Here is a 57,671-nt window from a genome sequence, read left to right as displayed (position 1 = left end):
CCCGAAGGCCCGAGCTCGATCGACAGCGTGTTCTCGCCCGCCGCCGTCGAACGGTTCTGGTAGACCACTGTCTGTTCGGCAACCTCGCCGGTCACGCTCTGGCGCACCGAAAGGATCCGGCCGGCGGACGAGGGAAGCCGGCCGAGCGCGAACTGGGAATCGACCTCGGCCTTCGCCGACACGGTGCCGGCCACCGGCGCCGCAGTGGAAGCGGTCAGTACGGGATCTTCCACCGTGCTGCAGCCGGCGAGCGCAGAGAGTGCGCCCATCACGAGCGCGATCCGGATTGCCAGCATGTCAGCCTCCAAGTCTTTCGCGGATGATCGCGAGCGCACGCCGGTTTGCAGAATCGCTCATCACCATGTCCGCACGTTCGAACAGTTTGCGCGCCTCTGCCAGATGACCAAGGTGATAATGCGACCAGGCCCGCATCTGCGTGATGCCGCCGGTTTCCGGTGCGATCTGGAAACGGGCGTTCAACGCATCGAGCGTCTGCTGATAGCGGCCGGCATCGAACGAGGCGCGGGCCTGCTGCCAATAGATCTCGGCGCGAAGTTCCTTGTCCCGTTTCGCACTCATCGGATAGGCGCCGACAATGGTGCTTGCCTCACCGGTGAGCCCCGTGCGCAGCAGCGTGAGTGACAGGCCGTAGGCCGCATCTTCGCCCGCCTGGCCCTTGCCGTGTAATGCGGCCAGAAAGGCGCCGCGTGCCTCGGTCAGGTGGTTGAGCTCCAGATGGCACCAGCCCTTGACCAGCGAGGCATTGGCATCGAGCGAACCGGCAGCTTCCCTCGCCCGAAGCTTGTCGATGCAGTCGCCGAAACGCTTGGCCCTGAAGGCGGCCAGATAGTCGGCCTCGCGCACTGGCACGGCGCTGGCGACATCGCTTCGGCCGCGGCCCGACGGCGCAACCGCACTCTTCAGTGCCTCGAACATCTGCGGATAGGCACTTGCATACTGTTCGCGCAGCGCCTTCACGCCTGCCTTGTCGCCGCCCTGCTGGCGGGCAAGCAGCAGGCCCTTCAGGCTGTCCGGTCCCTTTTCCCATTCGAAAGACTTTTCGAACCAGGCCTCGGCCGGCGCGAACTGGCGCGAATTGTAGGCATACCAGCCGATCACCTCGGCATGCTTGGCAGCATGGGAAGACTGGATCGCCGTGGCGTAGGCCGCAACCACCGCTGCATCGATATCCCCGAGTTCGGGCTTGCCGAAGCGCGGAGAAAGGGCAGCCATGACGAAATCACTATCGGCGGCAATCAGGGCGAGATGGCGGACTGCAAGCGCATAGGCAGCCTCCGCCTTGTTCTGGGCGGAAAGCGCCGAATAGAGGCCCTGCACGGTCTCGATGGTCGGTTCGATGTCGACGGCGCGGCCGAACCAGTTCTCCGCCACGATCGGCTGACCGGTCTTCAAACGGTACCAACCCAGAAGGCCGAAATCTGCCGTAGACTTCGCATCCATCGCGGCCTTTTCGAGGGCGATTACCTCGCCGTCGGGAACCTTGTCGGTGTCGCCGGACGCGTTAGTGAATTCGGCGACCTCGCGCCGCACCAGGTCGAGGCGCAGGGGCTCAAGCCGGGCCGCCATGGTGAGGGAGCCGGCCGAGAAGCGCTCGATCGCAGCCTTCAGGTCGGCGACCGGAAAATCGTTGAGCGCCTTCTGCAGGGTGGTGACGAGCATGTCGTCGGAAAGCCGGCGATCGCCTTCCCGCATCAGGATGCCCCGATACACCGTGACCATCGGCGCGCTCATGTTCTTCTCGCGATAGGCGTCGAGAAGGTGCCAGAGCAGATCGATCTCGGTCTCAGTCGCCGGATCAAGCGCACCGGCCGCCGCGATGACACGGTCCCAGTTATGGGCAGACGCGGCATCCTCGATCGACTGGCGCAGCTTGCGGCGCTCGAGCTTGACGGTGAAGTCTTCCGAGGGCTGCCAGCCCGCATTGGCCGCGGCAAGCCGAGCAAGCTCGGTTTCGATCCCGGCAAAATCGCCCTTCTCATAGAGAGCCCAGAGCGGTGCCTCGTCCACCTTGGGACCGGTGTCCTGCGCATAGAGATCCGAAGGCGGGGCGAAACCCGGATACTTGGCCTGCAGCCGCTGGGTTTCGGCCTCGACGCGTCGCACCTCACCCTCCTTGGCGTAGTAGTAGAGGGCGGCGAGTTCCACGGCATCGGGACCGGCCGGCACTGACGCTGAAGGCGTGGCCGCGGCGACGCTTGCCGGCGCAGGTTCGCCAGCGTCGAAAAGCGACGGGGTCGACCCGGCGATTGCGGGTGCCGCGATCGGCAGGGTCAGAACCGAGGTGACGAGGGCAATCCGAAGGGTTTGGCGGTGGTTCATCACAGGTCCGTCCTCACGCCCTTGCGTGGAATGATCATGCCGAGCCAGAAGCCGAAGCCGCCGAGCAATGCCAGCACCAGGCCCACATAGACCTTGAAATTGTCGGAGAGCCAGGCTGCCGCCAGGCGCCGGAGGTTCGAGAAGCTGGCGTCGGTGATCGGCGCAAAGACATAGGCTTCCGGCATGCGGATGACGAGATCATCGCCCGCACCGTGCAGCGTGGCGCTGCCGCCGTTGAGCCGCTGCCAGATTGCCGGGTCGGTGAGCTTGCCCACGCCGGTTTCAAGCGCCTCGGGCGTTGCGGCCGAGACGGTCGTCCAGACCCCGTCGCCAAGCGGTGCAGGCTCCTGCGAAACCTCAAGCAAGACGTTCTTTTCGCCGCCGGTGCGCGGCGCCTCGACCGGATCCTGGTATTTCAGCCAGCGCCCGATGACCGTAGATGCCTTCGACAGGAAGGCAAGCATCTTCGTCCGCCAGGATACCTGGTCGTCGTCAAGCGCGGTGCTCGCCTCGAAAGCGCTGAGCAAGGCTTCCGACTGGCCGCTCAGCTGTCCCTCGTTGCCGGCAGCGGGAAGGACGGAGGCCGTCTCGATGGGGTCGACGAGGATACCGTCGCCGGAGGTACCGAGACGCGCCGACTTGTGAGCTGCAACCGAGGCCGTGCTGACAATCAGTGCGTTGCGCCCCGATGCCTGGTCCGCCTCACCGACGGCAAGCACGGCCTGAAGCGGCTTGCGCGCGGTCAGCGACAGACGGCCGGCCAGCGTCAGGGCCGAGCCGATGGTGGCCTCGTCGCTGCGATCGACCACCAGGTCGAAGGCCTTGCCGTCGTTGAACGGATAGGCAGTGCCTGCAAGCGCAGCCAGATCCGGAGACTTGCCGATATGGGCAAGCGCCGGAATGGTGAAGGAGGAATCCTCAAGCAACACGAAGCGCGGCTTGGCGCCGCCGGTCTGACCCGGCGCGCAAGCTGCATCGCCCGCGACCGGCAACTCGGCCAGAACCTCCACCTTGTTGAGACCCGCATGGAAGGCCCTGAGCGGAAGGCGGATGCGGCGGCCGTCGAAACGCTGGCCCTCCTCGCTGTAGAGGATGTGGCTCGTCACCGCCCGATCATTGACCCGGAGGATCAGTTGCGCACCCGGAGCGAGCCCCGGCGCAGTGGCCGCGATCAGATTGAAGTCGACCGTGCCGTAATCGCCGGGATAGAAGTCGCCCGGCATCTCGATCTCGAAACGGGTACGGGACAGCCGGCCGGAAAAGGATTCCGCGCGATAACCGGTCTCACCCAGACTGAAGGTTTCCGTGGTGCTGGCTAAGATCGGCCCCATGGAACGATCGAGAACGCCCTGCTGCAGCCCGTCGCGCATCGGACCCCGGGCTGCCTGGGCAAGAGCTGCGGCCACCGCCTGCTCGTCTGCGGCGCGAAGGACGAGGACCGCACGTCCGGATGAAACGCCCTTGCGGACGGAAAGACCGAGCGGCGCCGACGAAAGGATCCCGCGCGCGGCATCCGTCTGCGGCATTCCCTGCACCTCGCCGGCATAGACATCGATCCCCGGCCCCTCGCCCGGCAGTTCGCCGACCGATACCCTGACTTCCGCGCGATTGAGGAAGAGCGTGAGCGTCTCGACCAGCGGAAGCGCACGACGCGCGACGGCCTCGGCCTGTCCGGCCGGGGCGATCAGCCGGATCTCCGTCACGCCGTCGGCCTTGCGCCCGACCGAGAGGAGATCGTCGAAGGTCGAGAACGTAATCGGGGCGGCCGAGACGAAACCGCTCTTCTGTGGATCGATCTGGGTCCAGAGCTCGTACGTCGCGGCCAGCGAGCAGTCGACACGGTGATGCTGGCGGGCGCGGATGCGCAGGTCGTTGCGCCCGACCTTCAGCATCTCGGCCGAAACGGCGATGTCCTCGATGCGGAGCCCGTCCGGCGAACGGATCGCAATCGATCCGGCGGCGTGGCCGTTCACTTCGAGATCAAGCGCCGCGTCGTCCGGCAGGATGGAAACGGCATTGTTGTAGGCGATGCGGATCTTGCCGCCGGCGCGGACCTGATCCGGCGAAAGGAAATAGGACAGGTGACGGCTGTCGTCCTCGCCGGTCAGGCGAAGCTCATGACTCGTCTGGACGAAGGGGATCACAGCTACACCCGAGGGGGAGGACTGGGTTACCACTTCGGTCTGAGATGCCGCCGGCAGCAGGGAAAGGTTCGCATTCTCGGCAGCACCGGCTGCCGGAGCGGCCAGCATCATGAGAAGCCCGATTGCGGTCAGGGTGCGCAGATCAGCCATAGATCATGCCTCCGGCAACAGGTGAGACAGCAACGTCGTTGGCGACGAGCGCATCGAGCTGGGCACGGCGCGGGAGGATCTGCAGCGGGGCGTCGCCGAACGACTTTTCGGTCTGCTCCCGCACCAATCCGCCGGCATACTGCAACGCACGAAGCGTCTCGGTGATCGTCCAGCGGGCGAAACGAAGCGTGCCAACGAACATGCCCTGCCGCTTCTGGCGGTGGGTCAGGCGATCCTGCAGGACCGACTGGTCGGCATACATGATCTCGGCAATCGCCATGAAGGTATCGGCCGTGCGGCGCGCATAGGCGAAACCGTAGAGCGTCTCGTCGTGGCGCTTGCTGACGCTGCGGCACACCACGTCGAGCGGCAGGATCTGACCGCCACGGCGCAGTTCGATACGCGCCTCGCCGCCGGCGGCAAGCGCGTCCGGCGCGCGGCCGTCGACAAACTGGATCGACATGCCGCCACTCGAAACGTCGCGCACGATGATGTCGTGCAGGCATTCTCCGACGCGCAGCAGTGCGTGACGCTTGACCTGGAGACGGTGGTTGCGGCGACGCTCGCGACGTTCCGAGACCACGCCGAGCGCGGCCCCGGCGATGCCGAGATTGATGGTGTTCCACCCGGCCACGATCAGGAGCAGTTCGGACGGCATCGGCTCGGTCATGTAGCGCCAGATCGCATAGCAGGTGGCGCCCAGCAGCAGGAAGAAGATCGCGAAATACGGCCGTGCCAGCGGCGATAGCTTGCTCTCCTCCAGCGTCTGCCCCTTCGCGGTGACGTTGAAGGTCGGCTTGCGGGGATTGCGCACGACCGAAACGATCGAGCCGAACAGGAGCACTGACTGGACGTATTCGTAGAGCTCCGAGATCCACGGCCAGCGTACCCGGCCGTAGAGATAGCTCTGCAGCGCGAAGGACGAGATCAGGTAGGTCATGGAATAGAGGCCGAACTCGATGATGTTGGCCTGGAAGATCTCCAGCGAGAAGAAGATGTAGAGAAGCGGCGCGAACATGAAGACGAGCCGCGACAGCGGGAAGAGCCAGAACAGGTTGGTGCCGGCGTAGCAGATGCGCTGCGCCATCGTCAGGCCGCGGGCGAGGAACGGCCGGTTGAGGATGAGGATCTGCAGCATGCCCTGGCTCCAGCGGGCGCGCTGGCCGATGAAGGAGACGAAGGTTTCCGGCTGCAGACCGGCGATCAGCGGCTTGTCGACATAGACGCTGTGCCAGCCGCGGCTGTGCAGCGACAGCGCGGTCTCGCAGTCTTCGGTGATCGACTGGCCGGAAAAACCGTCGGTCTCGAGCAGCGCCTTGCGGCTCAGCACGGCAGCGGAACCGCAGAAGAACGAGGCGTCCCATTTGTCGAGACCGCACTGGACGACCGAGTAGAACATCTCGTTCTCGGACGGCATGCGGGCGAAGGTCTCGAGGTTCTTCTCGAGCGGGTCCGGATTGAGAAAGAAGTGCGGGGTCTGGACGAGGAAGAGCTTCTCGTTCTCGCGGAAATAGCCGACCGTCTCGTTCAGGAAATCGCGCACCGGCGCATGGTCAGCGTCGAACACGACGACCAACTCGCCGGACGAGATCGCTAGCCCGGCATTGAGATTGCCGGCCTTGGCGTGGCTGTTTTCCCGGCGGGCATGGTAACGGACATCCATGGCTTCGCAGAGCGCCGAAAGCTGCTCGCGGCGGGAACGGGCGGCAAGCGAGACGCGCGGATCACGGTGATTGCACTTGGCGTCCGTGCCGCCGTCATCGAGAAGATAGACGGTCAGCCTGTCCTTCGGATAGGCCATCGACTTGGCCGCGGCCAGCGTCATCGCCAGCAGTTCCGGATCCTCGTTGTAGGACGGAATGAATACGTCGACGGTCGGGCACTCGGATGCGGAGAGCCGCGGGGCCGACTTGCGCTTCAGCGGATCGGCCAGCATGAAGAAGCTGACAGCCAGCATCACCAGGCAGTACATTTCAGCACAGTAAAGGATGATGCCGGGAATGAAGTTCTGCGGTTCGGAGACGTTCGGCAGCGTCTCCGTCGTACGCCAGAACGCATAACGCAGCGCCAGCACGGCGACGAAGACAAAGGTCAGGATCCGGAAGGATTTGATCTCGGGACGGCTCATGAAGAAGAACATGAGCCCGAGAACGGCAACGCTCAAAACGAGCTGCGCCTGAAGGCTCACGGGGAGCCACAACAAAAACAAGCCTAGCACGCCTGCAATGATCGCAGGCCATTTCGCGCACTTCATGTGCCCCATTCCCCATTTTTCATCGCCCGCCACGTCATGTGCGGAGTTCCGAATGGAACAGGGGGAGCGTTAGGCGTCAGTCCTCAACGAATTACTAATTTCGTTCGAAGTTGAATGGTCACCCGTGCCGATGGTTAAATTCGGGTAAATGGAACGCCCGCAGAATTCACATTAACGAAACAGCAATACTTTCAGGCCGCGCCTTCACCCAACGTGTTGTTTTCATTGCTGTATGATGAAAAGCAAAACCTCCCCGCGTTTCCCCGGGGAGGTCCTGAAGTGTCACGAAACGGGACAAACGGTTCCGTTATCGGTCGTCGGCGGCCATGGCGCCCAAGAGCTTTGGCAGATCGCCAAAACGGGCGACGAGACCGAAGACGATGCCGGCGACGACGACGAACAGGATCGACACCGACGCCATCACCGGCGTGTAGCCGTAGCGCAGCGCGTTGAAGATCTTGATCGGCAGCGTCTCCATGGTGAAGCCGACGGTCATGTAGGCGACGATGTATTCGTTGAGCGACAGCACGAAAGCGAACGCATAACCCGACACCAGATAGGGCCGAATGAGCGGCAGGACGACGGTGCGGAACACGGTGCGATCGTCGGCGCCCATGGTGGAGGCCGCCTCGACCAGCGAACGGTCGATCGCGGAAAAGCCGAGCGACAGGGTCACGAGCGGCAGCGTCACGAAGAAGATCCCGTGACCCATGACCGCAGTCCACGGCTGCCCGTAAAAGCCGCTTGCCGCCCAGAAGGTCAGAAGGCCGAGCGCGGTGATGACCGGCGGAAGGGTGAACGGTGCGATGCCCAGCACCTGGAAGATATTCGCCCAGGGGGCGAGACGCCGCCAGAGGAACCAGGAAAGCGGAAGCGCGATCAGCACCGCAAGCGCCGCCGAGGCCAGCGCCAGGACGACCGAGGCGAAGAAGGCGGAACGCCAACCCGGATCGGTGAAGATCGCGCCATACCACGCCAGTGAGAAGCCCTCGGGCGGGAAGGTCAGGCTCTGCTTCTCGTTGACCGATACGCCGGCAACGACGACGATCGGAGCGGCGAGAAAAATGCCGACCAGCAGGAAGTAGAAACGCGTCAGCAAGCTGTTCATGCCGCTTCTCCCTTCCGGCCGACGAAAAGCGTGAGAGCCACCATGCCGAGCGTGACGAGCACGAGGAACACCGCCATCGCGGCCGCGAACGGCATGTTCGACTGGTAGATCGCCTGGTCGGTGATCAGCACCGACAGCGTCCAGTGCTGCGGCCGTCCGAGGATCTGCGGCAGGAGGTAAGAGCCGAGCGCGAAGATGAAGACCATGATGAGCGTCGCAAGGATCGTGTTGCGCAGCGCCGGAACGACGACCGTAAAGAAGGCACGCAGCGGCGAGGCGCCGAGCGTGCGGGCCGCTTCCGTCAGCGTCGGGTCGAGACGGACGAGCGCGGGATAGAGCACCAGCACGGTATAGGGTAGCGCCTGATAGGTCATGCCGGTCAGCACCGCCGCGAAATTCGGCATCAGCGCCACGGGCTTTTCCATGAGCCCGATCATCACCAGAAGGTTGGTGATGCCGGCGGTGCGGGAAAACAGCGTCGACCAGGCGAAGCCGATGATGACTTCCGACAGCGACAGCACCGAGAGCAGCGCCACCAGCCAGACGACCTGGGCTTTGCGCGACATGCGTGTGAGCAGGTAGGTGAACGGCAGGCCGAGCGCCACGCAGACGGCCGCGACCGCGATCGCCAGCATCAGGGAGAAGCCGAGCACGCCGGCGAAGAACATCGACAGGAAGCGGGCATAGTTGTCGAACACGAAGGCCGGCGAATAGAAGCCGGCGGGATCGCGCTGGAAGAAGCTGACGGCGATCATCGTGCCGAAGGGCACGACGAAGAAGAGGATCAGCATGCCCGCCGGAAAGGCGAGCGGCGCATAGTCGAGCGCGGTCTTGGGCGGTTCGCGTCTCATGCGGCGAGCACCACGGCGGTCTGCGGATCGATCACCAGGCCGACCTCCTGGCCGACACTGACGACGGGACGTTCGCGCGGGGTCGAGACCGCGATCACCTCAGTGCCGCGCACGTCGATGAAGGTCTCGATCGTGCCGCCAAGGTCGCGGATGAAGGTGACGCGGCCCGAGAGACGCCCTTCGCCGGGTGCCGACAGATGGATGTCCTCCGGCCGGACCGAGAGGCTGCAGGCCGCCTGATCTGCCGAAATGCCCTCGACCGCCTGGCCGAGAACCAGCGTGCGGCCGCTCTCGATGGTCACCGGCAGGAGATTGGTCGAGCCGATGAAGTCGGCGACGAACCGGTCGGCCGGCTTGCGGTAGATCTCGATCGGGCTCGCCGCCTGGCGGATCTTGCCGCCGTTCATCACGACCACGGTGTCGGCCATGGTCATGGCCTCGCGCTGGTCGTGGGTGACGACGATGGTGGTGATGCCCAGTTGCTGCTGCAACTTGCGAAGTTCGACCTGCATCGCCTCACGCAGCTTGGCGTCGAGGGCCGAGAGCGGCTCGTCGAGCAGGAAAAGCTTCGGCGAGATGGCCAGCGCACGGGCGATCGCCACGCGCTGGCGCTGACCGCCCGACAGCTTGGTGACGGGGCGGTCGGCATAACCCGGCAGATGGATCATCGCCAGCAGTTCCTCGACGCGCTTGACCTGAGCCTCGCGCCCGATGCCGCGAATACGCAGCGGATAGGCGATGTTCTCGCCGACGGTCAGGTGCGGGAAGAGCGCCAGCGACTGGAAGACCATGCCGAGATTGCGCTTGTGGGTCGGGACCTCGGTGATGTCCGTACCGTCGAGCACGATCGAGCCGCCGGTCGGCTGCTCAAGACCGGCGATCATCCGCAGCAGGGTCGTCTTGCCGCAGCCCGATGGGCCGAGCAGGCACACGAAGCGCCCTTCCGGCACCGAAAGCTGCGCCTGATCCACGGCCGTGAACGGTCCGAATTGCTTGGTGACACCGTTGAGGATGAGTCCGGACATTCTGTCTCCGAAAGAAAAAGGTATGGGATCTACGTCCCTGTCTGCCCCGGCCGCGGCGGCCCATCAAGGGTTTGATTGTCTCGCACTCTTGCTCGGGGCTCAAGCGGGACAGTTGGTCCGCTATCCAGGCACGCAGAAGACAATGGCCCCTCATCCGCCCTGCCGGGCACCTTCTCCCCGTTAAAACGGGGAGAAGGAGACTTGCCGCACCGCGTCCGTCCCCTCTCCCCGCAAGCGGGGGTTCGAAGGACGGGTCGAGACACGTGGCTCGACCCGGGTCCGGTCAGGGTGAGGGGCATTCTCCAGTATCAGCCGACGATCAGCTCGGTCCACTTCTGGTTCAGCCAGTCCGACTTGGTCTGGTAGAGGTCGTAGCGCGGGGTGATCGGCTCGATGTCGGAGGACACGGCTGCGAATTCCTCGGCCGTCAGGTCGAGCAGTTCGCGCTTGACGGTCGGTGCGGTGCCGACCTTGCGCGACAGCGTCGCCTGGATCGAGGGCTGGCACATGTAGTCGATGAAGACATGGGCTTCCTCGACCTTGGTCGAGGCGCGCGACAGGGCCCAGCAGCCGGAATCCTGGATGCCACCTTCCTTCGGGAAGGTCGAGCGGACCGGGTGGCCGTCGGCGGCGGCAAGGCCGGTGACGTCGTGGTAATACTGGCCCATCGGGATTTCGCCCGACTTCAGCGCCTGCTCGAACTGGGCTTCGTCACGATACCAGAGGCGCACATTCGGCTTCACTTCGGCGAGCTTTTCGAAAACCTTGAGGATGCCCTCTTCGGTGTCGAGGGCATTGGTACCGCCGAAATGGGTCTTGGCGGTCACTTCCAGCAGGAAGGAGTTGGAAACCAGCGCCAAGAGGCCGAGCTTGTCGGCATTTGCCGGATCCCAGAGCGCCGCCCACGAGGTCGGAGCTTCCTTGTAGACGTCGGTGTTGGTGACGAGCGTGATGTACCAGGCAACGGCACCGATGCCGGCGATGCGGCCATCCGGATACTTGTTGACGAAACGGTCGATCAGGTTCGAGGCGTTCTTGATCTTGGCGGTGTCGAGCGGTGCCCAGAGTTCGGTCGACTGGCCCTTCAGCATCGAGACCTGGGACATCATCGACAAGTCGGCCGGAGCCTGGCCGGCCTTGGCGGCCTGCTCGAGCTGCACGAGCCAGGCTTCACCCGTCGGCTCCGCGACGGATTCGATGGCGATGCCGGTCGCCTTGGTGAATTCGGGGAAGATGTTCTTGTCGAACGAATCCTTGAAGTAGCCGCCATAGACGCCGACCTTCAGCGACTTGTCCTGGGCGCGCAGGATCGACGGCATGGCGAGCATGCCGGCACCGGCAAGCGAACCGGCCAGCACGCCGCGGCGGCTGACGGAAGTATTGAGGATTTTTTTCATGGTCCTGTTCCCTTGTCTTCGTTGGTTGTCATGAAGTGCGGTCCGCGAGCGGGATAACCCCGCCGCGGATAAATTGCCAGTCGCTCAGCGGCCCTTGATCGCCGGACTATAGACCATGAGGCTCAGGATTTCGAAGAGAACCTGAGCGCCGGCATGGGCCGTGTTGTTGGTCGCGTCATACTGCGGCGCCACCTCGACGACATCGCCACCGACGAGGTTTATACCCTTGAGCCCGCGGATGAGTTCGAGCACTTCGCGCGACGAGAGGCCGCCGATTTCCGGTGTTCCTGTGCCGGGTGCGATGCTCGGATCGAGGCTGTCGACGTCGAAGGAGAGATAGGTCGGGCCGTCGCCGATCACCTTCTTCGCCTTCTCGATGATCGCCGGAATGCCGAGACCGGTGATCTCCTCGGCGTGGATGACCGTCATGCCGGACTCGTAGGAGAACTCCCACAGATATTCGGCCGGACCGCGGATACCGATCTGGATGGTGCGGGTCGGATCGAGCACGCCATCAAGCACCGCGTTGCGGAAGGGGCCGCCATGGTGGAACTTGGTCTGGTCGAAGGCGCCGCCGGTGTCGCAATGGGCGTCGATGTGGATCATGCCGACCGGGCCATGCTTCTTGGCCACGGCCTTCATGATCGGGTGGGTGATCGAATGGTCGCCACCGACCGACAGCGGCAGGATGCCGGCCTCGACGATCTTGGTGTGGTGCTTTTCGATGTCCTCGTGGCTGAGTTCGAGGCGATAGCGGCTGGAAAAGGGAACGTCGCCGATGTCGCCGACCTTGAGGTCGAAGATCGGCGCGCAGTCGAGCACATGGTTGTAGGGACCGATGCGGTCGATGGTGCGAAGCGCCCGCGGCCCGAAACGCGAGCCGGGGCGGTTGGAAACGCCGAGATCCATCGGTACGCCGACGATCGCCACCTGCAGGTCGCCGAAATCCGGAGCCTTCGGATCGATCGGCCGATGCGGCGCCGACAGGAAGGTCGGCACGCCGGCATAGGGAGCGGCACGCGTCCCGTTCGAAAAGATCTTTTCGCCCACCTTGGCGAATTTCGGATCGAAGATTTCCCCGGCCTGGTCGCCACCGAACTTGGCGCGTAGTTCCGAAAGCTTCTTTTCGTCGAACGTCATGATCAATTACCCTCTTCGCATCCGCAGGGCGACGCGCGCCACCGGAGACTGTTTAATCGGCAGATCTCTGGTCTGCCTCTAATCTGAGCATTAACTCGCAACCACTATGGAAAATCAATTCACGATGTTATAGCAATCCCTGTGAGAAAAATTCATAGAGTTTTCGACCCATGTCCAGCCGGCTTCCCCCGCTCAATCCGCTGAGGGCCTTCGAGGCCGCGGCGCGGCGTGGCTCGATCTCGGCCGCGGCACGCGAGCTCAACGTCACCCACGGGGCGGTCAGCCACCAGATCAAGACCCTTGAGGAAACGCTGAAGGCGGCGCTCTTCGAACGCGGCGGCAAGCGCCTGAAGCTGACACCGCAGGGCGCCTTGCTGCTGCCGGCGGTTTCCTCGGCCTTTGACGGCATCGCCGCGGCGACCGCCCTGATGAATCGCCCCTCGACGAGCGGCACGCTGCGCGTCGCCTGTGTTCCGGCGTTGCTTTCCCTCTGGCTGATTCCGCGGATGAATGCCTTTTCCGAACAGTATCCGGAAATCAGCCTCAAACTCTCGTCCAGTAACGACAGCAACCTCATCCACTCGCCCGACGTCGATGTCGCGATCCTCTACGGGCCGGGCGGTTGGCGCGACTGCTGGACAAGGCTGTGGAGCACCTTCGAGCTTTTCCCGGTCGTGTCCCCTTCGCTGCTCAATTCCCGGCCATTGCGGTCCGTCCGGGACCTGCGCGATCATGTGCTGCTGCATGGCGACGACGGCCGCGAATGGAACACATGGCTCGCCGCCGCCGACCAGCTCGACGCGCCGCGCGGACGCCAGCACTTCATGAGCGACGCCCGGCTTTCGACCGAGGCCGCCCGCCACGGCCAGGGCATCGCGCTCGGCGACAGCATTACCGCATCCAGCCTGATCGCCGCCGGCGAACTCATCATTCCCTTCGATCTTTCGGTCCCGGCCTCCGATGCCTTCTATGTCGCGGCCCGCAACGAGATGCGGGCGGCCCCGATCGTCCGCGTCTTCATCGACTGGATGTTCGCCACCCTGGAGAACGAACGCAGCTCGCAGATCCGTCCGGCGGTGCGCCAGACGACGCGCAGCCGAACACCCCGCGCCGGCAAGACGGCGCCGATTACCGCAGAACCCGCCTCCGATCCTGCCCTTTCGGCCTGATCCAACCCCCTTTGAAACCACACAAGTGAACGACATGCCCGCACCCGCCTTCAACGCCCTCGTTTCCCGCCTCTCGCCGCCGCCGGTCCCTTCTGTCTTTGCCTGGGCGCGCGCCTATGGTGGCGCCCGTGGCCCGCTGATCGACCTTTCGCAGGCCGTGCCCGGCTATCCACCGCATCCCGACCTCCTTGCCTGGCTCGGCGAGGCCGCCGCCTCCCGCGTCTATGCGGGCTACGGACCGATCGAGGGTGAAACGGACCTGCGCACGGCCTATGCCGCAGAGGTCGCGGAGCTCTGCGGGGCACCGGTCACGGCGGACAACATCCACATCACTTCGGGCTGCAATCAGGCCTTCATGGCCGCCGCGATGGCAATCGCCGGCCCCGGCGATGCCGTGGCCTTGACCGACCCCTTCTATTTCAACCAGGAAACCACCCTGGCGATGATGGGCATCGAGCGCCGGCTGCTGTGGCTCGACCCGGCAGACGGCTTCGTCCCCCGGATCGACGCGGTCCGCGAGATCCTGGCCACCGGCGTCAAGGCCCTGGCCCTCGTCTCGCCCAACAATCCGACCGGCGCGATCTATCCGGCAGGCCTGCTGCGCGAGATCTTCGAAGCCTGCCGCAAGGCAGGCGCGTGGCTGATCCTCGACGAGACCTATCGCGACTTCCTGCCCGAAGGACAGCGCCCCCATGACCTCCTGTCCGTGCCGGGATGGCAGGACAACCTGATCCTGCTCTATTCCTTCTCCAAGTCCTTCTGCATTCCGGGCCACCGCCTCGGCGCCGTGACCGCCGGTGAGGAAGCAGTCGCGCAGATCGCCAAGGTCATGGACAACCTGCAGATCTGTGCGCCGCGTGCGCCGCAGGCCGCGGTCGCCCGCGCAATCCCGGCGCTCAAGGAGTGGCGCGACGCCAACCGCGCCGAGATCGTCCGCCGCGCCGATACGCTGAAGGACGTCATGGCCCAGCTTCCGGCCTGGAAGATGGATTCGCTCGGCGCCTATTTCGCCTTCATCCGCCACCCCTTCGCCGGAACACCGTCCGCGGTCGTGGCGGAGAAGCTGGCCAAAGAGGCAGGCGTCGTCTGCATTCCCGGCGCCTATTTCGGCGAGGGCCAGGCAAACTACCTGCGCTTCGCCTTCGCCAATGCCGACAGCACAACCATCGCCTCGCTCGCCGACAGGCTCGCCGGCTTCACCCTCGATTGAGCGCCGGCGGGCGATGGAGGGAATCATGACGAACAGGCGTATTGCAATCATCGGTGGCGGACCGGCGGGACTGATGGCGGCCGAGGAGCTGTCGCGGGCCAGCCATGCCGTGACCGTCTACGAAGCCATGCCGACGGTCGCCCGCAAGTTCCTGCTCGCCGGAAAGTCCGGCCTCAACATCACCCATTCCGAGCCCTATGAGCGCTTCGTCACCCGCTACGGCGCGGCCGCGCATTGGCTGCGGCCGATGCTCGACGGCTTCACGCCGGAAGATGTACGGGACTGGACGACGGGGCTCGGAACAGAGACCTTCACCGGCTCCTCGGGACGTGTCTTTCCGACCGTCATGAAGGCCTCGCCGCTGCTGCGCGCGTGGCTGAAGAGGTTGGAGGCGCAAGGGGTGACCATCCTCACCCGCCACCGCTGGATCGGCTTCGACGGCAATGCCTGCCGGATCGCCACGCCTGAGGGGGAAAAGACCGTCGAGGCCGATGCGGTGCTGCTGGCACTCGGCGGTGCAAGCTGGCCGAAACTCGGCTCCGACGCGGTCTGGGTTCCGTGGCTGCAGGCGCAAGGCGTCGAGGTCGCCGAATTCCGGCCTGCCAATTGCGGCTTCGACTGCCGGTTCTCCGAGGTTTTCGTCGAACGATTCTCCGGCGAACCGGTCAAGTCGGTGACGGCGACCAGCGCGGCCGGCACGACGCAGGGCGAATTCGTCATCAGCCGGAACGGCATCGAGGGCAGCCTCGTCTACGCCCATGCGGGCGCGCTCCGCGATGCGCTCGCCCGAGACGGCCGGGCGAACCTCAAGCTCGATCTCTGCCCCGGGCGGACACTCGACAAGCTTGAGCGGGATCTTGGCCGCCAGGATGCCAAGGCGAGCTTTTCCAATCGCCTGCGCAAGGCGACGGGTCTCGACGGGGTCAAGGCGGCCCTGCTCAGGGAGCTTCAGCCCGACGCCAATCGCCTCGATGCAAGGTCGCTCGCGGAGACGATCAAGGCGCTGCCGCTGCCGGTTGCCGCTCCCCGGCCGATCGCCGAGGCGATCTCGTCGGCAGGCGGCATCACCTGGGACAGCGTCGACGAAAACCTGATGCTCAAAGCCCTTCCCGGCACCTTCGTCGCCGGGGAGATGCTGGATTGGGAGGCGCCGACCGGAGGTTACCTGCTCACTGCCTGCCTCGCCAGCGGGAGGAGCGTGGCGCACGGCATGGAAGCCTGGTTGTCAGGCGGGGGCGCGTGACCCCCGGCCGGCGTTGGTGATCCGTCAGTCCGATCCGAGCCGCTTCAGGAAGTCGGCATACTCCTCGGGCGGCATGGCCACCTCGTGACCGATCTCCGGATAGGCGCCGGAACGCACGTCCTCTGCATATTCGGAAAAGGCAGCGATCCGCTCGTTCTGCAGCCGATCGAACTCGGCGGAGAAATTGCGATAGACCTTGGCGTGGCGGGGATAGTGCCCGCGATGAGCACCGAGCACGTCTTCGGCGAAGAGATACTGTGCATCGCAGCCGGCCCCGGCTCCCATCGACAGCATCAGCAGCGAGGTACGTTTCGAAATCGCGCTCGCGACCTCGCTCGGCACCACCTCGATCTCCACGGCAAAGGCCCCGGCCTCCTCATAGGCCTTGACCTGGCGCCACACCTCCCAAGCGCTGGCCGATGTCTTGCCGACCGCCCGGAAGCCGCCGGTCCAGGTCGCCTTGGAAGGGATCAGCCCGACATGACCGCAGACCGGAATGCCCTCGTCGCGCATGCGCCGCACGGTCGAAAGGCTCGCGGCTGAATAGACCGCATCGCCCCCCGCTTTCAGAGCGGCAAAGGCAGCGCGGATGTACTCCTCGGCCGTGACATAATCACCGTATTCGAGGCCGGGAAAGGTGAAGCAGGTTGGCGCAGCCTCGCGGAAAGCCGGCCCGAGAAGCGAAGGCGGCACGGACAGAAGGTCGATCCCCGCCTTTTCGGCGGCTTCTGCCTCCTCCAGCGTCACCACACGAAGCATGGTGAGCTGCCGCTTGCCCTTCAGGGACAGGAGGTCGTGGACGGTCGGGCGGCGATTGCGCATGGTCTCTCCGGCGATCGATGAAATATTGGCCTTCACGCTGCCCGCCTCAGGCGGCGAGCAGCTTCTTAAGCTTGGTGTCTGCAGAGGCAAGCGATGCCGGATCCGGGCATGCCCGCGCCGCGATCAGCATTTCCGCAAGCCGTATGTCGCGCGCGACCGCATTGCCGCGGCCGATGCCGCTTGCGGCGAGCAACCGCCCCTCGGGATCGAGGTGAAAGAGGATGAACGCCTCCTCGCCGAGATCCCGCCGCACCGTGGTCGACGCGCCCTCCGCAAGGCCGGCGATCTGCAAGGTGAGATCGTACTGATCCGACCAGAACCACGGCACGCCGGGGTTTTCGACGCTGTCGCCCAGCATGTTCGCGGCAGCGAGGTGGCCCTGGTCCTGCGCATTGCGCCAGGATTCGAGCCGAACCCGTCTGTCGCCATAGAGTGCCAGCGGAAAGGAACAGCAATCGCCGGCCGCGAAGATCTTCGGATCGGACGTCTCAAGGCGCGCGTCGACTGCGATGCCGTTTTCGATTGCAAGCCCGGCCTGTTCGGCAAGGGCGGTATTGGGAATGGCCCCGATGCCGGCCACCACCAGATCGGCCCGGACGATGCGGCCATCAGCCAGCTGCACCGAGACCTCGTCCGGTTCTTCCGCCAGGCTCGCGATCGCCGTACCGCACAGCACCTTGACGCCCTCGGCCTTGTGCCTAAGCGCGACGACGTCGGCAATTTCGGCCGGAACGCCGCGCGAAAGCAGCCGGGGCTGTCCCTCGATCACCGTCACCTCGGCGCCGAGGCGCCGCGCAGTCGCGGCAAGCTCGAGACCGATAAAGCCGCCGCCGATGACGGCGAGCCGCACGCCAGACACCAGCCGGCTGCGGATGGTCGCCGCATCCGCGTGACTGCGGAGCGTCAGGATACGTTCGCTCCCCTCGGCAACACCCGGGAACGGGCGGGGCCGTGCGCCGGTCGCGAGAAGAAGCCGGTCATAGGCGAGTTGTTCTCCCCCGGAAAGCAGCACGCGAGATCCCGCACGGTCGATCTTATCGACCCGCTCGCCGGTGACGAGCCGGATGCCGGCGCTCCGGTAATCGTCCCCGGCCGCGATCACACGCGGCTCAGGCTCGTCGATCAGGGTCTGCTTCGAAAGCGGCGGCCGCTCGTAGGGCGGCAGCAGCTCTTCGCCGACCAACGTGACGCTGCCGGCAAACCCGAGCCCGCGAAGAGCGAAGGCTGCCCTCGCCCCGCAGAGACCGGCACCGACTATGACGATGTGCTCGGTCATGACCGTCACTCCAGCCCGATAAAGACGTCGCCGGCCTCGACCTTGACCGGATAGGTCTTGAGGTTGACGCAGACCGGGGCGCCCTTGGCCTGACCCGTCTTGTAGCTGAAGCGGCCGTTGTGTTTCGGACATTCGATGATGTCGTCCATCACCAGGCCGTCGGCGAGATGGATCTTCTCGTGGGTGCACAGTCCGTCGGTCGCGAAGAACTCGTCGTCGGGGCTGCGATAGATCGCGAACGTCTGGCCGTTGTGGTCGAAGCGGATGACGTCTTCCTCGTCGACGTCATCGATCGCGCAGGCCCTTACCCAATTGTCGCTCATGGTCTTTTCCTCCCAGGCAATCGATTATTCGGCAGCCGCCGCCACCGGCGCGGCATGGAATTCCTCGCGATACGGCCGCGCCGTCGGCGGCAGCGCACGCTTGAGGAAGTAGTCCTCGTTGCGAAGCTGGCGCAGGAAGGCCGGGATCATCTCGCGATAGCCGTCGAGCATCGACGGATTGGCGACCGGCAGGTCGTGCTTGATCAGCGTGTGCAACTGCGGCAGTGCGTGATACGGCACCATTGGGAACATGTGGTGCTCGACGTGATAGTTCATGTTCCAGTAGATGAACCGGCTGATCGGGTTCATGTAGACGGTACGGCTGTTCAGCCGGTGGTCGACGACGTTGTCAGCCAGTCCGCCATGCTGCAGAAGGCCGGTCATGACATGATGCCAGGCACCGTAAAGCCGCGGCAGGCCGATCAGCATCAGCGGCAGGATCGAGCCCATGGCAAAGGCGGCGAAAAGCGTCGCGGCATAGATCGCCAGCCAGATGCGCGCGGCCGTGACGACCTTGCCCTGCTCCATGTCCGGAATGAACGACTTTTCGGCGGCACTGAGATGGCCGAAGGCGTTGCGGACCATGTCGGTCATCGCATGCCAGGCATCGAGCAGACCGAAGAAATTGAGGATAAGGCGCGCCAGATCCGGCGGCCGCATGACGGCGATTTCGGGATCGCGGCCGACGATCACGGTGTCCGTGTGGTGGCGGGCATGGCTCCAGCGCCAGGTGACCGGATTGCGCATGATCATGAAGCAGGCGATCTGGTAGACGACCTTGTTCATCCACGGGGTCTTGAAAGCCGTACCGTGGCTGCATTCATGCCACCGGCTGTCCGAAGCCGAACCGTAGAGCACGCCGTAGGCGAGGAAGAACGGGACGGCGATCCACGATCCCCAGAAATAGACGCCGAGGCCGGCAAACAGCGCCATCGAGCCGAGCCAGATCGCGGTATCGCGAATGGCAGGACCGTCCAAACGCTGCATCAGCTCCTTCATCTGCTTGCGCGGGACGTCGGTATGGTACCACTCGGCCGAGGCAAGCCCGATCTCCACGGCCCGCTGCGCATCGCGCCCCGTCAGGCTGTAGTCCCGCTTCGATCCGATTGCCGCTGTCGCTGTCGTCATCGTCATCCTCCTCCAGGCTGGCGCTTTTCAGCTCATCTCACTGCCTCGAAGATAAAAGCACTTTCCTCCTGCAACAATCGGGCTATGATAGTTTCTATCTTTTGACATCATTTGATGAGTGAAGATTATGATGGATTCAATCAAGAAGTCTCAACGCCGTCGTCCGACGATCAAGGATCTGGCGGAACGGTCCGGCGTCAGCGTGGCGACCATCGACCGGGTATTGAACGGCAGGTTGCCGGTCAGGGAGGAGACGGCACGAAGGGTTTACGAGGCGGCCCGCGAGATCGGCTATCATGCCGCAAGCCTGATACGGCAGCGAGCCTTCGAGGATCTTCCCCACTACCGGCTGGGTTTCCTGCTGCAGAAACCGGCGCAGGCCTTCTATCAGAACGTCGAGACAGGCTTCGCCGAGGCATGCGAGCAGGCGACGACCGCCCGCATCACCAGTCAGATCGAATACACAACCGCCTCGACGCCCGCGGCGATCGGTGAAAAGCTCCGCGCGATGGCGAACCGCTGCCAGGCGATCGCGCTCGTCGCCCCCGACTATCCCGGCATCACGGCCGCGATCGACGAACTCAAGGGCCGCGGCATTCCGGTCTTCTCGCTGCTCTCCGATTTTGCCGCCGGCGTCCGCGAAGGTTATGTAGGACTGAACAACCGCAAGGTCGGGCGCACCGCAGCCTGGCTGATCGCCAAGGCCGCCAGGAAGCCCGGCAAGGTGGCCTGCTTCGTCGGGAGCCACCGTTTCCTGGGCCACGAAATGCGCGAAATCGGCTTCCGCTCCTATTTCCGGGAAAACGCCCCCGGCTTCGAAGTGCTGGAAACACAGATCAATCTCGACACGCCGGAAATCACCCACGAGGCGACGCTCAACCTCCTGCAGCAACATCCGGACCTCATCGGCCTCTATCCCTGCGGCGGCGGCATGGAAGGCGCGATCGCAGCGCTTCGCGAGGAAAACTGCGCCGGGCGTGTGGCAGCGGTCGTCAACGAACTGACGCCCGAAAGCCGCGAGGCGCTGGCCGACGACATAGCAACCGCCGTCATCGCCACACCGGTCGCGGCACTCACCGCCGAGACGGTGCGACTGATGATCGGCGCGATCGAACGGGGCGAGGCGAGCATTCCCGGCCAGACCTTCCTGCCCTTCGACCTGTTCATCTCCGAAAACATATGATGATGGATTTCCATCATACCGGTTCGACTATCTTGCAGGAATGATGGACCCTCCTCTCGGGCGGCCTTTGACTGACGTCAAGAGATTTGCTCAATTCCCGCCTCGGCACCGGCCCGTCTCCCCATGCGGAGACCGTCGCCCGTCTGGGAGGAACAAGGAAACCCATGTCTCTGCAATTCGCACTCAACCACATGACCACGCCGTCGCTGAAGATCGCAGACTTCTTCGATCTCACGCTTTCGCTCGGCATCCGCGCCGTCGAGATCCGCAACGACCTCGCCGGCAACGCCATCCTCGACGGCACCGCGCCCGAAGAGATTCGCAAGCTGGCCGAGGACCGCGGCATCGAGATCATCTCGATCAACGCCCTTCAGCGCTTCAACGAATGGAACGAAACGCGCGCCCGCGAGGCCGACGAACTGATCGCCTATGCGCATGCCTGCGGCGCCCGGGCGCTGGTGCTCGTGCCGAAGAACGACGGCACCGGCCAGGAGGACGGCCAGCGCCAGCAGAACCTGCGCGAAGCGCTCACCGCATTGAAGCCGCGCCTTGAAGCGACCGGCATCATCGGCCTGGTCGAGCCCCTCGGCTTCGAGATCTGCTCGCTGCGTTCGAAGCAGGAGGCGGCGGACGCCATCCGGGCAGTCGGCGGCGGCGAGGTCTTCAGGCTCGTCCACGACACGTTCCATCACCACCTCGCAGGCGAACCGGCACTCTTCCCGGAACTGACCGGGCTCGTGCATATCTCCGGCGTCACGGATCCGGACGTCTCCGTCTCCGACATGCGCGACAGCCATCGCGTTCTGGTCGACGGCGACGACCGGCTCGACAATGCCGGACAGATCCGCGCCCTCGACGCGGACGGCTACCGCGGGCCCCTCTCCTTCGAACCCTTCGCCGAAACCGTGCATGCGCTGGCCGATCCGGGCGCAGCCGTGAAGGCCAGCATGACCTATATCAGCGTAGCGATCTGAGCACCGCACGGGCGGGCGGGTACCTTTCGGCCCGCCCGCCCGCGTCAATCCGGCCCTGCCGTTTCGGCAACCGGGGCGCCCTGCGCCGATTTTCTTCCCCAAGACCCGCTTCGACAATCTTTCGCGCCCATAAATGGAACGGAAATTCCATTTATGAACAGGCGCAAAACTGCGTTTTTCTCCACATTTCCCGTCAGGTAGCGGAAATCTGCCTGTCCGACGCATCTGCGCCGTTGACGGGCGAAACAAAAAATGGAATAAATTATCTGCATTTCCGGACTGGCGGTCTTTTCATTCCGTTTTCCGGCGCGTCGGGAGCGCGGGACAAGTGCACGGCCGGACGAAATCCGGTCTCCGGCAGGAGAAGGTGACGCCGGACACCGTTTGAGGAGGAAATATCATGAAGAAGCTTATTCTGGGCGCCGCCATGTCTGTTCTCTTGAGCACGGCCGCCCATGCCGAAACCATCGGCGTATCCATGGCCCTGTTCGACGACAACTTCCTGACCGTCCTGCGCAACGGCATGCAGGACTACGCCAAAACGCTCGACGGCGTGACGCTGCAGGTTGAAGACGCACAGAACGACGTCGCCAAGCAGCAGAGCCAGATCCAGAACTTCATCGCAGCCGGCGTACAGGCCATCATCGTCAACCCGGTCGACACCGATGCGACCGCCGCCATGTCGAAGATCGCCGCCGACGCCGGCATTCCGCTGGTCTACGTCAACCGCGAGCCGGTCAACGTCAACGAACTGCCGGAGAAGCAGGCGTTCGTCGCCTCGAACGAAGAAGAGTCCGGCACGCTCGAAACCCAGGAAGTCTGCAAGCTGCTCGGCGGCAAGGGCAAGGCCGTCGTCATGATGGGCGAGCTTTCCAACCAGGCCGCCCGCATGCGTACCCAGGACGTTCATAACGTACTGGCGACCGACGAGTGCAAGGGCATCGAGATCGTCGAAGAGCAGACCGCCAACTGGTCGCGCACCCAGGGCGCCGACCTCGTGACCAACTGGCTCTCCGCCGGTCTCGAGTTCAACGCCGTCATCGCCAACAACGACGAAATGGCGATTGGCGCCATCCAGGCGCTGAAGGCAGCCGGCAAGGACATGAAGGACTATGTCGTCGCCGGTGTCGACGCGACCCAGGACGCTCTTGCTGCCATGGAAGCCGGCGACCTCGACGTCACCGTGTTCCAGAACGCGGCCGGCCAGGGCAAGGGCTCGGTCGACGCGGCGCTCAAGCTCGCCAAGGGCGAAGCCGTCGACAAGAAGGTCTACATTCCCTTCGAACTGGTCACCCCGGCCAACCTCAAGGACTACCAGAGCAAGAACTGATCCCTTCCGAGATCAAGCGGATGCGGGCTCAGGCCCGCATCCCACCGCATGAAGCGCGAGGAGATTTGCCATGGTCAGTCCGACAACGATGGCCGCTGTCCGCAAGAGCGGCGCCGTACCCACTGCCGAGTATCTTCTGGTCGCCGAGGGCGTCCGCAAGGAGTTTCCCGGTGTCGTTGCCCTCGATGACGTGACCTTCCGCCTCAAGCGCGGCAGCGTGCATGCGCTGATGGGCGAGAACGGCGCCGGCAAGTCGACGCTGATGAAGATCCTCGCCGGCATCTACCATCCGGACAAGGGCACCGTTCAGCTGAAGGGCGTCGACATCCGCCTGGAATCGCCGCTCGACGCGCTGGAGAACGGCATCGCCATGATCCATCAGGAATTGAACCTGATGTCACCGATGACGGTCGCCGAGAACATCTGGATTCGCCGCGAGCCGCTCAACCGCTTCGGCTTCGTCGATCATCGCGAGATGAACCGCAAGACGGCCGAACTCTTCAACCGGCTCAATATCACCATTCACCCCGAGACCCGCGTCGGCGAACTCTCGGTCGCCAACCGGCAGATGGTCGAGATTGCCAAGGCGGTCTCCTATGAATCAGATGTGCTGATCATGGACGAGCCGACCTCGGCGCTGACGGAGCGCGAGGTGGAGCATCTGTTCCAGATCATCCGCAGCCTGCGCGACCAGGGCATCGGCATCGTCTACATCACCCACAAAATGAGCGAACTGTTCGAGATCGCCGACGAGTTCTCGGTCTTCCGCGACGGCAAGTATATCGGCACCCACGCCTCGACCGACGTGACGCGCGACGACATCATCCGCATGATGGTCGGCCGCGAAATCACCCAGATGTTCCCCAAGGAGGACGTTCCGCTGGGCGAGGTCGTGCTGTCGGTCAAGAACCTGACGCTCGACGGCGTCTTCCGCGACGTGTCCTTCGACGTGCGGGCGGGCGAGATCCTCGGTGTTGCAGGCCTCGTCGGCTCCGGCCGCTCCAACGTCGCCGAGACCATTTTCGGCGTGACGCCTGCCTCGTCCGGCACGATCGAGATCGACGGAAAGCCCGTCTCCATCACAAGCCCGACGGAAGCGATCCGCAATCGCATGGCCTTCCTCACGGAGGACCGCAAGGACACCGGCTGCCTGCTGATCCTGAGCGTTCTGGAAAACATGCAGCTCGCCGTCCTGCAGGACAGGTTTGTCAGCAAGGGCTTCGTCACGCAGGCGGATCTGACCGCCGAATGCGAGGAGATGTGCCGCAAGCTGAGGGTCAAGACCCCGAACCTGGCGGAGCGCATCGAGAACCTTTCGGGCGGCAACCAGCAGAAGGTGCTGATCGGCCGCTGGATGCTCACCAATCCGCGCATCCTGATCCTTGACGAGCCGACGCGCGGCATCGACGTCGGCGCCAAGGCGGAGATCCACCGCCTCGTCACCGAGATGACCAGGAACGGCGTCGCCGTCATCATGATTTCGTCGGAGATGCCGGAAGTGCTCGGCATGAGCGATCGCGTCATGGTCATGCATGAAGGCCGCGTCACCGGCTTCCTCGACCGTGCGGAAGCCACACAGATCAAGGTCATGGACCTGGCGGCCCGTTGAGCCGGCCTGCGGTCGTGAACCTTTGAGGGAGGAAACAATGAACAGCAAAACCGTGGCCAAGGGCGAGGTCGACCTGAAGACCGGCAAGCCCCAACATCGCCGCATCCCGCCGGAAGCGAACATCTTCCTCGTGCTGATCGGCATCGCGCTGGTCTTCGAGGTCCTCGGCTGGGTATTCGTCGGCCAGAGCTTCCTGGCGAACCCGCAGCGCCTGACCATCATGATCCTGCAGGTCTCGGTCATCGGCATCATCTCGGTCGGCGTGACGCAGGTCATCATCACCGGCGGCATCGACCTGTCGTCGGGCTCCGTCGTCGGCATGACGGCGATGTTCACCGCGAGCCTTGCCCAGTCGTCGACCTGGTCCCGCGCGCTCTATCCGAGCCTGACCGACCTGCCCTTCTTCATTCCGATCGGGCTCGGCATCGCCGTCGGCCTGCTCGCCGGCTTCATCAACGGCCAGCTGATCGCCAGGACCAAGATCCCGCCCTTCATCGCCACGCTCGGCATGATGGTGACGGCACGCGGCATCTCGAAATGGTACACCAAGGGCCAGCCGGTCTCCGGCCTGACCGACCAGTTCAACTTCATCGGCACGGGCATCTGGCCGGTGGTGGTCTTCCTCGTCGTCGCGATGATCTTCCACATCGCCCTGCGCTACACCCGCTACGGCAAGTTCACCTATGCGATCGGCGCCAACGTTCAGGCGGCCCGCGTGTCCGGTATCAATGTCGAGGCACACCTGATCAAGGTCTATGCGATTGCCGGCATGCTGGCGGGCCTCGCCGGTGTCGTGACCGCCGCCCGCGCCCAGACTGCACAGGCCGGCATGGGCGTCATGTACGAACTCGACGCGATTGCGGCAGCCGTCATCGGCGGCACTTCGCTCTCGGGCGGCGCCGGCCGCATCACCGGCACCGTGATCGGCACCATCATCCTCGGCGTGATGACCTCCGGCTTCACCTTCCTCCGGGTCGACGCCTACTACCAGGAAATCATCAAGGGCATGATCATCGTGACAGCCGTCGTTGCCGACGTCTATCGCCAGAAGAAACGCAAGGTCTGACGATAACTCCCACCGCGAAAGCCACCTGGCGGCGCCTCGGCGCCGCCTTTTCTTTTATCCTTACCGGGCAGGAGCTTCAGGCATCCCCTTCGACGCGATTGCGCCCGGCGGCCTTGGCCCGGTAGAGCGCCGCGTCGGCCCGCTTCAGAAGATCGTCGCGGGTGGCACCGTCCATCGAAAAAGCGCAGACGCCGAACGATGCGGTAATCGTGAGCTGTGCGCCATCCACCGCTATGAGCGTCGCCTGCAGCCGCGCCCGAAGCCCTTCGGCAACGCAGATGCCGACATCGCGATCAGCACCTGGCAGAAGAATGACGAACTCCTCTCCACCGAAGCGGCATATCACGTCGTCCGGGCGCAGCGCCCGTTTCAGGACACTGGCGAATTGCTCCAGCACCGCATCGCCGGCCAGATGCCCGTGACGATCGTTGACACCCTTGAAGTGATCCACATCTGCGATGATCAGCGCAAAAGGCCGAACTTCGCCAGTCGGTGCCGCCAGCAGGCCGGCGATCGACTGCTCGAAATAGCGCCGATTGTGAAGTCCCGTCAGGCTGTCGCGACGGGACTGCTCAAGCAGTTCCTCCTGCAACTTCCGAACTTCGCGCTCGACCTTCATGCGCTCAGTGACGTCAACGAACAGGCTGATAAGCGCCCTCTTTCCGTTAAGGTCCATGACATTACCATGGATTTCGACATCCACTTCATGCCCGGACTTGTGCCGCCCGCGCATGGTATGGCGCTCGCTTTCAATTTCACCGCTGATCCGTTTGCGGATGCTTTCCTGCATGCTCTCCCGATCCTCCGGGCATACGAAGATCAAGGGATCGCAGCCAAGAAGCTCGCGGCTCGAATAGCCCAGAATCCGGCAAAAGGCATCGTTGACATAGGAGATCACGCCATTCTCGACGATCGTGATGCCGACGAGCGACTGGTTGACGAGGCTGCGAAACTGGCTTTCCGAATCGGCGAGCGCGCGAGTCATCGCCTCGTTTCGGCGCAGAGCCGCATCCAGTTCGGCCGTACGCTGCCGGACCAGTTCCTCGAGTGTGACCGTCGTCTGGAAGATGCTGAAATCGCTGCCTTGGGCGTTAGCGCTGCGCTCCGCCCGGTCCATCAGCACCTTGACCATCTTGTTCAGCCGGACGATTTCGTCGTTCAGGGCCTCCAGATCCGGGACCAGGGTCGCGGCATTGTCGGTTCGGGCGACAAGTGGCGTCACGACGTTTCCTCTCCGATCGCAAGGGCGACGAATGTCTGGTTCACGTGCACACCGCGATATTGTTCGCCATAGGTGTTGAAGCCGACCGCGCCGCGCGGCGCCAGCAGCGTCTCGACCTCGTCGAAAAGACCCGTCTGGGCGATTTCGAGCTTGCGCAGGATGCAGTCGAACGTCAGCAGAGCCTGGGGTCGGCCGATCACCGACTCGACAGCCTGCAGGGCCCGTTCGAGGCTTTGCAGGAGGTCCGTTCCCTTGCCGATACGAAAAACGAGGCCCTCCTCGATTGCACAGTAGAAGGTAAGGCTACCGTCTGGGTTGATCTTCTGGATGGAACGCACATAGTTGCTGCCCTCGATCATGATGACCACGGGCCAGGCTGCAAAATCCGACGGCGTCAAGCGTGGATCGGAAATGCCGAGGACGCGGGCATACTCCTGCGCCGCAGGACGGCCGTTGATTTCGTTCACACGCCGTCTTGTACTGTCAGCGCCGGTCACGACCAGCCTCTCATCGAGCACTTCGAAATGCTGGTTCTTGAAGACCCGGAACGGCAGATCGGTGCTGACCAGAATACAGGCGGCGCGGTCAGACCTGAACACCCCGTCACTGAGGATGAAGGCACGGCCGAACTGCAGGTCGTCACCTGCCGATCCGCCGATCAAGGGAACGTCGCCAAGGCCACGCTGCAGGGCCTGTGCGACCTGTTCCTCGCGCATGGCCATCCCGTCGATCAGCATCACGCCGAAGGAATTGCTGTCATCGGCGCGCGGCGATTTGCCGAGGAGTTGCGACCACAAGACCTTTGCGAAGGTCTCGCCACGCGCGATATCGAAGGTGGCGAGATCGTCGAGACATCCCGCAGCGATATCGAAATGCCGGCTTGAAAAGCTGATGCCGGCTACGCCTTCGCTACGATAGCCGAGCGGTCCGAGCTCGCCTGACGTCGTGCAGCCGGCAACCGGAACCTGGCCGAACGCGGAGACAATCTCCGACTCCAGGGATTTGAGATCATAGGTCGGGGCACAGAACAGGAGAACCAGGCCGGTATCCTCCCGCAGGAGAGCCTTGCGCAGTTGCGCCACGGCTTCGACGGGATCGGGCGCGATGGTCTGCGCACGCAGCACGGGTTTTTCGGACAGGCCCGGCCGGGGCCGATCAGACGGCCGTTCCGCCTGCGGTTTCCCCGCCATGAGCATCTGTTGCAGCATCGTTCTCCAAAACTCTTCACCTAGATCGACGTGTGACGACAGTTCAGAAACCGCACCCGCGACGTCCGCCCAAATGCTGCAGCCCGCGGACGAACGGACAGCGCAGCTTTTCCGGACCCGGCGCAGATCGCGGACAATTGGAGTGAGCTTACATCGCGGAGATTGATGACAACTTAATTAGCATTTTCAAATGTAATGTATCGTTGGATACGGCCGATCAGGCGCCTGCGTCTATCGCCAGAAGAAACGCAAGGTCTGACGATACATCCCACCGCGAAAACCACCTGGCGGCGCCTCGGCGCCGCCTTTTCTTTGCGCACGTGCCTAGCGCTTTGAAGCGTGGCCCGCCGGGCGACCCGGCCTTTCGAACTCGACCACGGTCTTGGCGACCGGCAAGCCGAACTTCGTCACCAGCGCCGTGTTGAGAACGGTGCCATCGGCGCGCAGCACCATCTTGTCGTAGAAACGGACCTTGTTCGCCTGCCTGGCGGAATCGAGATAGACCAGATAGTTGAACCGCGCGACATTGCCCCGGATGGTCACCCGCGTCTCGCCGATCACATCCTCACGGGTACCGGAATAGCTTAACGGCCCGGTCTTCACGAAGCGCCAGGTCTTCCGGTCACGCGTGCCGTCACTGAATACGAAATCCTCTCGCAGCGTCAGCGTCCTGCCGTCCCACTTGCCGGTCAGATCGACGGTGAACTGGCGTTTCACCCCGTTGATGGCGCTGAACGAACCTGTCGCCTTGCTCTTTCCGGCGAAGAAGCCTTCGAGCGTAAACGCCTCGGCCGCGGAGACGGCAGAAGCGGGCATGAAGAAGGGGAGAAGAAGCGCGAGGAACATGGACCTGGTCTTGGACATCGGAAGGGCTCCTGTATGAGGTTCTCGCCCTTCTACGGTCGGTGACGGCAAATGGATCTGCCGACCGGCTTCACCACGGGATCGACTGCCCGTCATAAGCGTGGAATGAACCGCTTGCCGACGGATCGAGCCCGTCGAGCACGGCCAGCATGCGGCTGACGCTGTCGTCGGGACTGAACCTCTCATGACCGGCGGAGAAGCGGTCGGAAAGCGAGGTCGCAACGGTTCCGGGGTGCAGGGCTGCAACGACGGTGAGCGGCCGCGTCCGGGCGATCTCGATCGCGGCGGTGTGCACGATCTGGTTCAGTGCAGCCTTGGAGGCACGATAGGAGATCCAGCCACCAAGCCGGTTGTCGCCGATCGAGCCGACCCGCGCCGAAAGGAAAGCCATCAGGCTGCGCCGGTCGTGGGAAAGCAGAGCGGAGAAGTGCTTGAGCACGAGGGCTGGGCCGATCGCATTGAGGGCGAACTGCGCCGCCATGGCATCCGGCGCGATGGTACGGATCGTCTTCTCAGGGCCGACGCCGTCGATTGTCAGGGCCCCGGTCGCGCATATGATGACGTCGAATGCGGCGCCCTCCTCCCGGAGCCGCTCGGCCGCAGCCGAGACGGAAGCCTCATCGGTCACATCGAAACCGTCGTCGCGGCGCGACAGGCCGACGGCGACAGTGCAGGCGGGATCCTTGCGGAAAGCAGAAAGATACGCTGACCCGATCCCTCCCGATGCTCCCAGCACCAATGCGCGATAATCGCCCCCGAGCGACGGCAACGCCCTGTTTTCCATGACCGACCCCTTCACCCTCGACGAAGGGCCCCGCAAAGCTTTCGCGGGCGCCTCTCCGATCCTCTACGGGCGCGGGTCTGCAACGGATCAGCAGGATGCCCGGGCGGCTCGATCAGTCCTCGATGGTCACCCAGCGCTTCTCGGCAAAGGACTGCGCCATGGCGTGGACGCTCCGCTCGATGCGCAACCCGTCATCGAAGCCGATGAGATGAGCCTTCTCGCCCGATATCGCGGCAACCAGTTCGCGGCATTCGATGACCTTGAGGTCGTTGAAACCGAGACCATGGCCCGGCGCGGGGATGAAGCGGTCATAGGGCTTGTGGTGGGGGGCGGCGAGGATCGTGCGGAACCCCTGCTCTTCCGGACGGCCGGAGGCCTGGTAGAGCTGGAACTCATTCATCCGCTCCTGGTCAAAGAGGATCGAACCGGCCGATCCGAAGATCTGCACGGCGATGCGCCCCTTGCGCCCCCAGGCCGAACGGTTCGCCATCAGGGCTGCCGAGACGCCACCCTTGAGCCGCAGCAGCACGCTGGCAATGTCGTGGTTCTCGACGGCCCGGCTTCCGCCGGCGGCAAGCGGCCGGGTCTCGTACGGCTTGACCATGTCGGTCACGACGGCATCGACGTGGCCTAACAGCGCGAAGAGCAGCGACAGCGGATGGACTGCGAAATCGTCGAGCGCGCCATAGCCGGAGGTTGCCTCGCTCTTCCAGTAAAAGGGCTGGCTCGAATCCGCCATGAAGTCCTCGTCCATCTCGACACGGACGTGATTGACCGAACCGATCGCACCTTCGTCAATGAGGCGGCGCATGTGGCGGATCATCGGGTTCTGGATGTAGTTGTAGCCCATGGCCGCGACCTTGCCCGAGCGGGCGGCCGCGTCCCGCATGCGGATCGCATCGGCGAGCGCCGGCGCCATCGGCTTTTCACACCAGACATGCTTGCCGGCTTCGAGTGCCTCGATCGCCATCTCTGCGTGGAAGGCGTTCGGCGTGGTGACCGAGATCACGTCGATGGACGGATCGGACAGCAGGTCCCGCCAGTTGCCGGTCGACTTGGCGAAGCCGAGCTCGCCCGCCTTTTTCGCCGCCAGGTCGGCATTGACCTCGGCGAGTGTGACAAGGCGCGGCCGCTCGACGTCGCCGAAGATGCTCGCCACGTTGTTCCACGCCAGCGCGTGGCATTTGCCCATGTAGCCGGTGCCGATGAGCCCGATGCCGAGACCCGCCATGTCTTCCTCCCAGAAGTCGAAAATTGAGTTGCCGTGCGGTGCTTACGGATTGTCGCGCCGGAAGATCCAGTCGTGATCCGGATGGTTCTGGAACCGCCACTTGCGCAATGGACCGGCCATCACGTTGAGGTAATACATCTCGTAGCCGTAGGGCGAACCGCAGGGATGGTGTCCCTTGGGCACGAGGACGACATCGCCGTTGCTCACCGCCATCGTCTCGTCCAGCGAGCCGTCCTCGGTGAAGACGCGCTGGAAACCGAACCCCTGCGCCGGATTGAGGCGGTGATAATAGGTCTCCTCGAGATAGGTCATCTCCGGGAAATTGTCCTCGTCGTGCCGGTGCGGCGGATAGGACGACCAATTGCCCGACGGCGTGAAGACCTCCGTCACCAGGAGCGCGTCGGCAACGTCGCGATCTTCCATGGCGATCGGATAAATGTAGCGGGTGTTGGCACCCTTGCCGCGCTCGACCAGCGAAATCCCGGCGGGGCCGATGACTTGGGCCTCGCGCCCCGGCTCGGCGGGTGCCGTGCAAAGGGCGAGCGTGCAGTCGGTCGTCGCGGTGGCCGACCAGTCGGAACCGGCCGGCACATAGACGCAATGGGGCGCCTTGCGCTCGAAAACATTCATCCGGTCGCCGATCTCGCCGAAATCCTTGCCCCCGCCGGAAACCTTCGCCTTGCCCTCGACGAGCACCAGGATGACCTCGGTCTCGCCGGTCGGTTCCGCCACGCTCTCGCCGGCCTTCAGCCGGTAGAGGCCGAAGCCGACATAGCCCCATCCGGCATCCGCCGGCGTGATGTCGTGCACCTTGCCGGAGGCTCCCTTCGGCTTGCGCAGCAGATCGCTCATCCCTCGTCTCCCTTGTCGTCTCTCGCGGCCTCGTCTGTCGACGGCCTCGCATCCGGCGCCGGCTTCGGCGCCAGAAACAGCTCGTATCCCGCATAGGCCGCCGCTCCGAAGAAGACGACGGCCCAGCCCGCTTCACCGTTCGAAAGCTCGACGAGAGCCCAGGCCGTCGGTGCGACGACGGTCAGGATGCGGCGCCAGAGCGGCTTGAAGAACGGGTGCTGCGGATCGAGAAATTTCACGCTGTCTCCTTGTCCAGCCCGGCCTCCTTGGCCATGGCCTTCAGCGATTTCAAACCAAGGCTCTGATACTCGAAGGGATTGCGGACATCCGGGTCCTGCTCTGCCTCGATGACCAGCCAACCCTGGTAACCATGCTCTGCCGCGATCCGCAAGACCGGCGGGAAGTCGACGCCGCCCTCGGCGTCGCCCGGCACGGTGAAGACACCGCGGCGCACGCCTTCAAGGAAGGACAGGTTCTCGTCGCGGACCTGCCGGGCAATGACCGGCCGGACATTCTTCGCATGGATATGGCCGACCCGGCGCATGTAGTTCTTCGCCACGCGCTCCGGATTGCCGCCGCCGAACAGGCAATGACCGGTGTCCAGCAGCAGCTTGGCATGGGGTCCCGTGTTGGCCATCAGCTTGTCGATCTCGTCTTCGCTCTCGACGATCGTGCCCATGTGATGGTGATAGACGAGCGCGATACCCTGCGCCGCCGCATATGCGGCAAGCGCCTCGACACCGGCGCCGAACTTCGCCCAGTCGCCCTCGGAGAGCTTCGGACGGTCGTTGACCGCAACCGCGTCATTGCCGTGGATGGCATTCGACGTCTCGCAAACGATGATGACCTTCGACCCCATGGCCTTCAGCAAATCGAGCGCCGGCTGCATCGCCTTCTTCTCGTCCTCGATCGACTGGGTGAGCAGGTTGAGCGAATGCCAGCCGGAAACGTAGCGCAGGCCACGGGGTTCGAGGACGGCCTTCAGGCCCGCCGGATCCTCGGGGAACTTATGTCCCTTCTCGATGCCGTCGAAACCGATCTTCGCCGTCTCGTCGAGGCACTGGTCGAGGCTGATATGCGCGCCCAGCGAGCGATCGTCGTCGTTCGACCAGGCAATCGGGTTGGTACCGTAGGAGATCATGCTTAGAGTCTTTCCTTGAGGGCCGCCTCGTAGCGGACACGGGCTTCATTGACTTCCGCACGGGGCGAGACTTCCGGAACGGCGACGTCCCAGAAATATCCGCCGGCATCCGGCGTCGGATAGGGATCGGTATCGATGACGATGACCGTGGTGACGGTCGCCTCGCGCGCGGCCGCGAGCGCCTCTTCCAGCTCCGCGATCGACGAAACCTTGCGGGCGCTCGCTCCCATGGAGGCGGCATGGGCCGCAAAGTCGATGGCGATCGGGTTGACGTTGGTGTGGGCGTAGAGGTTGTTGAACTCGGCCCCGCCGGTGCCCATCTGCAACCGGTTGATGCAGCCGTAGCCACGGTTGTCGGTGATCACGAGCGTGATCTTGACGCCCATGGCGACGGAGGTCGCAAGCTCCGAATTCATCATCATGTAGGAGCCGTCGCCGACCATCACGATGACGTCGCGATCAGGCTCCGCAAGCTTGATCCCGAGCCCGCCCGCAACCTCGTAGCCCATGCAGGAGAAGCCGTATTCCATGTGATAGGAGAGCGGCAGCTTGGCCTTCCAAAGCTGGTGCAGCTCGCCCGGCATGGTGCCGGCAGCGCACATGACGACGGTGTTGTCGCGCGACTGGCGCTGCACGGCGCCGATCACCTGCATGTCGGTCGGCAGCGCATTGCCGTCTTTCGGCGGCGCGGTCACGGCATCTGCCTTGGCGAACCACGCGTCCTTGAGGCCGGCATCCGGGGCGGAGAAGACATGATCACCGAGCGCGGCCGACAACCGTTCGAGGCCGATCTTCGCATCCGAGGTCAACGGGATGGCATCATGCTTGGCGCTGTCATAGGCCTGCACGTTGAGCGCCAGGATACGGCGGTTCGGGTTCTTGAACAGCGCCCACGAGCCGGTGGTAAAATCTTGGAAGCGGGTGCCGACACCGAAGACGAGGTCGGCCTTTTCTGAGACGATGTTGGCGCATTCCGTACCGGTCACGCCGACCGCCCCGAAGTTCAGCGGGTGATCCCAGGCGAGCACCGACTTGCCGGCCTGCGTCTCGACGACTGGAATGCGATGCTTCTCGACGAATGCCTTCAGCGTCTCGGTCGCGCCGGCGAAGTGGATGCCGCCGCCGGCCACGATCACCGGGTTCTTCGCCGACTTCAGCGCCTCGACGGCGGCAGCGAGCTCATGAAAGTCCGGCTCGGGGCGGCGCTGGCGCCAGACCTTGGGCTGGAAGAAGCTCTCCGGATAGTCGTAGGCCTCGGCCTGGGTATCCTGGCAGAAGGCGAGCGTGACCGGACCGCAATCTGCAGGGTCGGTCATGACGCGCATCGCCCGCGGCAGTGCCGTCAGAAGATGTTCCGGCCGCATGATGCGGTCGAAATAGCGGCTGACCGGCTTGAAGCAGTCATTGACCGTCATCGTACCGTCGCCGAAGTCCTCGAGCTGCTGCAGGACGGGATCGGGCCCGCGATTGGCAAAGACGTCGCCCGGAATAAAGAGCACCGGCAACCGGTTGACATGGGCGAGCGCCGCCGCCGTGACCATGTTGGCCGCACCCGGTCCGATCGACGACGTCACCGCCATCGCACGCCGGCGGCGCAACTGCTTCGTATAGGAGATCGCCGCATGGGCCATGGACTGTTCGTTCTGGCCGCGCAGCGTCGGCAGCCGGTCGCGGATGCCGTGCAGTGCCTCGCCGATGCCGGCCACGTTGCCGTGACCGAAGATCGCCCAGACGCCGGCGATATAGGGTTCGCCATGCTCGTTGAGCTGGTTGGCGAGGTAGCGCACCATCGCCTGTGCGGCGGTCAGTCTCACCGTCTTCATGCCTTCTCTCCCTTGGCAGCGCGGGCGTCGTTGCGGGCCTTGTCCCAGACATCGCAGAGGCTGCGATAGCGCTGCGCCATTTCCTTCACGGCGTCTTCGTCGGTGATCGCACCGGAAAGCCACTTGCGCGCCGCCTCGCCGAAGATCGTCCGGCCGACGGCGAAACCCTTGACCAGATCGAAACGGGCGGCAAGCGCGAAGCTCTCCTCAAGCTCCGCCTGCGGCGCATCGAGCCCGAGGACCACGATGCCGCGCGTATATCGATCATGCCGCTCGACGGCGGCGCAGGCATTGGCCCACGACGCCTCGGTCCGCATCGGTTCGAGCTTCCACCAGTCCGGATAGACGCCGATCTCGTAGAAGCGGTCGATGATCCGCGCGACCGTGTCGTCATCCGTCGCGGCGACCTTGGACGGGATCACTTCGAGCAGCATTTCCAGACGGTTGCGGCGGGCGGCATTGAACAGGCGGACCACGGTCGCTTCCTGCTCGGCGCGCATCTCCGCGGTGTCGTCGGGATGATAGAAACAGAGAACCTTGACCACGTCCTCGAGCGGCCATTCCACGAGGCCGCCGAAATCGGGACCGATCTCCGGTTCCAGGGTCAGCGGACGCGAGCCCGGCCATTCGACCGGGCGGCCGATCCACAAGCCGGAGCCGCTCGCGGCATAGAGCGCATCGCGGCCGATCCGGCTGTCGCAGAGGATACCGTAACCGGCAGTACCCCCGGACACCTCCAGCGCCGCATTGAGGCAGAGCTTCTTGAACTCGCCGATCCGGCCCGCTTCAACGCCCGCCTCGCTGGCCATGGCCTCGAGCTGCATGCGGTGATCGAAGGCGAAGACCCGCATCGTCGACCAGTCGCCCTTGCGGTTGGTCGACCAGTGCACCTGCTCCAGCGCCTCGTCCTTGCGCAGCGCCTTGTTGCGGATGCCGACCTTGAAGAAATACTGCAGTTCCTCCCAGCTCGGATAGGCCGGCGTGCAGCCGTGACGCGAGACGGCAAAGGCGCCGCAGGCATTGGCGAACTTGAGGCTGGTCGGCCAGTCCGCGCCGGTCAGCCAGCCCTTGAGCAGGCCGGACATGAAGCCGTCGCCGGCGCCGAGCACGTTGAACACCTCGATCGGGAAGCCCTCACCCGTCTGGCCCCCATCCAGGCTGTCGGGGATCGCACCTTCGAATACCACGGCGCCCATCGCGCCACGCTTGCAGACGAGCGCCGCATCGGAAACGCGCCGCACAGCCTTCAGTGCCTCGACCGTATCGGTCGTACCGCCGGCGATATGGAATTCTTCTTCCGTTCCGACGATCAGGTCGAACAGATGAAGCGTCGCCTGCAGCTTTGCGGTGACCGCCCGGGATTCGATGTAACGGCTCTCGCCCGCACCGTGGCCGGCAAGCCCCCAGAGATTGGGACGGTAGTCGATGTCGAGCGCGGTCTTCGCGCCGTTTTCACGGGCGATCTTCAGCGCCTTCAAGACGGCGGCCTCGGTGCGTGGATGCGAAAGATGCGTCCCCGTCGCCAGCACGCAGCGCGCCTCGCCGACGAAGGCCGGATCGATGTCGTCTTCGCAAAGCGCCATGTCGGCGCAGTTCTCGCGATAGAAGATCAATGGAAACTGGTGTTCGTCCCGGATGCCGAGCAATACGAGCGCGGTCAGGCGCTCCGGATCGGTCGCGACGCCGCGCACATCGACGCCTTCCTTGACCAGCTGCTCGCGGATGAAGCGGCCCATATGCTCGTCGCCGACCCGGGTGATGAGCGCAGACTTCAGGCCGAGCCGTGCGGTTCCGGCAGCGATGTTGGTCGGCGAGCCGCCGATATACTTGTTGAAGGAGGCCATATCCTCGAGCCGGCCACCCACCTGCGCACCATAAAGGTCAACCGACGAACGGCCGATCGTGATCAGATCGAGTACTGCCAAGCAAACCTCCCTGCGGCGGCGGGTGTATCCCCGCCTTCCGTGATCTCGGGCAACCGCACCACTGCGGCCTACCTTCTCCTCTAAGAATGAACTTTAAATTCTATTTTTGGAATTTTCAACACAAATATTCAGTTATCCTGTCGCGCCGTACCGACCGCGACGGAAAGCGTGATCGCCAGACAGAGCGTCGCCGACAACGATCGGAACGCACCGAAATCGACTTCGGACACCGAGAGCGTGAGCGCATTGAATTTTCGCAAGGGGCTGACGATCGTGTCGGTCACGGCGACCACCGGGATCCCCCGGCCGGAAACCTGCTCGACGAGATCGATCGTCTCGGCGGAATAGGGCGAAAAGGTAATGGCAAGCAGCACGTCGCCCGGCCGGATCGCATGATGGTTTTCCAGCTTGCCGACAGCGCTGTGCAGCATGGCCGGAACGTTCATCTTCTCCAGCGCATACGCCATGTAGCTTGCGACAGGGAAGGATCGCCGCATCCCGATGATGTGGATCATCTGCGCCTTGGCCAGCGTTTCCACGGCCATTTCAAGCATTTGCGGGTCGATCGTCTTCAGCAGACCTTCAAGGGAAGTGCGCCCGGCCTCGACGAATTCAGCAAGCAGCGCAGTCGGACTGCCCTCGGCCTTTTCCCTTAAGTGATGGAGACGGGTGGAATAGTCCGGCCAGCCCCCGACGAAGGAATCACGGAACAGCTTCTGCATTTCGGAGAAACCGGAAAACCCGAGAATCTGGCAGAAACGCATGAAGGCCGATGGCTGGACACCCGCCCCTTCCGCCATCTCCGCGACGGTCGAAACCGCGATCCGATCCTTGTTCGCCGCGACATAATCGGCGCATTGGCGCAGTCGCTTGGGGAGATTTTCCGAGACCTCCAGCAGTCGCTCCTCGAATGCCTTGATGCTGGTCGGCCCGCCGGTGTCCGTCATGACTGTCCTTTCCGCAATGGCGCTTGACATAAACGATATCGCAATCTAGCAAAATAGAATGTATATTCCAAATGGAGTTTTGGAACATCCATCGGAGGCGGCGGCCCGAAGCGGCCTTGTCTCGTCCTTTCGCTTGCCGTGAAAAGGACGGACCCCGCACGCGACGCCACAACACGTGTCTAGGGCGCTTGAGGCCGGTTCGGCAAGGCGACCAAGGGAGGAGAAGATCATGGTAACGAAACTGGCCCTTCTGGGTGCAGGCCGTATCGGCAAGGTGCATGCTCGCGCGATCGCCGAAGACAAGCGGGCGAAACTCGTCGCAGTCGCCGACGCCTTTCCCGAGGCGGCAAACGCAATCGCCGCGGCCTCCGGCGCCGCGGTCAGGACGATCGACGAGATCGAGGCCGACAAGGATATCGATGCGGTCATCATCTGCACGCCAACCAACACCCATGCCGACCTGATCGAGCGCTTCGCCAAGGCCGGCAAGGCTATCTTCTGCGAGAAGCCGATCGATCTCGACGTCGCACGTGCCCGCGCCTGTCTTGAAACGGTGCGCAAGGTCGGCGGCAAGGTCATGCTGGGCTTCAACCGCCGCTTCGACCCGCATTTCCGCGCCGTGCGCCAGGCGATCGATGATGGCCAGATCGGCAAGGTCGAGATGGTGACGATCACCAGCCGCGACCCCGGCCCGCCGCCGGCGGAATACATCAAGGTTTCGGGCGGCATCTTCCGCGACATGACCATCCACGACTTCGACATGGCCCGCTTCCTGCTGGGCGAGGAAGTCGACAGCGTGATGGCATCCGCCTCCGTTCTGGTCGATCCGAAGATCGGCGAACTGGGTGACTACGACAGCGCCAGCCTGGTGCTGACCACCAAGAGCGGCCGCCAGGCGATGATCTCCAACTCGCGCCGCGCGTCTTACGGATACGACCAGCGCATCGAGGTACACGGATCGCTCGGCTCCGTTTCGGCAGAGAACCAGCGGCCGGTGTCGATCGAAATCGCCACCAAGGACGGCTACACCCGCCCGCCGCTGCACGACTTCTTCATGACCCGCTACACCGCGGCTTACGCCGCCGAAATCTCGGCCTTCATCGACGGGCTGGAAAACGGCACGCCGCTGTCGCCCTCCGCCGAAGACGGCCTGATCGCACTGGCGCTCGCCGATGCGGCCGTGCGCGCCGCGGAACAGAAGACCTCGGTCAAGGTCACCTACTGACACAGCGCCCCAATACATGAAGCCGCCCGATGAATACGGGCGGCTTCATGCCTTTCTGGGACCACGCGACGAGACGGAAAGCTCGCGGCGCTCGGCTTCGGTCCGAAGCGCAAGATCGAGAACCCTCTGCAGGTTGGCTGCATGGCGGAAGTCCGGTTGTTGCCCGTGCCCATCGCGGATTGCCGCGACGAATTTCTGATAGTTGGTCTCGACCGGCTCGACCGGTATCTCCTGCCAGATTGCTTTTTCGACGTCCTCTTTCAGGCAAGCCCGAAGAGTAGAGCCGTCGGGCCGGTGGATGACCTCGAGCGCACCCTTGTCGCCATGAACCCTCAGCCTGAGTTCGTTCAGATGCCCGGTCGCCCAGCGGCTGGCATGGATCACACCGATGGCACCGTTCGTAAATTCCGCCGTCATGATGAAGCTGTCATTGGCGTCGAGGTCATACTCCCCGATCCGGTTGCCGGCGGCCTTTTCGAAGGTTTTCAGGCGGGTAAAGACGTGATCGATCTCGGTCGCGGCGCCGAAACCCGCAAAATCGAGGATGTGGATGCCCACGTCGCCGAGCACGCCGTTCGACCCGTGCCGGGTGGAGAGCCGCCAGAGCCACTGGCTTTCGGTCATCCAGTCACCCCACGCCTTCGAGACCAGCCAGCTCTGCAGATAGGATGCCTCGACATGGCGCACGCGGCCGATTTCGCCGTCGACGACCATCTGGCGCGCCTTCTGCACCTGCGCCACGTTGCGATAGGTGAGATTGACCATGTTGACGAGGCCGGACCTCTCGGCCGCCACGGCCATCTCCTCCGCCTTTGAATAGGTTTCGGCGAGCGGCTTCTCGCACATCACATGCTTGCCGGCGGCCAGCAGCGCGAGCGTGGTCGGATGATGGATGCGGTCCGGCGTCACGTTGGTCGCAGCGTCGAATTCGCCCCAGGCAATCGCCTCCTCGAGCGAGGTGAAGGTGTTCGGAATATCGTGCCGGGCGGCAAAGGCACGAACCTTGGCGATGTCGACATCGACGGCCCCGACCAGGGTCACGTCGGGAATGGTGGAAAAATTGAGGCCATGCGTATTCGCCATGCCCCCGGTGCCGAGGACGAGAAGACGGATCGGTGCCATCACTTGTAACCTTCCTCGCCGGACTGGTGCAGCTTCGGACCGCGCTCCGTGATCGGCTCCAGGGCCTGTTCGACGGGCACGTTCGGTGCATCGTGAACACCGATATGGGCCGGCATCGGATTATAGGCCCATTTGACCGCATTGCGGATGACCGTCTGGACATTCGCGTCCTGATAGGTCGGATAGGTTTCGTGGCCCGGACGGAAATAGAAGATGTTTCCGGCCCCCCTGCGCCAGGTGAGCCCGGAGCGAAAGACCTCGCCGCCGGCGAACCAGGAGATGAAGACGGTTTCCAGCGGCTCGGGCACGGAGAAGAATTCGCCATACATTTCCTCGTTCTCGAGGACGAAGCTCTCGGGCAGCCCCGCGGCGATCGGATGACCCGGATTGACCGTCCAGATCCGTTCCCGCTCGCCGGCTTCGCGCCACTTGAGCGCGCAGGGCGTGCCCATCAGCCGCTTGAACGGCTTGGAGAAGTGGCCGGAGTGAAGGACGATCAGGCCCATGCCTTCGAAGACCCGGCGCGCCACCCGCTCGACCACCTCGTCCGCGACGGCCCCGTGGTCCTTGTGCCCCCACCATACCAGCACATCCGTGCCGGCGAGGCGCTCGACGCTGAGACCATGTTCAGGCTCCTGCAGTGTCGCGGTCGTCGCCTCGATGCCATCGCCGGCATTGAGCGCGGCGGCGATGGTCGAATGCATCCCGTCGGGATAGATCCCACGAACCACGGCATTGGTCTGCTCGTGTATGTTCTCGCCCCACACAACCGTCCTGATCGTCATCCTGCACCTCCTTGCTTGCCAGCGACCTCGTGCCCTATTGTCTGGAATGAAATCCGAGGCGCCCCGGTTCCGCAAGCCCCGCGGTTCCGGCGACCTCGCTCGCGGCAATCGCAGAAAAAAGGAACGAACTGCTCCATGCCAGCCTCCGTCGCGGTAATCGGCCACATCAATCATGATCGCGTCTGGCGGCTTCAGGAGCCGCTCCGGTCCGGTGCCCGCATTGTCTGGACCGGCCGGACCGTTCGTCTCGGCGGCGGCGGTTACTATACCGGCCGCATGCTGCTCGGCCTCGGCCACCCCGTGGAGCTCGTCTCGTCCCTGATGACCGACGCCCATGGTCTTGCAGCCCTGGAACGACTGAAGGAAATGGGTTTCAGAACGGAGCATGTCCGGCTCACCGAGGGCCAGACGGAATTCGCGGAGATCTTTCTCGATCCGGCCGGGGAGCGCACCATCCTCGGCAGCACGCGGCGCATCGCCCGCGACTTCTCACTCGCGGAGCCGATCACGGCCGACGCCTTCTATGTCAACGGAGCCCGGCTGTCCGACACGCTCCTGCGCTCGCTGGAGGCAGCCCCGCTGGTCGTCAGCCAGTTTCCGCTGCGAGACCCGACCCCGCGGCCGGCCGACGTCGTCGTTGCCTCGCGCGCAGATTTTCCCGGCCGCACCCTCGCCGACATCTGGTCGGCGGCCGTCGGCGTCGCCGGTGCCCGACTGAAGGACCTGATGCTGACCGACGGGCCGAATGCGATGACGCTTTTCGACGGCCGGGCCGAGACCCGCATCAGCCTGAAGGAACTGGTCGTCACCGCCGATACGATCGGCGCCGGCGACAGCTTCAGCGGCGCCGTCCTGCATGAATTGTTGAACGGGGCGTCGATGCAGGACGCAGCGTCGGCAGCGGGCGAATACACGGCGGACTGGCTGCGCCGGCGCGACGCGGGCGAGTTGGATGGGTTGGACGGATCACCCGACGCACCGGCCTGAGGCTCGGAAGTCCGGTCTAGGCAAGCCACGAATTTTAACAAAATCGTCATGGAACTTCGGCGCCGCTCGCGTGTTCGTGCAGTCGCAATGGAGAATGTCATGACCGTTACGCCACTTGGGATACAGCCCACCTGGGCCGATCCCGTCGAACTGAAACTGCAATGCGGCCTCGCCCGGACCTTCCGCGAGCCAGTCGATGCACTCTATTTTCTCGAAGAAGAATGGCCGACGCGGCACGGCGCAGCCTACATGCGTGCCAGCCGCTGGTGCCGGCTGGCAACAGAATCGAAGGATGCCGCACCCATTGCCCGCGCAGCCTTCATCGACGCCGCCCGCCAGGCGGGACTGCTGCTTCCACAAGTTTCCGGACAAGACGCAGACGGCATGCGAGAAGGCCGTTCGGGGCCGCAGGGCGAAGTCGCCTGACGCAAAGCAGGCCCCATCTCTTCCAATGCCCTTCGCGGCGGTCGCAAAATCCGGATTGTGCGGCCGCGCGCGAGATGCAAGTATTTTCCGCACTGCAAACCGCCGAGCTCCGGAAGTCGGCGGACGGGAAGAGGAACAGGGGAAATCCATGAAATCATTATCGTCGACCGGCAGGCCGTCGCTCTTGCGGGGGCTCGCGCTGGCTCTTGCCGCGACCGCCTCGTCAACTCTCGCGGGCGCCTTCCCGGCGCTGGCCGCGGAGACTGAACTGACGCTCGGCATGACGATCGAGCCGACCGGCCTCGACCCGACGATTGCCGCTCCGGTCGCGATTGGCCAGGTGACCTGGCAAAACATCTTCGAAGGTCTCGTTACCATCGACCGGAACGGCAAGGTCCAGCCGCAGCTTGCCCGCAGCTGGGAGATTTCCCCCGACGGCCTCACCTATACCTTCAAGCTTGAAGACGGTGTCAAATTCCATGACGGCGAAGTCTTCGACAGCACGGTGGCAAAGGCCTCGCTCGAACGCGCCCGCGGCGCCGACAGCGTCAACCCGCAAAAGCGCTACTTCGCATCGATCGACACCATCGGGACACCCGATCCACTGACCCTGATCCTGAAGCTGAAGGCGCCGGCCGGAAGCTTGCTCTACTGGCTCGGCTGGCCCTCCTCGTCGATCGTCGGCACGAAGAGCGCCGCAGACGACAAGACGACGCCGGTCGGCACCGGCCCGTTCCGGTTCGTCAGCTGGGCCAAGGGCGACAAGGTGGAGCTCGCCGCCAACCCGGACTATTGGAACGAGGCGGTCGAGGTCAAGCTCGACAAGGTGACCTTCCGCTTCATCGCCGACCCGCAGGCCCAGGCGGCCGCGCTGAAGTCCGGCGATGTCGACGCCTTCCCGGAATTCGGCGCGCCGGAACTGGTGGAAAGCTTCAAGGACGACGAAAAGCTGGCGACCGTCATCGGCAACACCGAGCTGAAGGTGGTCGCCGGCATGAACAACGCGCGAAAACCCTTCGACGACAAGCGCGTTCGCCAGGCCTTGATGATGGCGATCGACCGTTCCGTCATCGTCGACGGCGCCTGGTCGGGCTACGGGACGCCGATCGGCAGCCACTACACGCCGAACGACCGCGGCTATGTCGATCTCACCGCCACCAATGCCTATGACCCGGAAAAGGCCAAGGCCCTGCTTGCCGAGGCCGGCTATCCGGACGGCTTCACCTTCACCATCAAGACCCCCCAAATGGCCTACGCCCCGCGTTCGGCCCAGGTGATGCAGGCGATGTTCGCCGAAATCGGCGTGACCATGAACATCGAGCCGACGGAATTCCCGGCCAAATGGGTCCAGGACGTCTTCAAGGGCACCGACTACGACATGACCATCGTCGCCCATGCCGAGCCGATGGACATCGATATCTATGCCCGCGATCCCTACTACTTCAACTACAAGAACCCGGCCTTCAATGACGTGCTCGCCAAAATCGAGGCGACCGCCGATACCGCCGAGCAGGACAGGCTCTACGGCGAGGCGCAGAAGATCCTCGCCGAGGACGTTCCGGCACTCTATCTCTTCGTCATGCCGAAGCTCGGCATCTGGAACAAGAAGCTGAAGGGACTGTGGGAAAACGAACCGATCCCCTCCAACGTGCTGACAGAGGTCTATTGGGAGGAGTGAGTGACAGGGTAAGCACCGCGCTGGTTCCCAGCCCCCTGCGAGACGAGCCATGAGCATCATACCCCCCTCTGCCCTGCCGGGCATCTCCCCCTCAAGGGTGGAGATCGGGAGGAGCTGCCCTATGCACATTGCGGTCGGCGTTGAGAATCGGTTTTCCCTTCTCGTCAGTCGGGAGTTTTTCCTCCCTGCCCAACCCGACACCGATCGGCATGGCGGTAGCGATCCACGCGCGATCTCCCCCCTTGAGGGGGGTGGTTTGACAAGACGAAAGAAGCGAGCCGACAAAACTGAGAGATCACATGAGGGGAGTAAGCCCCTATGCTGACACTTCTCGCCCGGCGCATTGGCAGTCTGGTCCTGACCCTCGCGGCCGTCTCCGCGCTCATCTTCGTCGTTATGGACGTACTGCCGGGAGACCCGGCATCGATCATGCTCGGCACCTCGGCGAGCCCCGACACACTGGCTGCGCTGCGCCTTGAACTCGGGCTCGACCAGCCGCTTCCCGTCCGCTACCTGCAATGGCTCTCTGCGGCACTGACCGGCGACCTCGGCCGGTCCTACACCTATGGCGTCCCGGTCGCGGGCCTGATCGCCGAAAGGCTGGCGGTCACCCTGCCGCTCGCCGTCATCGCAATCGTCCTCTCGGTCTTGATCGCCATCCCGCTCGGCGTCGCCTCCGCCGCCATGCGCAATTCGGCACTGGATTATGTGGGCGGAGTTCTGTCGCAGGCTTTCATCGCGGTTCCGGGCTTCTGGGTCGCGCTGTTGCTGATCCTCGCCTTTTCCGTCACTCTCGGCTGGATGCCAGCCGGCGGTTTTCCGGGTTGGGACGCGGGGCTTCTGGCCGGAATTAAGGCCCTGACGCTCCCCGCGATCGCCCTTGCCCTGCCGCAGGCGGGCGTACTGACCCGCGTGACCCGCGCCTCGGTGCTCGAGGTTCTGCACGAAGACTTCGTCCGCACCGCCCGTGCCAAGGGCCTGCCGCGCCGGGTGGCGCTATGGCGGCATGCGGTGCCGAATGCCCTGGTGCCCGTCGTCACAATTCTCGGCCTGCAATTCACCTTCCTGATCGCCGGCGCGATCCTGATCGAGAACGTCTTCAACCTGCCGGGGCTCGGGCGCCTCGCCTATCAGGCGCTCGCCCAGCGCGACGTGATCGTCATGCAGGACGTGGTGCTGTTCTTCGCAGGCCTCGTCATCGTCATGAACTTCCTGGTCGATCTGTCCTATCTGGTTCTCGATCCGCGCCTGAGGAGCCGCACGCGATGACCGCACGCTCCGGAACGAGTGATCTCTCCAGACAACTGCGCCGCCCCAATCTCGCGATCGGCGGCATCATCATCCTTGTCCTGCTCGCGCTGGCGCTGCTCTCGCTCGTCTGGACGCCCCTGCCTCCGGCGAAGATGCAGATCATCCACAAGCTGAAGCCGCCGCTCGCCCATGGCCTCCTGGGCACCGACCAGTTCGGCCGCGACATCGCCTCGATGCTGATGGCCGGCGCCTGGAACTCCCTGTCGACGGCCGCTGCCGCAGTCGCGATCGGCGCCTCGATCGGCACGGTGCTGGGCGTAATCGCCGCCGCACGGCGCGGTGTGGTCGAAGCGCTTGTCATGCGCACCAATGACGTGATCTTCGCCGTTCCACCGATCCTCTCGGCCATGATGCTCGGGGCACTGATCGGGACCGGCCGCTTCACCGCGATCATCGCCATCGCCACCTTCATGGTCCCTGTCTTCGCCCGCGTCACCGCAGGTGCTGCCCAACAGATCTGGTCGCGCGACTACGTGCTCGCCGCACGCGGCGCCGGGAAGGGCCAGTTCCTCATCACCGTCGAACATGTCCTACCGAACATCGCGAACCAGATCATCGTCCAGGCGACGATCCAGCTCGGCCTTGCGATCCTGACCGAGGCGGGGCTCTCCTTTCTCGGCCTCGGCATGCCGCCGCCGGCACCCACCTGGGGCCGGATGCTGGCGGACGCCCAGACCTATCTTGGTGCAGCACCCTGGCTTGCCATCCTGCCAGGCCTCGCCATCGCCTTCACCGTCCTCGGCTTCAACATGCTCGGCGACGGTCTGCGCGACCTGCTCGATCCTCGCGACGGGGGCGCCGCATGACCCAGTCGCCTCCCGAGCATCCCGATCGCCCCCTCCTCTCGGTGCGCGACCTGTCGATCTCCATCGACCGCACCGGCCGCAGCGCACGGGTGCTGTCCGACATATCCTTCGACCTCCCGGCCGGCGAAACGCTCGGCGTCGTCGGCGAGAGCGGATCCGGCAAGACCCTGCTGGCGCTTTCCATCATGGGCCTATTGCCATCGGTCGCGAAGGCGGCGGGCACGATCAGCTTCGCCGGAGAGAACCTTCTGTCATCGACGGAGGAGCGGCTCTGCGACATCCGCGGCAATCAGATCGGCATGATCTTCCAGGAACCCATGACAGCCCTTAACCCGGCCATGACCATCGGCGACCAGATCGCCGAAGGTCTGGTCTGGCATCGCGGTCTGTCCTGGCGCGACGCGCGGGCGCAGGCGATCGAGCTGATGGACCAGGTGCGCATTCCCGATGCCAGGCGCAGGGCGAAGAGCTATCCGCATGAACTCTCCGGCGGCCAGCGCCAGCGGGTCGGCATTGCCATCGCACTTGCCCCGAAGCCGGCCCTGTTGATTGCCGACGAGCCGACCACCGCGCTCGACGTCACGGTGCAGGCGGAAGTGCTCGACATCCTCGACGATCTGACCAGCGAATACCGCATGGCGCTGATGCTGGTGAGCCACGATCTCGGCGTGATCGCCCGCATGTGTGATCGGACCCTCGTTCTCTATTCCGGACGGCGGATGGAGGAAGGCGGAACGCGGGCGGTCCTGACCGATCCGCTCAATCCCTACACCCGCGGCCTCATCGGCGCAGTGCCCCGCCGCGTCGGCGACGGTGGCCGCCTTCCGACCATCCGCGGCACGGTTCCCCCCTTCGACCGCCTGCCTCCGGGCTGCGTCTTTTCCGACCGCTGTCCCGACCGCATCGACGCCTGCAGCGCCGCCGAACCCGACTGGCAGGACTTTGCCGACAGCCGTGGCGTGCGCTGCATCCGGGCCATGGAGGGAGAAACGCGATGAACCGACCGTTGCTGCGACGGGGCATCCGCCCCGTTGCCCCTCACCCTGACCCTCTCCCCGCAAACGGGGAGAGGGGACGGCCAGCGAGGAACGCCACCGCCGAGACTAAACACAACATCGCGTCGAGGATGCGGGAAGCGGCCTTCTCCCCGTTCACGGGGAGAAGGTGCCGGCAGGCGGATGAGGGGCAAGGGACAACCATGCCATGACCGGTCCCCTCCTTGATATCCGCTCACTCTCTCGCGACTATGTCAGCCGCACACTCTTCGGGCCTGCCCATGTGACCCGCGCGCTCGATAAGGTGTCGCTGACGGTCGAGGCCGGCGAGATCTTCGGCATCGTCGGCGAGAGCGGCTGCGGAAAGTCCACGCTGGCGCGGCTGGTGATGGCGCTCGACCGGCCGACAGCCGGTCAGGTGTTCTTCGCGGGCGAAGACCTGTTCGCCCTCCCGTCGAAAGAGCTGATGCGCCGGCGCGAGAACTTCCAAATGGTGTTCCAGGATCCGTTCGCCTCGCTTGATCCGCGCCAACGGGTCGGCCGCATCGTCGCCGAGCCTCTGCATGTTCTCGCCCGCAAGCCGTCCCGCGCAGAAATCCGCGACCGTGTCGTCGATACTCTCGAAAGCGTAGGGCTGAAAGCCGAGCATGCGGAACGACATCCGCACGAATTCTCCGGCGGACAGCGGCAGCGCATCGCGATTGCCCGCGCGCTCGTCACCGAGCCCAGGCTGGTGGTCGCCGACGAACCGGTCTCGGCCCTCGACCTGTCCATCCAGGCGCAGGTGCTGAACCTTCTGATGGACCTCAGACAACGGCGCGGCGTCACCTTCCTGTTCATCACCCACAACCTCGCCGTGGTCGACTGCATCGCCGACCGTGTCGGGGTGATGTATCGCGGACGCCTGGTCGAGACCGGCCCCGCCCATCAGGTCTTCGAGCGGCCGATTCATCCGTATACGCAAGTGCTCGCCGATGCCGAGCCCGCCATCGACCGGTTCGGCCGTCCAGCCGGAGAGATGCAGCCGGTAAAGCCGCAAGCCGATGATACGGCAACAGGCTGCACCTTCCGCAACCGATGCCCGCTGGCGGTCGAACGCTGCGCCCGGGAGACGCCGGAATTGCGCGCCATCCTACCGGGGCGGCATGCCGCCTGTCATCGAGCAGAAGACAAGATCACGCAGACGCCCCCGACAACATCCTGAGGAATACATCCCGGATCGATTTCTTGAAGGAAGCGGATAGAGACATGAGCGATGTGCTGAACCTGACGATCAGGGATATTCTTGCCAACTTCCGGGCCAAGACGCTCACGCCTTACGAGTATTGGCTCGCGGTAGAGGCCCGCATCGAGGCCTTCGAGCCCCATGTCTGCGCCCTCTACGCCTACGATCCCGAGACTGCCCGCGAGCAGGCCAGGGCTTCCACCGAGCGCTGGCTGAGAGATGCGCCGCAGGGCGTGCTCGACGGCATTCCGGTCTCGCTCAAGGAACTGATCGCCACCAAGGGCCATCCCGTACCGCTCGGCACTGCAGCGGTCGATCTCGTGCCGGCGGAGGCCGACGCGCCGGCGGCGGCGCGCTTGCGCGAGGACGGCGCCGTGATCTTCGCCAAGACGACCTGCCCGGACTACGGCATGCTGTCGTCCGGCCTGTCCAGCTTCCACCCCTTAAGCCGCAATCCCTGGAACCTGACGAAGAACCCCGGCGGGTCGAGCGCCGGGGCGGCGGCAGCTGCCGCTGCCGGCTACGGCCCCCTGCATATCGGCACCGACATCGGCGGCTCGGTGCGCCTGCCCGCCGGCTGGACCGGCCTGTTCGGCTTCAAACCGAGCAACGGCCGCATCCCGGTCGACCCCTTCTATGTCGGGCGTTGCGCGGGGCCGATGACCCGCTGCGTCGATGACGCGGCTATCGCCATGGCGACGCTGTCGCGACCCGACTGGCGCGATGGAACCAGCCTGCCGCCCAATGACTTCGACTGGCTGGACCGCGAGATCGACCTGCGCGGCATGAAGATCGGCGTCATGCTCGATGCCGGTTGCGGCCTGCCGGTCGAAGACGAAATCCGTGACGCAGTGCTGAAGGCGGCCCGGATGTTCGAGGACGCCGGCGCCACGGTCGTCGACGTCGGGCCGGTGCTTTCGCGCGTGATGCTCGACGGTCTCGACAGCTTCTGGCGTGCCAAGTTCTGGGGCGATATCCGCAACCTCCCCGAAGAGCGCCGCGCGCTGATCCTGCCATACATCTACCATTGGGCGGAGAAAGGTGCCGACGTCAGCGGCGTCGAGGCCGTCCAGGGTTTCGGACAGACGATCGAAATGCGCAGGGCCTGCGGCCGACTGTTTTCCACCGTCGATGCGGTGCTCTCCCCGACCAACCCCATCGTGTCCTACCCGGCGGAGTGGGCTTCGCCGACCAACGACCCCGAACGACCTTTCGAACATATCGCCTTCACCGTGCCGTGGAACATGTCCGAGCAGCCGGCGGCATCGATCAACTGCGGTTTCTCGAAAGACGGAATGCCGATCGGCCTGCAGATCGTCGGCCCCCGCTTCGACGATCTGCGGGTGCTGAAGCTCAGCCGGCTGTTCGAGGCCTGGACCGGCGGCGTGTGCGCCTGGCCGAAGCCGCCGCAAACCTCGTCGGCGACTTGACCTATGTCATTTTCAACCGCTTGAATTTCGCAGAACTGTAACAGGCCGACTATTGCACATGCTAACAGCATGTTGTTTTAATCAATTGATTAGAAATGATGCGGACCCCTCCGGCCCACCCGGTTGTCGTCCCGATGACAGGAGTATCAGGCTGTGGCTTCAGCACGTCGAAACGGGATCCTGGTCGCGCTTGCCTTGGCGCTCGCGGCCGGCGGCGGTTACTATGTCTGGCAGTCGCTCGAGGCTTCCGAACTCGCCGACGGGATCGCCAGCGGCAACGGCCGCATCGAGGCCGTCGAGGTCGATGTCGCCACCAAGCTGGCCGGCAGGGTCAGCGAGATCTTCGTCGACGAAGGCGATTTCGTGAAGCGCGGCGACAAGATCGCCCAGATGGATGTCCGCCAGCTGGAAACCCAGCTCAGGCAGGCGCAGGCCGAAGCCCGGCGCGCCGACATCGGCATGGAAACCGCGAAAGCGCTGGTCGCGCAGCGCAATGCGGAAAAGCGGGCCGCCGAAGCGGCCCTCGCCCAGCGCAAGATCCAGGCCGACAGCGCGGAACGCCAGCGTGTCCGCGCCGAGCAGCTGGCCGGCAGCAGCACCATATCGCAGCAACAGCTCGAAGACGCCCGGTCGGCGGCCGAAGGCGCACGCGCCGCCGTTGCCGCGGCCGAAGCCCAGTCGGCGTCCGCCGATGCCGGCATCAGCGCCGCCAATGCGCAGGTCATCGACGCCGAAGCCGCCGGCGACGTGGCCAAGGCCGCGATCGAGAGCATCCAGACCCAGCTCGACGACAGCACGCTGACCGCCCCGCGCGACGGCAGGGTCCAGTTCCGCGTCGCACAGCCCGGCGAAGTGCTTGCCGGCGGCGGCAAGGTGGTCAACCTGGTCGACCTCGGCGATGTCTACATGAACTTCTTCCTGCCGACCGACCAGGCCGGGCGGCTGGCCATCGGTGCCGAGGTGCGCCTGAAGCTCGATGCGCTTCCGACACGCCTGATCCCGGCGACCGTCTCCTATGTCGCCAATGTCGCCCAGTTCACCCCGAAATCGGTCGAAACCGCCATCGAGCGCGAAAAGCTGATGTTCCGCGTCAAGGCGAAGATCAGCCCCGAACTCCTGCAGAAGTACATCCAGCTCGTGAAGACCGGGCTTCCGGGCGTCGCCTATGTCCGCGTCGATCCCAAGGCGGAATGGCCGGCAGCCCTCACCGGTACGCTCGTCGAATGACGACCGCACCCCAATTGCCGCTCCCGCCGGGCTCTCCGGCGGACGAGGCCGTGGTGGCGCTCGACGGTGTCTCGCTGTCCTATGGCAGCACGCGCGCCTTGAGGGACATCACGCTGGACCTGCCGGGCGGACGCCTGATCGGGCTCCTCGGTCCGGACGGCGTCGGCAAGTCAAGCCTGCTGTCGCTGGTCGCCGGTGCCCGTGCCGTCCAGCAGGGAACCGTTCGTGTTCTCGGTGGCGACATGTCCGATGGCGGGCATCGCGCGCGCACCTGCCCGCGCATCGCCTACATGCCCCAGGGCCTCGGCAAGAACCTCTATCCGACGCTCTCGGTGTTCGAGAATGTCGACTTCTTTGGCCGGCTGTTCGGGCACAACGCCCGCGAACGCAAGCGCCGCATCACCGACCTGCTCGACAGCACCGGCCTTGCGCCCTTCACCGACCGGCCGGCCGGAAAGCTCTCCGGCGGCATGAAGCAGAAGCTCGGCCTCTGCTGCGCCCTGATCCACGATCCGGACCTGCTGATCCTCGACGAGCCGACGACCGGCGTCGATCCGCTGTCGCGCCGCCAGTTCTGGGAGCTGATCGACCGCATCCGCAAGGGGCGCCCCGGCATGACCGTGGTGGTGGCGACCGCCTATATGGAAGAGGCGGCCCGTTTCGACTGGCTGGTCGCGATGGACGACGGCAAGGTATTGGCCACCGGAACACCTCAGGACCTTCTGGATCGCACCGGCGCGCCAAACCTCGACAAGGCCTTCATTGCGCTCCTGCCGGAAGAAAAGCGCAGCGGCCACGGCGAGCTTTCCATTCCCCCGCGCGATCCGGCGCTTGACGGCGAGATTGCCATCGAGGCCGATCACCTGTCGATGCGCTTCGGCGACTTCACCGCCGTCAATGACGTTAGCTTTCGCATCGAGCGTGGCGAGATCTTCGGATTTCTCGGTTCGAACGGCTGCGGCAAGACCACGACGATGAAGATGCTGACCGGTCTGCTGACGGCAAGCGAAGGCACGGCCAAGCTGTTCGGGCGCGAGGTCGACGGTTCCGACCTCGCCGTGCGGCGGCGCATCGGCTACATGAGCCAGGCCTTCTCGCTCTACGGCGAACTCACCGTCCGCCAGAACCTCGACCTCCACGCCCGGCTCTTTGACCTGCCCGGCGACAGGATCGAGGCCCGCATAGGGGAAATGGCCGAACGCTTCGACCTTCTGGACGTGATGGACGCCCTGCCCGAGGCTCTTCCGCTCGGCATCCGCCAGCGCCTTTCGCTCGCCGTCGCCATGGTCCATGCGCCGGAGATCCTGATCCTCGACGAACCGACCTCCGGCGTCGACCCGATCGCCCGCGACGACTTCTGGCAGACCCTCGGCGAACTCTCGCGCAAGGACGGCGTGACGATCTTCGTCTCGACCCACTTCATGAACGAGGCCGAGCGTTGCGATCGCATATCGCTGATGCATGCCGGCACCGTTCTGGTCAGCGACACACCCGCCAACATCGTCGGAAAGCGTAATGCGAAGTCGCTCGAAGAGGCCTTCATCGCCTATCTCCAGGACGCGATCGACGACAAGTCCGCCGGTGAGAGTGTCACCGCGTCCGCGGAGACTCCGGTGGCGGCGCCGGCGGAGCTCGTGCATGCCCCTGCCCCCGCCCCCCGCCGTTCGCTCTTCGGCCGGTTCTTCGACCTCCGGCGGATGTTGAGTTACTCCCGCCGCGAAGCGCTCGAACTGCAGCGCGACCCGATCCGCGGCACACTCGCCACCCTCGGCAGCGTCATCCTGATGTTCGTGATCGGCTACGGCATCAACCTCGACGTCGAGAAACTAACCTTTGCCGTTCTCGATTATGACCAGACGACGATCAGTGACGACTATGTCGCGCAGCTCGCCGGATCCCGTTATTTCACCGAAAGGCCGCCGATCACGGACTATGCCGATCTCGACCGGCGCATGCGAAGCGGCGAACTGAGCCTCGCGATCGAGATCCCGCCGAACTTCGGCCGGGACGCGCTGCGCGGCGACACGGTCGCGGTCGGCGCGTGGATCGACGGTGCCATGCCGACGCGTGCCGAGACGGTGAGCGGCTACGTCCAGGGCATGCACGCCCATTGGATCACCGAAAAGATCCGCGAAACCTATGGCGAACAGGCGACCAAGGGCAATTTCACCCTGGAGACGCGCTATCGCTACAATCCGGACGTCAAGAGCCTGGTCGCCATGGTTCCGGCGGTCATTCCCCTTCTGCTGCTGCTCATCCCCGCCATTCTCGGTGCGCTGAGCGTCGTGCGTGAAAAGGAACTCGGCTCGATCATTAATTTCTACGTGACGCCGACCACCCGCCTCGAATTCATCATCGGCAAGCAGCTGCCTTATGTCCTTCTCGCGATGATGAACTTCCTGCTCCTGACGGCTTTCGCGATCGTCGTCTTCAGGGTGCCCTTCACCGGCAGCTTCCCGGCCTTCGCACTGGCCGCGCTGCTCTACGTGATTTCCACCACGGCGCTCGGCATGCTGGTCTCGACCTTCGTGTCGAGCCAGATCGCCGCACTCTTCGGCACTGCGCTGCTGACCCTCATTCCGGCCGTCCAGTATGCCGGCATCATCGACCCGGTCTCATCACTGAAGGGCGCCGGCGCCATCATCGGCCAATATTACCCGACCAGCCACTTCGTGACGGTCGCCCGCGGCACCTTCTCGAAGGCGCTCGGCTTCGCGGATCTCGGCCAGCAACTCGTCAACCTGCTGGTCGCCATCCCGATCCTGGTCGGCTTGACCGCCGTTCTCTTGAAAAAGCAGGCGAGGTAGGATCATGCGCTTTCGCCACATCGGTCATCTCATCGTGAAGGAACTGCGCGGCCTCCTGCAGGACCGCATGCTGTTCGTCTTCATCCTCTATTCCTTCTCGCTGTCGATCTACACCGAGGCCCGGGCCTTGCCCGAGACACTCAACATGGCGGCGATCGCCATCGTCGACGAGGACCGCTCGCAGCTGTCGATGCGCATCGAGGATGCGTTCTATCCCCCCTATTTCACCAAGCCGGAGATCATCACGCCGGGCGAGATGGACAAGCGGATGGACGCCGGCCTCTCCACCTTCGCGATAGACATTCCCACGAACTTCCAGCAGGACGTCCTCGCCGGACGCGTGCCGACCGTGCAGCTCAATGTCGACGCGACGCGCATGACCCAGGCCTTTAGCGGCTCAGGCTACATCCAGAGCATCCTCACCAGCGAGGTGAACGAGTTCGTCAATCGCTATCGCAGCACGACGAGCCTGCCGGTCGACCTGACGATGCGCGCCCGCTTCAACCCGCAGCTCGACAACACCTGGTTCGGGGCGATCAACAACATCATCATGAACATCACGATGCTGTCGATCATCCTAACCGGCGCCGCACTCATCCGCGAGCGCGAGCACGGCACGATCGAGCATCTGCTGGTGATGCCGGTGACCGCCTTCGAGATCATGGTCAGCAAGGTGCTTGCCATGAGCCTGGTGGTGCTGATCGCCTCGGTCTTTTCGCTGGTGGTTGTCGCCCACTGGATCCTCGAGGTGCCGCTGCAGGGTTCTGTGCCGCTCTTCATCGCCGGCACTGCGCTTCAGCTCTTCGCCACGACCTCGCTCGGCATCTTCCTGGCGACGATTGCCGGCTCGATGCCGCAGTTCGGCCTGCTGCTGATGCTGATCCTCCTGCCGCTCCAGGTGCTGTCGGGCGGGCTCACGCCGCGCGAGAGCATGCCGGAGATCATCCAGCTGATCATGAACTTCGCGCCGAACACGCATTTCATCGCGATGGCGCAGGCAATCCTCTTCCGCGGCGCCGGCATGGATGTCGTCTGGCCGGATTTCCTGTGGCTCGCCGCCATCGGCACAGCACTTTTCCTCTTCTCCCTCGGACGCTTCCGCGCCTTCCTCAGATAGGTGCGGAAAGAGGATCAGCCGGCGTTTCTGGTGGGCGGAAAGGTCACCATCGCCTTGAGGCCACGTCCGGCGGCGCCTGCCGCAAGGTCGAGCCTGCCGCCGAACAGATGGGCAATCTCCTCGACGATCGGCAGGCCGAGACCGGCGCCCTCACCGGTGTCGCCGCGTGAAAAGCGCTGGCGGACCGCGGCCATCTTCTCAGGCGCGATCCCCGGCCCGTCGTCCTCAACCTCCAGCCTCACGCTCCCGTCGATGTCGAGCACCCTGACGGTCACCTCCGCGCCCGGGCCGGCATAGGCGACAGCGTTGGAGATCAGGTTGCCGAGCAATTCGCCCATCAGCAGCGGCTCGGCCAGGATAGCGGCGGTGCCCGTTCCCTCGAAGCCGAGATCGATACCGGCCTGCGTCGCCTTCGGCACATTGTCGGCGGTCACGTCCTGCGCGAGTTGCACGAGGTCGATCTCGCCGGGCGGTCCGCTGAGGTCGGACCCCGCCGCCTCGATCTTCGCCATCAGCAGCAGCTGCCCCAGCACATGCTCGGCATGGGCGACCGCACGATCGCCCTTCTGTGCCGCCTCCCGCGCCTCCTCCAGCGTCGTCGCGCGCGAAGACAGCGCGAGCTGCGTGCGGATGATGGCAAGCGGCGTTCTGAGCTGGTGGCTCGCATTGCCGGTGAAGTTCCTCAACGCATCGAGCGCCGAACCGAGACGGCTCATGAAGGAATTGACCGTGTCCACCAATCCCTGGACCTCCGTCGGCACCGATTGCTCGATCGGATGCAGGTCGTCAGGATTGCGCTCAGCGATCGCCTCGCCGAGGCGGTAGAGCGGACGCAGCGAATAGGTGACGGCGATCCAGACGATCGCGCCGGCGCCGCCGATCATCAGCGCCAGACGTGCCGCCGAACGCAGGAGGATTGCGCGCGCCAGCTGGCGGCGGGCGATCGTGGTTTCGGCAACCGTCACCGAGAACGGCACGGAATCGATCCCGGTCGACGCCGAGCGTTGCAACACGGCCACCCGGATCGGTTCTCCGCGGAAGATCGCATTGGTGTAGAAGGACGATTGCCCCCCAAGGTCGGCGAAGGTCGGCAGGTTCTGGTAGCCGGTGATGAACTGCCCCGGCGGACCGTCGACACGGTAGAAGACCCGGTCCTGGGCCGCCGACGTCAGCATCTCGAGCGCGACATAGGGAATGTCGACCTCGAGCGTTCCGTCTTCCGAGACGATGACCCGTTCAGCGATCGCCATGGCCGAACCGGCAAGCACGCGGTCGGAAACGGCATCCGAAGTGCGAACCGCCTCGCGATAGGTGTCGATCAGCGCGACGATGCCCAAGACCGCAGTGGCCAGCAACAACCAACCCAGAAGGCGTCGCCGCAGCGAATAGACAGCCGCCGTCATGCCGGCTCCGCCGCCTTGTCGAGATAGTAGCCGATGCCCCGGGCGGTCCGGACGGTAAGCCCATAGGGTCCGAGGCGCTTGCGCAGCCGGCTGACATACTGCTCGATCGCATTGGCGCTAAGATCGTCGTCGAAACCGGCGAGCGACTGGATGATGGCCTCCTTCGGCACCACCTTGCCCGCCCGCATGAAGAGAACCTCGAGAATTCCGAGTTCGCGGGCCGGCAGGTCGATCAGCACGCCCTCCGACGAGAAGCTGCGCGAATTGAGGTCGAGCGACACATTGCCGTATTGCACCGAGGAGGACCTGAGCCCCGCATGGCGCCTGAGAAGGACGCGCACACGCGCCTCGAGCTCGCTGACGTCGAAAGGCTTGGTCAGGTAGTCGTCAGCCCCGAGGTCGAGCCCCTTGACCCGCTCCTCCGTCGTACCGCGCGCGGTGAGGATCAGCACGGCTGCCTTGTTCTGGCGCGCGCGCATGGATCTGAGCACATCGAGCCCGCCCATTTCCGGCAAGTTGAGATCGAGGATCACGAGGTCGAAGCTCTCGGTCTTGGTGACGGCATCCGCCGAAGCGCCGTCGCCGACGACGTCGACGGCATAACCGCTGCCGCGCAGGATGGAGGCCAGTCCGTCCGCCAGCGTCTCGTTGTCCTCGACCAGAAGTATCCGCAAGTCTCTCCCCTTTGCGCGCCACTCTAGCGAGCACGCCGCAGCTTGTGAACGCTTGCCGCCCACGGCATTATATTTTTATGCGGAAACTTCTCCCCTTGCTCATCGCTCTCTGTCACCCGCTGCCGGCGTTGGCCGGGGCGACCACTTTTCCGGCGCTTTCGGGAAGCGCCGATGCGCGCACGCTCGTGGTCTATTCCTCGCTCGACGAACCGGTCGCCGAGCCGATGATCGCCGCCTTCCAGAAGGCCCATCCGGATATCGCGGTGCGCTACGAGGACATGCTGACCGGCGAGATCTACGACCGCATCGTCAAGGAGACGGACGGCGGGGAAAAGACCGCAGACTTCGCCTTTTCCTCGGCCATGGACCTGCAGGTAAAGCTCTCGAACGACGGCTATGCCCAGCGCAGCGACCTGCCGATGAGCGCCCGCTGGCCCGCCTGGGCCAATTGGCGCAACACGGCCTACGCGCTGACCTTCGAGCCGGCCGTCTTCGTCTACCACAAGCCGAGCTTCGCCCACGAGAAGCCGCCGGCGACACGGGCGGAATTCGTCGACTACCTGAAGCGCAAGGGCAACGAGGTCTATGGCCGCATCGGCACCTACGACATCGAACGGTCCGGCGTCGGCTTCCTCTTCATGGCCCGCGACCAGGAACAGTTCAGCGACATCTGGTCGGTGATCCAGACCATGGGAGCGGCCGGCGTGAAGCTCT

Annotated in this window: 49 protein-coding genes (2 of these 49 cut by a window edge); 21 read left to right on the top strand and 28 right to left on the bottom strand. The window is 64.4% G+C overall.

Features of this window, described 5'->3' with window-relative positions:
* From bcsN to speB, 9 genes are all read right to left on the bottom strand, one after another.
* Nucleotides 1-296: the 5' portion of a cellulose biosynthesis protein BcsN gene (gene bcsN, locus HHL25_RS20275; protein WP_169595048.1), read on the bottom strand. Its footprint begins 523 nt before the window's first position; the window shows 296 of its 819 coding nt (coding positions 1-296); the start codon lies at nucleotides 294-296; its stop codon lies beyond the left edge, outside the window.
* A 1-nt stretch (nucleotide 297) separates the two neighbouring features.
* Complete coding sequence (locus tag HHL25_RS20270) at nucleotides 298-2,340, bottom strand: hypothetical protein (RefSeq protein WP_169595047.1); 2,043 nt, start codon at nucleotides 2,338-2,340, stop codon at nucleotides 298-300.
* Nucleotides 2,340-4,634: a cellulose biosynthesis cyclic di-GMP-binding regulatory protein BcsB gene (locus HHL25_RS20265; RefSeq protein ID WP_169595046.1), complete on the bottom strand. Its 2,295-nt coding sequence runs from the start codon at nucleotides 4,632-4,634 to the stop codon at nucleotides 2,340-2,342. The genes HHL25_RS20270 and HHL25_RS20265 overlap by 1 nt, the downstream gene beginning before the upstream one ends.
* Nucleotides 4,627-6,888, bottom strand: a complete 2,262-nt coding sequence (gene bcsA, locus HHL25_RS20260) for a UDP-forming cellulose synthase catalytic subunit (protein ID WP_169595045.1) — start codon at nucleotides 6,886-6,888, stop codon at nucleotides 4,627-4,629. Before bcsA ends, HHL25_RS20265 begins: the two co-directional genes overlap by 8 nt.
* A 307-nt stretch (nucleotides 6,889-7,195) precedes the next feature.
* A complete protein-coding gene (locus HHL25_RS20255) occupies nucleotides 7,196-7,996 on the bottom strand; it encodes an ABC transporter permease (RefSeq protein WP_169595044.1) in 801 nt (266 codons plus the stop codon).
* Nucleotides 7,993-8,847 (bottom strand): ABC transporter permease, encoded by an 855-nt coding sequence (locus tag HHL25_RS20250; RefSeq protein WP_169595043.1) that lies wholly within the window; start codon nucleotides 8,845-8,847, stop codon nucleotides 7,993-7,995. Before HHL25_RS20250 ends, HHL25_RS20255 begins: the two co-directional genes overlap by 4 nt.
* Nucleotides 8,844-9,872 carry an ABC transporter ATP-binding protein gene (locus HHL25_RS20245; RefSeq protein ID WP_169595042.1) on the bottom strand — a complete coding sequence of 343 codons (1,029 nt, stop codon included), beginning with the start codon at nucleotides 9,870-9,872 and terminating at the stop codon, nucleotides 8,844-8,846. Before HHL25_RS20245 ends, HHL25_RS20250 begins: the two co-directional genes overlap by 4 nt.
* Before the next feature lie 308 nt (nucleotides 9,873-10,180).
* Entirely contained in the window at nucleotides 10,181-11,269 is a 1,089-nt protein-coding gene (locus HHL25_RS20240; RefSeq protein ID WP_169595041.1) for an ABC transporter substrate-binding protein, read from the bottom strand.
* A gap of 84 nt (nucleotides 11,270-11,353) precedes the next feature.
* Nucleotides 11,354-12,409 carry an agmatinase gene (gene speB / locus HHL25_RS20235; protein WP_169595040.1) on the bottom strand — a complete coding sequence of 352 codons (1,056 nt, stop codon included), beginning with the start codon at nucleotides 12,407-12,409 and terminating at the stop codon, nucleotides 11,354-11,356.
* 170 nt (nucleotides 12,410-12,579) lie between these two features.
* Here speB and gcvA point away from each other — a divergent pair, with 170 nt between their 5' ends.
* From gcvA to HHL25_RS20220, 3 genes are read left to right on the top strand one after another with little or no spacing between them, the layout of a single operon-like run.
* Nucleotides 12,580-13,578, top strand: coding sequence for a transcriptional regulator GcvA (gene gcvA, locus HHL25_RS20230; protein WP_169595039.1), 999 nt, complete (start codon nucleotides 12,580-12,582; stop codon nucleotides 13,576-13,578).
* Nucleotides 13,579-13,612: 34 nt separating this feature from the next.
* A complete protein-coding gene (locus HHL25_RS20225) occupies nucleotides 13,613-14,788 on the top strand; it encodes an aminotransferase (protein WP_169595038.1) in 1,176 nt (391 codons plus the stop codon).
* A gap of 25 nt (nucleotides 14,789-14,813) precedes the next feature.
* A complete protein-coding gene (locus HHL25_RS20220; RefSeq protein ID WP_169595037.1) occupies nucleotides 14,814-16,031 on the top strand; it encodes a TIGR03862 family flavoprotein in 1,218 nt (405 codons plus the stop codon).
* A 24-nt stretch (nucleotides 16,032-16,055) separates the two neighbouring features.
* Here the strand turns inward: HHL25_RS20220 and HHL25_RS20215 are convergent, their stop codons facing one another.
* Genes HHL25_RS20215 through HHL25_RS20200 form a run of 4 tightly spaced genes read right to left on the bottom strand, consistent with a single transcriptional unit; the run spans nucleotide 16,056 to nucleotide 19,580 of the window.
* Nucleotides 16,056-16,853, bottom strand: coding sequence for a 3-methyl-2-oxobutanoate hydroxymethyltransferase (locus HHL25_RS20215; protein WP_169595141.1), 798 nt, complete (start codon nucleotides 16,851-16,853; stop codon nucleotides 16,056-16,058).
* A gap of 46 nt (nucleotides 16,854-16,899) precedes the next feature.
* Nucleotides 16,900-18,129 (bottom strand): NAD(P)/FAD-dependent oxidoreductase, encoded by a 1,230-nt coding sequence (locus HHL25_RS20210; protein ID WP_169595036.1) that lies wholly within the window; start codon nucleotides 18,127-18,129, stop codon nucleotides 16,900-16,902.
* A 5-nt stretch (nucleotides 18,130-18,134) separates the two neighbouring features.
* Entirely contained in the window at nucleotides 18,135-18,452 is a 318-nt protein-coding gene (locus tag HHL25_RS20205; protein ID WP_169595035.1) for a MocE family 2Fe-2S type ferredoxin, read from the bottom strand.
* Nucleotides 18,453-18,476: 24 nt separating this feature from the next.
* Nucleotides 18,477-19,580, bottom strand: a complete 1,104-nt coding sequence (locus tag HHL25_RS20200; RefSeq protein ID WP_169595034.1) for a fatty acid desaturase family protein — start codon at nucleotides 19,578-19,580, stop codon at nucleotides 18,477-18,479.
* A 130-nt stretch (nucleotides 19,581-19,710) separates the two neighbouring features.
* Here HHL25_RS20200 and HHL25_RS20195 point away from each other — a divergent pair, with 130 nt between their 5' ends.
* From HHL25_RS20195 to HHL25_RS20175, 5 genes are all read left to right on the top strand, one after another.
* Nucleotides 19,711-20,763 carry a LacI family DNA-binding transcriptional regulator gene (locus HHL25_RS20195; protein ID WP_169595033.1) on the top strand — a complete coding sequence of 351 codons (1,053 nt, stop codon included), beginning with the start codon at nucleotides 19,711-19,713 and terminating at the stop codon, nucleotides 20,761-20,763.
* Nucleotides 20,764-20,927: 164 nt separating this feature from the next.
* Complete coding sequence (locus HHL25_RS20190; RefSeq protein ID WP_169595032.1) at nucleotides 20,928-21,737, top strand: TIM barrel protein; 810 nt, start codon at nucleotides 20,928-20,930, stop codon at nucleotides 21,735-21,737.
* Nucleotides 21,738-22,137: 400 nt separating this feature from the next.
* Nucleotides 22,138-23,067: a sugar ABC transporter substrate-binding protein gene (locus HHL25_RS20185; RefSeq protein WP_169595031.1), complete on the top strand. Its 930-nt coding sequence runs from the start codon at nucleotides 22,138-22,140 to the stop codon at nucleotides 23,065-23,067.
* A gap of 70 nt (nucleotides 23,068-23,137) precedes the next feature.
* Nucleotides 23,138-24,676 carry a sugar ABC transporter ATP-binding protein gene (locus tag HHL25_RS20180; protein WP_169595030.1) on the top strand — a complete coding sequence of 513 codons (1,539 nt, stop codon included), beginning with the start codon at nucleotides 23,138-23,140 and terminating at the stop codon, nucleotides 24,674-24,676.
* Nucleotides 24,677-24,713: 37 nt separating this feature from the next.
* The gene (locus tag HHL25_RS20175) at nucleotides 24,714-25,742 is read left to right on the top strand and encodes an ABC transporter permease (protein WP_169595029.1); all 1,029 of its coding nucleotides are present in this window, start codon (nucleotides 24,714-24,716) and stop codon (nucleotides 25,740-25,742) included.
* Nucleotides 25,743-25,818: 76 nt separating this feature from the next.
* Here the strand turns inward: HHL25_RS20175 and HHL25_RS20170 are convergent, their stop codons facing one another.
* From HHL25_RS20170 to HHL25_RS20120, 11 genes are all read right to left on the bottom strand, one after another.
* Nucleotides 25,819-26,874: a sensor domain-containing diguanylate cyclase gene (locus HHL25_RS20170; protein ID WP_169595028.1), complete on the bottom strand. Its 1,056-nt coding sequence runs from the start codon at nucleotides 26,872-26,874 to the stop codon at nucleotides 25,819-25,821.
* 86 nt (nucleotides 26,875-26,960) lie between these two features.
* Nucleotides 26,961-28,088 (bottom strand): FIST N-terminal domain-containing protein, encoded by a 1,128-nt coding sequence (locus HHL25_RS20165; RefSeq protein WP_205927950.1) that lies wholly within the window; start codon nucleotides 28,086-28,088, stop codon nucleotides 26,961-26,963.
* 408 nt (nucleotides 28,089-28,496) lie between these two features.
* On the bottom strand, nucleotides 28,497-29,036 hold the full coding sequence (locus HHL25_RS20160; RefSeq protein ID WP_246701914.1) for a DUF3833 family protein: 540 nt from the start codon (nucleotides 29,034-29,036) through the stop codon (nucleotides 28,497-28,499).
* 70 nt (nucleotides 29,037-29,106) lie between these two features.
* On the bottom strand, nucleotides 29,107-29,820 hold the full coding sequence (locus tag HHL25_RS20155) for an SDR family NAD(P)-dependent oxidoreductase (RefSeq protein ID WP_169595025.1): 714 nt from the start codon (nucleotides 29,818-29,820) through the stop codon (nucleotides 29,107-29,109).
* 112 nt (nucleotides 29,821-29,932) lie between these two features.
* The gene (locus tag HHL25_RS20150; RefSeq protein WP_169595024.1) at nucleotides 29,933-31,051 is read right to left on the bottom strand and encodes a Gfo/Idh/MocA family protein; all 1,119 of its coding nucleotides are present in this window, start codon (nucleotides 31,049-31,051) and stop codon (nucleotides 29,933-29,935) included.
* Between the two features lie 42 nt (nucleotides 31,052-31,093).
* The gene (gene iolB / locus HHL25_RS20145; RefSeq protein ID WP_169595022.1) at nucleotides 31,094-31,903 is read right to left on the bottom strand and encodes a 5-deoxy-glucuronate isomerase; all 810 of its coding nucleotides are present in this window, start codon (nucleotides 31,901-31,903) and stop codon (nucleotides 31,094-31,096) included.
* Nucleotides 31,900-32,142, bottom strand: coding sequence for a hypothetical protein (locus HHL25_RS20140; protein WP_169594901.1), 243 nt, complete (start codon nucleotides 32,140-32,142; stop codon nucleotides 31,900-31,902). Before HHL25_RS20140 ends, iolB begins: the two co-directional genes overlap by 4 nt.
* Nucleotides 32,139-33,044, bottom strand: coding sequence for a myo-inosose-2 dehydratase (iolE, locus tag HHL25_RS20135; RefSeq protein ID WP_169595020.1), 906 nt, complete (start codon nucleotides 33,042-33,044; stop codon nucleotides 32,139-32,141). Before iolE ends, HHL25_RS20140 begins: the two co-directional genes overlap by 4 nt.
* A gap of 2 nt (nucleotides 33,045-33,046) precedes the next feature.
* Nucleotides 33,047-34,867, bottom strand: coding sequence for a 3D-(3,5/4)-trihydroxycyclohexane-1,2-dione acylhydrolase (decyclizing) (gene iolD, locus HHL25_RS20130; RefSeq protein ID WP_169595018.1), 1,821 nt, complete (start codon nucleotides 34,865-34,867; stop codon nucleotides 33,047-33,049).
* A complete protein-coding gene (locus HHL25_RS20125; RefSeq protein ID WP_169595015.1) occupies nucleotides 34,864-36,792 on the bottom strand; it encodes a bifunctional 5-dehydro-2-deoxygluconokinase/5-dehydro-2-deoxyphosphogluconate aldolase in 1,929 nt (642 codons plus the stop codon). The genes iolD and HHL25_RS20125 overlap by 4 nt, the downstream gene beginning before the upstream one ends.
* A gap of 128 nt (nucleotides 36,793-36,920) precedes the next feature.
* Nucleotides 36,921-37,739 carry a MurR/RpiR family transcriptional regulator gene (locus HHL25_RS20120; protein ID WP_169595013.1) on the bottom strand — a complete coding sequence of 273 codons (819 nt, stop codon included), beginning with the start codon at nucleotides 37,737-37,739 and terminating at the stop codon, nucleotides 36,921-36,923.
* A gap of 229 nt (nucleotides 37,740-37,968) precedes the next feature.
* On the opposite strand from HHL25_RS20120, the gene iolG reads away from it, so the two are divergent.
* The gene (iolG, locus tag HHL25_RS20115) at nucleotides 37,969-38,964 is read left to right on the top strand and encodes an inositol 2-dehydrogenase (protein ID WP_169595012.1); all 996 of its coding nucleotides are present in this window, start codon (nucleotides 37,969-37,971) and stop codon (nucleotides 38,962-38,964) included.
* A gap of 45 nt (nucleotides 38,965-39,009) precedes the next feature.
* On the opposite strand, the gene HHL25_RS20110 is transcribed toward iolG, so the two are convergent.
* Entirely contained in the window at nucleotides 39,010-40,086 is a 1,077-nt protein-coding gene (locus tag HHL25_RS20110) for a Gfo/Idh/MocA family protein (protein ID WP_205927949.1), read from the bottom strand.
* On the bottom strand, nucleotides 40,086-40,871 hold the full coding sequence (locus tag HHL25_RS20105; protein ID WP_169595010.1) for a ThuA domain-containing protein: 786 nt from the start codon (nucleotides 40,869-40,871) through the stop codon (nucleotides 40,086-40,088). The genes HHL25_RS20110 and HHL25_RS20105 overlap by 1 nt, the downstream gene beginning before the upstream one ends.
* A gap of 135 nt (nucleotides 40,872-41,006) precedes the next feature.
* On the opposite strand from HHL25_RS20105, the gene HHL25_RS20100 reads away from it, so the two are divergent.
* From HHL25_RS20100 to HHL25_RS20050, 11 genes are all read left to right on the top strand, one after another.
* Nucleotides 41,007-41,858: a PfkB family carbohydrate kinase gene (locus HHL25_RS20100; RefSeq protein WP_169595008.1), complete on the top strand. Its 852-nt coding sequence runs from the start codon at nucleotides 41,007-41,009 to the stop codon at nucleotides 41,856-41,858.
* Between the two features lie 99 nt (nucleotides 41,859-41,957).
* Nucleotides 41,958-42,284, top strand: coding sequence for a DUF982 domain-containing protein (locus tag HHL25_RS20095; RefSeq protein ID WP_169595006.1), 327 nt, complete (start codon nucleotides 41,958-41,960; stop codon nucleotides 42,282-42,284).
* 148 nt (nucleotides 42,285-42,432) lie between these two features.
* Nucleotides 42,433-43,962, top strand: coding sequence for an ABC transporter substrate-binding protein (locus HHL25_RS20090; RefSeq protein ID WP_169595004.1), 1,530 nt, complete (start codon nucleotides 42,433-42,435; stop codon nucleotides 43,960-43,962).
* Between the two features lie 318 nt (nucleotides 43,963-44,280).
* Nucleotides 44,281-45,231, top strand: coding sequence for an ABC transporter permease (locus tag HHL25_RS20085; RefSeq protein ID WP_169595002.1), 951 nt, complete (start codon nucleotides 44,281-44,283; stop codon nucleotides 45,229-45,231).
* Nucleotides 45,228-46,079 carry an ABC transporter permease gene (locus tag HHL25_RS20080; protein WP_169595000.1) on the top strand — a complete coding sequence of 284 codons (852 nt, stop codon included), beginning with the start codon at nucleotides 45,228-45,230 and terminating at the stop codon, nucleotides 46,077-46,079. Before HHL25_RS20085 ends, HHL25_RS20080 begins: the two co-directional genes overlap by 4 nt.
* Nucleotides 46,076-47,077, top strand: a complete 1,002-nt coding sequence (locus tag HHL25_RS20075) for an ABC transporter ATP-binding protein (protein WP_169594998.1) — start codon at nucleotides 46,076-46,078, stop codon at nucleotides 47,075-47,077. The genes HHL25_RS20080 and HHL25_RS20075 overlap by 4 nt, the downstream gene beginning before the upstream one ends.
* Nucleotides 47,078-47,282: 205 nt before the next feature.
* Nucleotides 47,283-48,278, top strand: a complete 996-nt coding sequence (locus HHL25_RS20070) for an ABC transporter ATP-binding protein (RefSeq protein WP_169594996.1) — start codon at nucleotides 47,283-47,285, stop codon at nucleotides 48,276-48,278.
* Between the two features lie 44 nt (nucleotides 48,279-48,322).
* A complete protein-coding gene (locus tag HHL25_RS20065) occupies nucleotides 48,323-49,729 on the top strand; it encodes an amidase (protein ID WP_169594994.1) in 1,407 nt (468 codons plus the stop codon).
* 153 nt (nucleotides 49,730-49,882) lie between these two features.
* Complete coding sequence (locus HHL25_RS20060; RefSeq protein ID WP_169594992.1) at nucleotides 49,883-50,956, top strand: HlyD family secretion protein; 1,074 nt, start codon at nucleotides 49,883-49,885, stop codon at nucleotides 50,954-50,956.
* Nucleotides 50,953-53,763 (top strand): ribosome-associated ATPase/putative transporter RbbA, encoded by a 2,811-nt coding sequence (gene rbbA / locus HHL25_RS20055; RefSeq protein ID WP_169594990.1) that lies wholly within the window; start codon nucleotides 50,953-50,955, stop codon nucleotides 53,761-53,763. The genes HHL25_RS20060 and rbbA overlap by 4 nt, the downstream gene beginning before the upstream one ends.
* Nucleotides 53,764-53,767: 4 nt before the next feature.
* Nucleotides 53,768-54,880, top strand: a complete 1,113-nt coding sequence (locus HHL25_RS20050; RefSeq protein WP_169594988.1) for an ABC transporter permease — start codon at nucleotides 53,768-53,770, stop codon at nucleotides 54,878-54,880.
* A 14-nt stretch (nucleotides 54,881-54,894) separates the two neighbouring features.
* Here HHL25_RS20050 and HHL25_RS20045 read toward each other — a convergent pair whose 3' ends face one another.
* Together HHL25_RS20045 and HHL25_RS20040 are read right to left on the bottom strand one after the other, a co-directional pair.
* Complete coding sequence (locus HHL25_RS20045; RefSeq protein WP_169594986.1) at nucleotides 54,895-56,283, bottom strand: sensor histidine kinase; 1,389 nt, start codon at nucleotides 56,281-56,283, stop codon at nucleotides 54,895-54,897.
* Nucleotides 56,280-56,957, bottom strand: a complete 678-nt coding sequence (locus tag HHL25_RS20040; protein WP_169594984.1) for a response regulator — start codon at nucleotides 56,955-56,957, stop codon at nucleotides 56,280-56,282. The genes HHL25_RS20045 and HHL25_RS20040 overlap by 4 nt, the downstream gene beginning before the upstream one ends.
* 77 nt (nucleotides 56,958-57,034) lie before the next feature.
* On the opposite strand from HHL25_RS20040, the gene HHL25_RS20035 reads away from it, so the two are divergent.
* Nucleotides 57,035-57,671, top strand: the 5' portion of a protein-coding gene (locus HHL25_RS20035) for an ABC transporter substrate-binding protein (RefSeq protein WP_169594981.1). It continues 431 nt past the right edge of the window; 637 of the gene's 1,068 nt are visible here — the first part of the coding sequence; its start codon is at nucleotides 57,035-57,037; its stop codon lies off the right edge, out of view.

It is taken from the genome of Rhizobium terricola (assembly GCF_012927355.1).
GTDB classification, from domain to species: Bacteria; Pseudomonadota; Alphaproteobacteria; order Rhizobiales; family Rhizobiaceae; genus Allorhizobium; species Allorhizobium terricola.
Note: the sequence above shows the minus strand (reverse complement) of the source record. Positions and strands in the feature narration are given on the sequence as shown.

Excerpts from the sequence above, each read along its gene's own strand:
- HHL25_RS20225 (WP_169595038.1), top strand. The coding sequence starts at position 13,613 with ATGCCCGCACCCGCCTTCAACGCCCTCGTTTCCCGCCTCTCGCCGCCG.
- HHL25_RS20180 (WP_169595030.1), top strand. The coding sequence starts at position 23,138 with ATGGTCAGTCCGACAACGATGGCCGCTGTCCGCAAGAGCGGCGCCGTA.
- HHL25_RS20045 (WP_169594986.1), bottom strand. The coding sequence starts at position 56,283 with ATGACGGCGGCTGTCTATTCGCTGCGGCGACGCCTTCTGGGTTGGTTG.
- HHL25_RS20070 (WP_169594996.1), top strand. The coding sequence starts at position 47,283 with ATGACCGGTCCCCTCCTTGATATCCGCTCACTCTCTCGCGACTATGTC.
- HHL25_RS20245 (WP_169595042.1), bottom strand. The coding sequence starts at position 9,872 with ATGTCCGGACTCATCCTCAACGGTGTCACCAAGCAATTCGGACCGTTC.
- HHL25_RS20090 (WP_169595004.1), top strand. The coding sequence starts at position 42,433 with ATGAAATCATTATCGTCGACCGGCAGGCCGTCGCTCTTGCGGGGGCTC.
- speB (WP_169595040.1), bottom strand. The coding sequence starts at position 12,409 with ATGACGTTCGACGAAAAGAAGCTTTCGGAACTACGCGCCAAGTTCGGT.
- HHL25_RS20220 (WP_169595037.1), top strand. The coding sequence starts at position 14,814 with ATGACGAACAGGCGTATTGCAATCATCGGTGGCGGACCGGCGGGACTG.
- HHL25_RS20205 (WP_169595035.1), bottom strand. The coding sequence starts at position 18,452 with ATGAGCGACAATTGGGTAAGGGCCTGCGCGATCGATGACGTCGACGAG.
- HHL25_RS20080 (WP_169595000.1), top strand. The coding sequence starts at position 45,228 with ATGACCGCACGCTCCGGAACGAGTGATCTCTCCAGACAACTGCGCCGC.
- iolB (WP_169595022.1), bottom strand. The coding sequence starts at position 31,903 with ATGAGCGATCTGCTGCGCAAGCCGAAGGGAGCCTCCGGCAAGGTGCAC.
- HHL25_RS20110 (WP_205927949.1), bottom strand. The coding sequence starts at position 40,086 with ATGGCACCGATCCGTCTTCTCGTCCTCGGCACCGGGGGCATGGCGAAT.
- HHL25_RS20210 (WP_169595036.1), bottom strand. The coding sequence starts at position 18,129 with ATGACCGAGCACATCGTCATAGTCGGTGCCGGTCTCTGCGGGGCGAGG.
- HHL25_RS20050 (WP_169594988.1), top strand. The coding sequence starts at position 53,768 with ATGCGCTTTCGCCACATCGGTCATCTCATCGTGAAGGAACTGCGCGGC.
- HHL25_RS20250 (WP_169595043.1), bottom strand. The coding sequence starts at position 8,847 with ATGAGACGCGAACCGCCCAAGACCGCGCTCGACTATGCGCCGCTCGCC.
- HHL25_RS20265 (WP_169595046.1), bottom strand. The coding sequence starts at position 4,634 with ATGGCTGATCTGCGCACCCTGACCGCAATCGGGCTTCTCATGATGCTG.
- bcsA (WP_169595045.1), bottom strand. The coding sequence starts at position 6,888 with ATGAAGTGCGCGAAATGGCCTGCGATCATTGCAGGCGTGCTAGGCTTG.
- HHL25_RS20255 (WP_169595044.1), bottom strand. The coding sequence starts at position 7,996 with ATGAACAGCTTGCTGACGCGTTTCTACTTCCTGCTGGTCGGCATTTTT.
- HHL25_RS20160 (WP_246701914.1), bottom strand. The coding sequence starts at position 29,036 with ATGTCCAAGACCAGGTCCATGTTCCTCGCGCTTCTTCTCCCCTTCTTC.
- HHL25_RS20170 (WP_169595028.1), bottom strand. The coding sequence starts at position 26,874 with ATGGTCAAGGTGCTGATGGACCGGGCGGAGCGCAGCGCTAACGCCCAA.
- HHL25_RS20105 (WP_169595010.1), bottom strand. The coding sequence starts at position 40,871 with ATGACGATCAGGACGGTTGTGTGGGGCGAGAACATACACGAGCAGACC.
- HHL25_RS20190 (WP_169595032.1), top strand. The coding sequence starts at position 20,928 with ATGTCTCTGCAATTCGCACTCAACCACATGACCACGCCGTCGCTGAAG.
- HHL25_RS20095 (WP_169595006.1), top strand. The coding sequence starts at position 41,958 with ATGACCGTTACGCCACTTGGGATACAGCCCACCTGGGCCGATCCCGTC.
- iolD (WP_169595018.1), bottom strand. The coding sequence starts at position 34,867 with ATGAAGACGGTGAGACTGACCGCCGCACAGGCGATGGTGCGCTACCTC.
- HHL25_RS20200 (WP_169595034.1), bottom strand. The coding sequence starts at position 19,580 with ATGACGACAGCGACAGCGGCAATCGGATCGAAGCGGGACTACAGCCTG.
- HHL25_RS20195 (WP_169595033.1), top strand. The coding sequence starts at position 19,711 with ATGGATTCAATCAAGAAGTCTCAACGCCGTCGTCCGACGATCAAGGAT.
- HHL25_RS20065 (WP_169594994.1), top strand. The coding sequence starts at position 48,323 with ATGAGCGATGTGCTGAACCTGACGATCAGGGATATTCTTGCCAACTTC.
- HHL25_RS20185 (WP_169595031.1), top strand. The coding sequence starts at position 22,138 with ATGAAGAAGCTTATTCTGGGCGCCGCCATGTCTGTTCTCTTGAGCACG.
- HHL25_RS20155 (WP_169595025.1), bottom strand. The coding sequence starts at position 29,820 with ATGGAAAACAGGGCGTTGCCGTCGCTCGGGGGCGATTATCGCGCATTG.
- gcvA (WP_169595039.1), top strand. The coding sequence starts at position 12,580 with ATGTCCAGCCGGCTTCCCCCGCTCAATCCGCTGAGGGCCTTCGAGGCC.
- HHL25_RS20100 (WP_169595008.1), top strand. The coding sequence starts at position 41,007 with ATGCCAGCCTCCGTCGCGGTAATCGGCCACATCAATCATGATCGCGTC.
- HHL25_RS20175 (WP_169595029.1), top strand. The coding sequence starts at position 24,714 with ATGAACAGCAAAACCGTGGCCAAGGGCGAGGTCGACCTGAAGACCGGC.
- HHL25_RS20085 (WP_169595002.1), top strand. The coding sequence starts at position 44,281 with ATGCTGACACTTCTCGCCCGGCGCATTGGCAGTCTGGTCCTGACCCTC.
- rbbA (WP_169594990.1), top strand. The coding sequence starts at position 50,953 with ATGACGACCGCACCCCAATTGCCGCTCCCGCCGGGCTCTCCGGCGGAC.
- iolE (WP_169595020.1), bottom strand. The coding sequence starts at position 33,044 with ATGATCTCCTACGGTACCAACCCGATTGCCTGGTCGAACGACGACGAT.
- iolG (WP_169595012.1), top strand. The coding sequence starts at position 37,969 with ATGGTAACGAAACTGGCCCTTCTGGGTGCAGGCCGTATCGGCAAGGTG.
- HHL25_RS20215 (WP_169595141.1), bottom strand. The coding sequence starts at position 16,853 with ATGCGCAATCGCCGCCCGACCGTCCACGACCTCCTGTCCCTGAAGGGC.
- HHL25_RS20270 (WP_169595047.1), bottom strand. The coding sequence starts at position 2,340 with ATGAACCACCGCCAAACCCTTCGGATTGCCCTCGTCACCTCGGTTCTG.
- HHL25_RS20075 (WP_169594998.1), top strand. The coding sequence starts at position 46,076 with ATGACCCAGTCGCCTCCCGAGCATCCCGATCGCCCCCTCCTCTCGGTG.
- HHL25_RS20120 (WP_169595013.1), bottom strand. The coding sequence starts at position 37,739 with ATGACGGACACCGGCGGGCCGACCAGCATCAAGGCATTCGAGGAGCGA.
- HHL25_RS20150 (WP_169595024.1), bottom strand. The coding sequence starts at position 31,051 with ATGGCGGGTCTCGGCATCGGGCTCATCGGCACCGGCTACATGGGCAAA.
- HHL25_RS20240 (WP_169595041.1), bottom strand. The coding sequence starts at position 11,269 with ATGAAAAAAATCCTCAATACTTCCGTCAGCCGCCGCGGCGTGCTGGCC.